Consider the following 56,479-nt stretch of genomic DNA (forward strand, 5'->3'; position numbering starts at 1 on the left):
GTTCTACTGGGGCGCGGGGATTTATCCCGGTTGGGCTGCGTAGCAGACCCTTTTTTGGGGCCGCTTCGCAGCCCAACGGGGATAAATCCCCTCGCCACAAAAACCATTTCAATCAAAATTTGTATCAGATCGCAGTTGAGCTTAGAAGACGTTGATCGGGTAGTCGATGATCACGCGGTATTCGTCGGTGTCGGTATCAATCGCGCCGTAACCATTGCCGCCACGGTTGGTCGCCCATTGCAGGCGCACCGCGAGGTCTTTGGCCTGGCCACTCTGCACCACGTACTTCAAATCGATATCACGTTCCCAATGCTTGGCATTGCGACCCTCGGCGCTGTACCAGTTCGAGTAACCCTGGCTATCCGGATCAACCTTGGTCAAATCCACCGTCCCGCGCGAGTACGACACCGCTGACGTCAGCCCCGGATAACCCACTCCGGCAAAGTCATAGGCGTACTTGAGCTTCCACGAGCGTTCGTTCGGGCCATTGAAGTCCGAGTACTGCTGCGAGTTGTCCAGATAAACGCTGTCGCCCTGGCTGATGTAGTCGAACGGCGTATTACCGTTGACCCGCTGATACGCCGCCGTGACGCTGTGGCTGCCGATCCCCACGGTGAAATGCAGGCTGTAGGTGTTGTTGTCGATGTCGCCGAGCAGCGCATCGCCGGTGTCTTGCGTGTGATAGAAGTGCAGACCCGGGTTGAGGCTGACCAGATCGTTCAACTGCCAGGTGTAATCCAGGTCGTAGTAGTACTGGTTCCAGATGTCCTTGAGTTCGGACGCGTACAGGCTGCTGGTCAAACCCTCGACACCGCTCCACGCCACGCCAGCCCAGTTCAGGTGCTGGCTTTCGTCGCCCTCGGCCAACGTCCCGTAGGAGGTACCGATGCGTGTGTGACCACTCTGGTTGTACGGCTTGGTGAAACTCGCCTGACCGCCCTCGATCAACCAGCCGTCGAAGCTGTGGTTGCTCAGACTGATACCACGAAACGTCTGCGGCAGCATGCGCGTGTCACCGCCCGCGATCACCGGGTTGGTGAGGAACAGGTCACCGGCCTTCAACTCGGTATCGAACGCACGCATTTTCAACGTACCGCCCGCTGTTGAGAACGAGCCCGGCGCTTTGCCGTTGCCATCGCTGATCGGCAGGATGCTTGAGCCGTCCGTGCCGCCACCGCCGTCGAGTTTCAGGCCGAGCATGGCGTGGGCATCAATGCCGAAACCGACCGTGCCTTCGGTGTAACCCGACTGGAAGATCCCGAGAAAGCCCTGGCCCCACTCAATGTTGTCGTCCGCCTGCTGCATGCGGTTGCGATTCATGTAGTAGTTGCGGGCGTTGAGGTTGAGGCTTGAGCCTTCGATGAAACCTTCTTTCGCAGGCTCGTCGGCGTGAACGGCGGGGGCAATCGTTGCGGCAATTGCAATGAACAACGGAGTGAAGCGGACTGGGTAACGCACGTGCAATGGAGCTCCTTGGGTCAACTGGCGCCTCTGTATTTTGAGGCGCTCGATGTTTCTTGTTGTTACAGACGAACCAAACGGCTTTCAGACCACAACGAAAAAAGGCCGCTGAAAGGCAGCGGCCTGGAATGACGACGGTTGAACGGGAAGAGCCAAACAACCGCGTCGAGGGAAACGGTGCGGTGCGCGACTCAGCTGTCTTTTTCCAGCGATTGAGCCTGGGAAGTTGCAGCCTGAGGGGCCTGCGTGGCGTCTTTGGCCTTGGCCATCATTTCTGCCTGATGCTGGTCATACGCTTGAGCGCGGGCAGAATTCTGCGCCACGAACGCGTGGGATTCTTCAGCCATCGCCATCGGCGACAGGATCAATGAGGACAAAACGAAAGCGCTGGCAATACCCATACTGTTGGACATCTTGAAAACCTTCTCGCTTGGCGAGTGTGCTGTTTGGTGCGGGCAAAGATAAGGTTGCCGAGCGACGGGAAACAGCGCGATTTTCATAAATGACTGTTACAGCAGGAGCAAAAATCACCCCCTCACCCCAGCCCTCTCCTCCAAGGGTCGAGGGGGAAGGGAGCAGATCTCCATGCTCTTCAAAGCCTGAGTTCGACTGGATATTTCAATGCCAGTCAAAAGCCCCTCACCCCAGCCCTCTCCCGGAGGGAGAGGGAGCTGACCGAGGTGTCTGGCGTGTACATCGACCTGAAAGATCGAGTCGATTATGGATTCGGCGAATCAAGATCAGGTCGGTGCACATCTGCAGCATCCCCCAATCAGTCCCCTCTCCCTCTGGGAGAGGGTTAGGGTGAGGGGCTTTTCAGACCGGCAAATAAATCCCGAAAGTATTCATCCCCCGATCACTGCGCACAAACACATCCCCACCATGCATCAGCGCAATCGCCTTGACGATCGCCAGCCCCAACCCATGGTTATTGCCGCTGTTACTGCGCGACGCATCCACCCGATAAAACCGCTCGAACAATCGCGGCAAATGCTCACTGGCAATCGGCGATCCCGGATTGGCCACACCAATACTCACCTGATGTTCTTCAACCTCAATCCGCACCTCAATCACCTGACCCGCCTCGGTATGCTGTACCGCATTACTCAGCAAATTGATCAACGCCCGCCGCAGATGCGCGACTTCAATCTGCACCAGCGCATCGCCGCTGACTCGCACTTCAACCTGCGCATCTTCAAGAATGAAATCCAAATATTCGAGCGTCGTCGCCACTTCATCCGCCAGCGAAGTCGACGTCAGTTTGGTCGCCTTATTACCCTGATCCGCACTGGCCAGAAACAGCATGTCGTTAATGATCGACCGCAGCCGTTCCAGTTCTTCCAGATTGGATTGCAGCACTTCGAAATAATGTTCGGCAGAGCGCCCACGGGTCAGCGCCACTTGGGTCTGGCCGATCAAATTGGTCAGCGGCGAACGCAACTCATGAGCGACGTCAGCGTTGAACGATTCCAGCCGCGAATAGGCCAGTTCGACCCGCTCCAGCGTCGAGTTGAACGAGTCGACAAACTGCTCCAGTTCCGGCGGCAGCGGCGACAAACGCAAGCGCCCAGCCCTCAGCGGCGGCGCCAGTCGCTGTGCTTCGTGGGAGAGTTTGATCAACGGCTTCAAACCAATCCGCGCCACCCAATAACCCAGCGCCGAAGCCATCAACACACCGACAATCGCCAGCCCGATCAACGCGATCAGCAGGTTGTGCTGAGTCTCATGAAACGTATCGGTGTCGATGCCGATCATAAAGCGCAGCGGCGGGCGTTGATCCTTGGCCGGAAACTCGCTCACCAGCACTTTCAGTGGATAAGGCTGCCCCGGCAATTGCAGATCGCGCGTGCCCAAAGGGCCATTGGTGATCTCGCGGATTTGGGGCGTGAGGTTGCCGTATTCGTATTGCGGATCGCCGCTGCTGATCCAGAAACTGATGCGCTTATCTTCTTCGCCGAGCAGCTTGAGTTTGTTGTTGATCTTCACCCAGTGCTCGGGCGTGCCGAAGCGGCCGACCGTGGATTCGAGCACGCTGTAACGCGCATCCAGCTCGGCCTCCGGGAGCAATCCCAAACCTTTATCGACCTGTTGATACAACGCGCCGCCAATCAACAGAAACACCAGCAACGCCACCAGCGTGAACATGCCACTGAGGCGCAGGGCAATCGAATTACTGGACACCACGGCTCTCCAGCACATAACCCATGCCGCGAATGGTGTGCAGCAGTTTCTCGTCGAACGGCCCGTCGAGCTTGGCGCGCAGGCGTTTGATTGCAACTTCGACGACGTTGGCATCGCTGTCAAAATTGATGTCCCAGACCATTTCGGCGATGGCGGTTTTCGAGAGGATTTCACCTTGGCGGCGGGCCAACACGCTCAGCAACGAAAATTCCTTGGCGGTCAGATCCAGTCGCGTACCGGCGCGGGTCGCCTTGCGGCTGATCAAATCTATCCACAGGTCGGCGATGCTTACCTGCACCGGTTCATGGCCGCCACTGCGCCGGGTCAGCGCTTGCAAGCGTGCGACCAGTTCGAGGAAGGAAAACGGTTTGCCGAGGTAATCGTCGGCCCCATCGCGCAGGCCTCGGATGCGATCTTCGACGCGCTCGCGGGCGGTGAGCATGATCACTGGGGTTTGCTTGCGCGCCCGCAATGCGCGCAGCACGCCGAAGCCGTCGAGGCCCGGCAACATGACGTCGAGGACGATCACCGCGTAGTCGCTTTCCAGCGCCAGATGCAGACCCTCGACGCCGTCGCGGGCCAGATCCACGGTGTAACCCTGTTCCGTCAGACCGCGGTGCAGATAGTCCGCGGTTTTTTCCTCGTCTTCGATAATCAGAACGCGCATGACCCTGCCTCAGTCTGTGGTCGCCAACGCCGGCTGGGGCGCAGGTTTGGGTCTATGGAAAAGTCGCTCGAGCCACAAGTATATGACCGGCGTGGTAAACAACGTCAGCATCTGGCTGACCAGCAAACCGCCCACCACCGCGATCCCCAGCGGCTGGCGCAGTTCGGCGCCGGTGCCATAACCGAGCATCAGCGGCAGCGCGCCGAGCAGGGCGGCGAGGGTGGTCATGATGATCGGCCGGAACCGCGTGATACACGCCTCGAAAATTGCATCCTGCGGCGACAAGCCTCGATGGCGCTGCGCCTCCAGCGCGAAGTCGATCATCAGGATGCCGTTCTTCTTGACGATACCGATCAGCAACACCAGACCGATCAAGGCCATGATCGAAAAGTCCTGGCCGCAGATCCACAGCATGATCACCGCGCCCAAACCTGCCGCCGGCAGCGTCGAAATGATCGTCAGCGGGTGTACGAAGCTTTCATAAAGCACGCCGAGAATGATGTACACCGCCACCAGCGCCGCGAGAATCAGCCACGGCTGACTGGCCAGCGAACTCTGGAACGCCTGCGCCGCACCCTGAAAATTGCCGCTGATTGCGGTGGGCATGCCGATCTCGGCTTTGGCCTGATTGAGCAGAATCACCGCATCACCCAAGGCCACGCCGGGCGCGAGGTTGAACGACAGGTTGGCGGCGGGGAACATGCCGTCGTGGGCAATCGACAACGGGCCAATGGTCGGCGCATCGAATTTGGCCAGCGCCGATAGCGGCACCATCTCGCCACTCAGCGGTGAGCGCAGGTAGAAATAGTTGAGGCTTTCGGCCTTGCCGCGCTGCTTGGTGTCCAGTTCCAGAATCACGTTGTACTGGTTGACCTGGGTCTGGAATTCATTGATCTGCCGTTGACCGAAGGCGTCGTACAGCGCCTCGTCGACATCGCTGGCGGTCAGGCCGAAACGCGCGGCGGCGCTGCGGTCGATGCTGATGTGGGTGATGCTGCCGCCCAGTTGCAGATCGTTGGAAATGTCGCGAAACGCCGGGTTGCTGCGCAGTTTTTCCGTGAGGCGTTGCGTCCATGTGGCGAGGGTCGCGCCGTCGTTGCTTTTGAGCACGTATTGATATTGCGCACGGCTTGGGCCGGAGCTGAGGTTAATGTCTTGGCCGGCGCGCAGGTACAGCACGATGCCGGGGACTTTCATCAGTTGCGGGCGGATGCGGTCGATGAACTGGCTGGCGCTGACGTCGCGGTCGCCGCGTTTTTTCAGGGCAATCCAGAAGCGGCCGTTGGCGATGGTCTGGTTACTGCCGGAGACACCCACCGAGTGGGAAAACGCTTGCACGGCCGGATCGGCGGCGACGATTTCGGCCATGGCCAAGTGTTTTTTCACCATGTCGCCGTAGGAAATATCCGCCGCAGCTTCGGTGGTGCCGAGGACGAAACCGGTGTCCTGCACCGGGAAGAAACCTTTCGGGATAAAGATGTAACCGCCGATGGCCAGCGCCAGCGACAAACCGAACACGCCGATCATCAATCTCTGGTGGGCAAGGGCGCGGCGCAGGCCTCGTTCGTACCAGCCGAGCAGGCGTTCGCTGAAACCCGGTTTGTCGTGGGCGTGGTGCACCGGTTTGCGCATGAACAGCGCGGCCAGCGTCGGCGCCAAGGTCAGCGACACCACCACGGAAATCATGATGGTCGAGGTCGCGGTCAGGGCGAATTCCTTGAACAGTCGCCCGACCACACCGCCCATGAACAGCAGCGGAATAAACGCCGCCACCAGCGAGAAACTGATCGAGACCACGGTGAAACCGATTTCGCCGGCGCCCTTGATCGCGGCTTCGCGCATATCGTCGCCGGCCTCAAGGTGTCGGTGGATGTTCTCCACCACCACGATCGCATCGTCGACCACAAACCCCACGGCCACCACGATCGCCACCAGCGTCAGGTTGTTCAGGCTGAAGCCGAGGATGTACATCAAGGCGAAACTGGCGATCAACGAAACGCCAAGCACCGCCGACACGATCAGGGTTGCCGACAGCTGACGCAGGAACAGCGCCATCACCGCGACCACCAGCATGATTGCGATCAATAGGGTGATTTCGACTTCATGCAGCGAGGCGCGAATAGTCTGGGTGCGGTCGATCAGGGTTTTCACCTGCACCGAGGCCGGCAGCATTGCTTCGAGGCCGGGCAGGGCGGCTTGAATGCGGTCAACGGTTTCAACGATGTTGGCGCCGGGTTGGCGCGAGATCACCAGGTTCACCCCGGGTTGATCGCCGGCCCAGGCTTGCACGTAGGCATCTTCCGAACCGTTGACGACTTTGGCGACATCGCGCAGGTGAACCGGGGCGCCATCCTTGTAGGAAACGATGAGTTGGCTGTAGTCCTCGGGGTGGAACAACTGGTCGTTGGTCGACAGCGTCGAGATGCTCGACTCGCCGTACAGCGCACCTTTGGCGAGGTTGAGGCTGGTCTGCTGGATCGCCAGACGAATGTCGGCGAGGGTCAGGCCGATGGCGGCGAGTTTGTCCGCCGATGCTTGCACGCGGATAGCCGGACGTTGCTGACCGGTGATGTTGATTTGGCCTACGCCGTCGATCTGGCTGATCTGACGCGAGAGCAGGGTTTCCACCAGGTCGCTGAGTTCGGTGCCGGGCATTTGTGTCGAGCTGACGCTGAGGATCAGCACCGGGCTGTCGGCCGGGTTGACCTTCTTCCAGGTTGGCAGCGTCGGCATGTCTTTGGGCAGCTTGCCGGCGGCGGTGTTGATCGCCGCTTGGACTTCTTGCGCAGCGGTGTCGATGCTTTTATCGAGGGTGAATTGCAGGGTCAGCAGGCTTGAGCCCAGCGCACTGCTTGAGGTCATCTGAGTCATGCCGGGGATGGCACTGAATTGCACCTCCAGCGGCGTGGCCACGGACGAGGCCATGGTGTCGGGGCTGGCGCCGGGCAACTGCGCGGAAACCTGAATCGTAGGAAATTCCGCTTCCGGCAGTGGGGCGATTGGCAAGCGCGGGAAGGCAATCAAACCGACCAGCACCAGAGCGATGGTCAGCAGGATTGTGGCGACCGGGTGATCGATGCACCACGTGGAGACGCCTTTGTGCGCCTTCATGGTTTCGGCTCCGCTTGCACCACCTGCGCCGGCTCGGTCATGACTTGCACGGTCGAGCCGGGCTTGAGCCGCGACTGGCCGTCGGTGACCAGCACATCACCGGCCTTCACGCCTTTGATGATGTCCTGGCCGCTGCCCTGATAAACCATCTGCACTTGCACGGCTTCGACCTTGTCGCCATTCACGCGGTAAACGAAGTGTTGGTCGAGACCACGTTGTACGACAGTGGGTGGGACGACCAGCGCATCTTTGTCGAGGGCTGTCTGAATTTTTACCGTGACCAGCAGACCGGGCCAGAGCTTCTGACTGGCGTTGTCGAACTCGGCCTTGGCGCGGATGGTGCCGGTGTTGGCGTTGATCTGGTTGTCGATCAGGGTCAGGTGACCTTCGCCGAGCAGATTGCCGGTTTCGCCATCGGTGTCGGCGCCGATGTAGGCCTTGACCTGGGCGCGCTGTGGATCGTTGATCAGGCCTTGCAGGGTCGGCAGCATTTGCTGGGGCAGGGAGAACTCGACGGCGATCGGGTCGATCTGGGTGACGGTGAACAGGCCGGCGGTGTCGGTCATGCGCAGGAAGTTGCCTTCATCGACTGTACGAATACCGACGCGGCCGGTGACCGGGGAGCGGATCTGCGTGTAGGAAAGTTGTACTTGTGCGGAATCGATGGAGGCCTGGTTGCCTTGGGCGGTGGCCTTCAATTGGTTGACCAGGGCTTGTTGTTGGTCGTAGGTCTGTTTCGAGATGCCGTCGTCGACGGTGAGCAGTTTGTAGCGTTTGAGGTTGACCAGGGCGACTTGCAGTTGTGCCTGGCTTTCGCCCAGTTGAGCGCGGGCCTGGTCGAGGCTGGCGCGGATGGAGCGGTCGTCGATGGTGGCCAGCAGGTCGCCTGTTTTGACGAGTTGGCCTTCTTTGACGAGGATTTTGGTGAGGATGCCGTCGATTTGTGGGCGCACGACCACGCTGTGTAATGAGAGTACGGAGCCGATGCCGCTGGTGTAGCGGGGGACGTCTTTTTCGCTGACCGCTATAACTCGCACGGGGATTGCTGTGGGGGTGGCGAGTTTGGTCGGGGCGGGTTTCAGGGCGTACCACAGACCTGCGCCTGCGAGGACGATCAATAGGGTGGCGAGCAGGGCTTTGTTCTTTTGGATTCGCATGCGGGTCGGGCGCCAAGGGTATGGAGTTTGGGCAGGTTGGGTAGTTATAAACTTGTTTGGGGGTCAGGAGGGTGACGGCTGGCTGACAGCGCTGTCAGTTTCGCTGGGTGCATATCCGTTGCTGCGGGTGTTGCTGATTACGGTTCCGCCCTTACGGCGGGTCACTTTTTCCAGACGCCGAAAAAGTAACCAAAAAGGCTTGCTCCTACGTGCGGCCCGCTCGCTGGGGCTCGGGGTTCCTTCGCTCCAGGATCGATCCGGGCGCAGCGCCTACGGTTTGCTTCGCTGCACCTCCTCTCGCTGTGTTTGGCTGCGCCAAACGGTCGCTGCGCTCCCACCCCGGATCAATCCCTCCGCTCAGCCTTCCGACGTCGCCCGTGGATCAAGATCAAGAGCAGGCGAGCTGACACTCGGCCTATTGAGTGGTGAAGAGCGGGGCGTGGCTGGCTTTTGATTTGTGTTGTTGCTGCCCCTCATCGGAACGCCGCCCGCCCAGCCCTCTCCCGAGGGAGAGGGGGCCGATTTTTGGGCTTTTCAGAATGTGTGTTCGACTCGGTATCCCACGTCGGCGCATCTCTCCCAGTCCACGCAATCAGTCCCCTCTCCCTCCGGGAGAGGGCTAGGGTGAGGGGCTCTTGATTTAGATTTTCAAGCTCAAGCTCAACTCGGTATTTCAAGTCGGCGTATCTCGCCCAAACACCGCGATCAGTCCCCTCTCCCTCCGGGAGAGGGCTAGGGTGAGGGTTTGCTTTTTGGCTGTTTAATTTTGTGTAGTTACACCGGAACCTTCCCACAAGGTTTTCAGGTTGTGCGTCGGACGCGCGCTCTCTAGTCTTGGCTTGTCGCCGAAAACTCGGCGATCGGGTGTGAGAACCCGGGCTAAGTATTATTCCACCTGCAGTATCGTCATAATTGCCGCCAGTTCATTGCTGCCTGCATTTCTATGGCGGCTGTGTGCGGGCGAACTTCGGTTCGGCCGGAAGTGGTGGTTCTTACCCGGTTTCTCACCCTGCACATAGCTGCCACCCAATACGTCGCGTGAGAAACGGCAATTGGTTGGCTCCGATCAGTGAGAACCGATTCCATGACTAAGCCCGTACCCGATCCCCCCTTCGAAACAACAACCCCCCTCGAAGACGCCATCCGCGCCGACGACCAGATCAAAAACCGCGAAGCCATCAAACGCGCCCTCGATTTCTACCTCAGCCCCGACCCGATAAAACCGCGCCTGCCGAGCACGATGTTCCTCGTCCACCCGAACATCGACACTGAAAGCCTGCTCGCTCACGCCTGCGAATCCCTGGCATCGGCCAACGTGATGGCCGGCGATTTCGCCGATCAGCTCAGCCGTCCGCAAGGCAGCACGGCGTTGGCCATTCAGCAGATCGTCATGCTTGCCGAATTGGCGGTAAACCGGGCACTGGATCGGGTTGATCCGCAAATGTAACTCGTCCTGATACCGCGTCATCGTTCTTCGCGAGCAAGCTCGCTCCCACCTTGAAAGGCGTCCGACCTGTGGGAGCGAGCCTGCTCGCGAAGACGTCGGATCGGGCAACACATCTCTACCGGTCAGCGTTGTTAAGCAGTCCCAAAAAGGGACCGATCAGTCCCAAAAAGGGACTGACTGCTCTGCAAGCCGTTCGGCGCGCACTGCAAATCTTCAGGTGCCGAGCCATGGCGCACAGGTATACTGCGCGCCTTCGCGGCTCACTGTTCGGGCCCGACTTTTTGCTTTCCGGAGCTTTCATGACTTCCCCGACCCAACCGCCGGTTGACGACGCTACCAGCGATGTCCCGGCCGATCTGACTGACGTCAGCGAAACCAAGCCTGCGATCCCGGCGTTCAAGTTCCCGTTCAAGCCCGGTGAATTGGCGGCTGGCAAGGATTCGAATCAGCCGTGGTACAAGAACGGCGCCAAGAACGGCCACACCAAAACCCCGGGCATGGCCCCGCCGGGTACGCGTCGGTCGATGGGTAAGCGCTGATTCAGATTTGCTTGATCGGGCGGGCCTCTTCGCGAGCAAGCTCGGCTCCTACAGGTTTTGTGTCGTACACAAATTGTATGAACACCCTACAACCCCGTAGGAGCAAGGCTTGCCCGCGAAGAGGCCATTAGCCTCAGCACAACTCTCGAATCAAGCCGCCCGCAACGAAATAAACGCATACGTCTGCGCTGGCTCTGTCACCACCTGAGCCCCGGCCGCCAGCACTTGCCCGGCAATGTCCTCCCCGGACACATGAAACAACCATTCACTCTGCGCCGTGTTCAGCGGTTGCTCGATCACTTGATCAATCACCGACGCAAACGCGTCCATATTGGGCAGATACGCGGTAAAGCCGTCGCCCTTCAACGCCGTGGTACGAATCCCCAACGTCGCGCAAATGGCATCCTTGAGCCGAATGTCATCGCGATCCGCCTGGCGTGAGCGCTGAATCAATTCGACCAGTTCCTGATCCACCAACTCACCGCCCACAATCAACGCCGGCCCTTGTTCCCAAGACTCTGGCGGGCAATCTTTGGCGGCGGGATTGAGCGGGATATGCGGGTTGATTTCCGCGGGATAAATGCGGCACACCAACGGTCGGCGCTCGTAGATGCGGCAGAGCTTGTCTTCGTCAAGATTCCGGCAAGGCCCGACGTTGTACGCGGCGAAGGTGATTGCCACGTGCGCAGCGGTCGCGCCGCTGCGTACCACCGCCGAGCGACGTTCGGCGTGCTCGCGTTGCTGCGTTGGTAAGCCGAGTCCGTTGCCGAGAAAGGCCTCGACCAACACGATCACTTGACCACCGTCCGCCGCCCACATGCGGGCTTCGGCCAAGGTCAGGGGGACGTGGTGGTCGGTGCAGCATTTGCCGCAGCCTACGCAAGAAAACGTTGTATTCATTGAACGGCCAGTCGCAATTCAGGGCATTAAACGGTGACGGAAAACCACCGCGCTGACCTGAATCGAAGCAAGTTGTGCGCCACTCACTGGGTTTTGGCGGGCGGGCGGATCGAGTCCCACTCGGTGACGAACGCGGTTTTCGACTGTTTGTTGTAGAGGCACAGCTCGGTGCCTTGCTGGCCTTTCATGTGTTTTTGCGGGTAGGTGCCTTGCAGCAGCACGGCGGTGTAGCCGACGCGGTCATCGAATTGCGCGGGGCTGCCCACGGGTTTTGGGGTTTTGAGACCGCTGGCTTTGGTGCAACTGGCGAGGACGGTTTTATCGTAGGCGGCCCAGGCGTCGGGGCTAGAGGCTTGGGCCTGGGAGGCTAGGGCGGTGAGGCAGAGGAGGCTGAGGGTGAGGGCTTTCATGATTGGGCGTCCTTGGTGTGGGTGGCCAAGGTTGGAGTCTGACTCTGCAGTTTTGTTGCTCAGGTCATCGTCAAAAGATCGCAGCCTTTGGCAGCTCCTACAGGGGATCGCGAACATCTGTAGGAGCTGCCGAAGGCTGCGATCTTTTGACTTTACAGGTCCGGCACCAATTCCCGGCGGACTACATACATCCCGGCACTTTCATACAAGCGCTGCGCCCGCCGGTTGTCTTCCAGCACCTTCAAATCAACAAACCCTTCGCGCCGTTGCTGAAACACCTTGAACGCATTCAGCAGCAACGCCCGGCCCAATCCTCGACCCTGCGCCCGAGGATGCACCACCAGATTTTTGATGTAGGCACTCGTCCAGCACTGCGCCACACCGACAACCCCTTCGCCATCGCAGGCAATAAAGCACAAGGTCGGGTCGTATTCCGGATCGCGCTCAAAGCGTTGCTGCCATTCATCGAGCATCGGCACCCGGCCACCACCCTCGCGGTAACCGAGTTGCATCAGGTGATGCACCGCTGGCGCCAGTTCTGCGCGGTAAACGGAAATCTCGATGCCTGACGGCCATTGCACAGCCGGCACGACTTCAGCCAAGTCGCGCCGCATCAGAAAACAATACGTCTCGCTCAACACTCAATGCCCGTGCGCAGCGACGTGCTTGGCCGCTTCGATCAAACGCTGGGTCAGTTCCGGCGAGGAGAATTTGGTCAACACCGCATTCGCTCCGGCCAGCCGCGCTTTTTCGCTGTTCATTGCGCTGTCGAGGGAGGTGTGCAACAGCACGTAGAGGTGGGCGAAGTCCGGGGTCTCGCGCAGGGTGCGGGTGAAGGCGTAGCCGTCCATTTCGGACATTTCGATGTCGGAGACGATCAGGTTGATCTGCTGCGCTGTGCCTTGCAGGTCGAGCAGGCAGTCGATGGCTTCCTTGGCGCTGCGCGCGGTGTGGCATTGCAGGCCGAGGTTACGCAGGGTGTGCACCGATTGTTGCAGCGCGACCTGGCTGTCGTCGACCACCAGAATCCGTGCGTTACCGAGGACTTCGGCGTCTTCCATGGTCAGGTCGGTCGGCGCCATTTCGATCTGCGCCGGGGCGATGCTGTGGATGACTTTTTCGATGTCGAGCACCTGCACCAACGTGCCGTCCACCGAGGTCACGCCGGTGATGTAAGCGCGCGGGCCGCCGGAGCCGAACGGTGGGGGTTTGATGTCGGTGGTCAGACAGTGGACGATTTTGCTCACGGCTTGCACGTGCAGGCCCTGCTTGGAACGGCTGACGTCGGTGACAATCAGGCAGCCGCCGTCCGGGTCTTCCAGCGGTCGTTCGCCGATCGCGCGGCTGAGGTCGATCACTGAGAGCGAATTACCGCGCAGGGTGGCGATGCCTTTGACGTGCGGATGTGATTCCGGGAGTTTGGTCAGCGGCGGGCAGGGAATGATTTCACTGACTTTCAGCAGGTTGATCGCCATCAGCTTGCCGCTGCGCAAGGTAAACAGCAGAAGCGAAAGTGAATCTGCGCGGGCTTTGGTGGAAGACATATAAACCTTCTGTGGAAAAAGGTGGTGGGCGAGGGTGGGGATCGCCAGGAACTATTGATGCCGGGTTATCGGCGTTAAGGGGTGGGGCTTTAGGTCAGTTGTCGGGTTGGGGTTGGATTCAGAGCCGGATCCAGCGCCCCTCACCCCAGCCCTCTCCCAGAGGGAGAGGGGGCCGACCGAGGTGTCTGGCGTTTTACATCGACCTGAACGACCGAGTCGATTATGGATTCGGTAAAGCAGGTTCACGTCGGCGGACATCGCCAATATCCCCCAATCAGTCCCCTCTCCCAGTGGGAGAGGGCTAGGGTGAGGGTGTGCTTCTAGCCCTTCATCCCCAACCGCTTAGCCATCCGCCCAAGATTCGCCCGATCCAGCCCCAGTTCCCGCGCCGCACTCGCCCAGTTATCCTGATTCCGCTCCAGCGCCGCACTGATCAACCGCCGCTGATACTCCTCAGTCGCACTGCGCAAATCACCGTTAATCAACGGCGCCGTCGCAACAACATCGGCAGCCGCGGCGGCAGAGTTATCCACAAGCTCACGCGGCAAATCCAGATCCGCTGCACTCAAACTCAGAATCTTCGGCCGCACTTTGCAGTTACCCAACGCCTTCAACGCACTGCGCCCAATCAAATGCTCCAGCTCGCGCACGTTGCCGGGCCAGGTATAAGCGAGCAGCGCTTCCTGCGCATCGCTGTTCAGACGCAGGCTATTAAGGCCCATGCGCGAACGGTTCTGCTCCAGAAAGAAACCGCTGAGCAACAACACATCCCGCCCACGATCACGCAGCGCCGGCACACGCAGCGGGTACACACTCATACGGTGATAGAAGTCGGCACGATAGCGACCGCTGCGTACTTCCTCGGCCAGATCGCGGTTGGTCGCGGCGATCAAACGCACATCAACTTGATGCTCTTTATCCGAGCCCAAACGCTGCAACTGCCCGCTCTGCAACACCCGCAACAACTTGGCCTGCACCGTCAGCGACAGTTCACCCACTTCATCGAGAAACAGCGTGCCGCCATTAGCCAGTTCAAACTTGCCACGACGGTCGCTGGTGGCGCCGGTGAACGCGCCGCGCACGTGGCCGAACAGTTCGCTTTCTACCAAGGTGTCCGGCAGCGCGGCGCAGTTGAGGCTGATGATCGGTTTGTCGGCGCGCGGGGAGGCGGCGTGGATCGCTTGAGCCACCAGTTCTTTGCCGACCCCGGTTTCGCCAGTGATCAGCACAGTCAGATCGCTGCCGCCGACCAGGTTGATTTCCTCCACCAAGCGTTTGAGCGCTTTGCTCTGGCCGATCATTTCGCGGTTTTGCTGACCGCTGGCTTGGCGGTACACCTCGGCGCGCTGATGCTCGTCCTCCGCGCGAATCGCCAGTCGTTCGATGCGCTCGGCCGCGTTGACCGTGGCCGAGGCCAGACTGGCGAACGCTTGCAGAGCATCCAGTTCGATCGGCTCGAAACGTTCCGGATCGAGCGCGTCGAGGGTGATCAGCCCCCAGAGTTTTTCATCGACAAACAGCGGGCAGCCGAGGCAGTCGTGGACTTCCAGATGTTCGTCGAGCCCATCGACCAAACCGTCATAAGGATCGGGCAAGTCGCTGTCGGCGGCGAAACGCGTTGGCCCGGCACCGGCCAGAAGGATTTCGAAGCGCGGGTGCTCGCTGACCTTAAAACGGCGGCCAAGGGTGTCGGTACTCAAACCATTGACTGCCAGCGGCACCAGCGATTCACCGTCGAGGCGCAACAACGCGGCGGCATCGCACGGCAGCAGGGCGCGCATGGCTTCGAGCAAGCGTCGATAACGCTCGCCCTCGGGCAGTTCGCGAGACAGGTCGGAGACTAATGGCAGTAGAGCGGTAAGCAGAGATTTGGCAGTCATGGTTGTGTAGTCAAAGAGACAAGATGTAGTCGAGATGACTATAAAACCCTTTGAGTCGTTATGACTACATATTTCTCAAGCCATTGATTTATAGGGATTAAAAAGTTGGCACGGAAACTGATATGACTCAGATAACTTTTTCAAGAAGCTCAGGAGTCACTCTTATGCTTAGCGTCCAGGATCGTGCCATCGTCAAATCCACCGTGCCTCTGCTGGAAAGCGGCGGGGAAGCGCTGATCACGCACTTCTATCGCATGATGCTCTCTGAATACCCGGAAGTACGCCCTCTATTTAATCAGGCGCACCAGGCCAGCGGCGACCAACCGCGTGCTCTGGCCAACGGGGTCTTGATGTACGCCCGCCACATTGATCAGCTTGATCAGTTGGGCGATCTGGTGGCGAAAATCATCAACAAGCATGTGGCCCTGCAGATTCTACCGGAGCACTACCCGATTGTCGGTACCTGCCTGTTGCGGGCAATCTCTGAAGTGCTCGGTGACGAAATCGCCACCCCGGAAGTGATGAGCGCGTGGGGCGCGGCGTACGGTCAACTGGCCGACATTCTGATCGGTGCAGAAACAGCCATCTACGACGAGAAAGAACACGCAGTAGGCGGCTGGCGTGGGGCGCGCGACTTTATCGTCGCGGCCAAAGTTGAAGAGAGCGCGGAAATCATCTCGTTCTACTTCGAACCTGCCGATAAAGGCGCGATTCTGGCGGCCGAGCCGGGTCAGTACATCGGCATGAAGTTGATCCTCGATGGCGAAGAAATCCGCCGCAACTACTCGCTGTCGGCGCTGGCTAATAAAGGTCAGTACCGCATCAGCGTTAAACGTGAACCGGGTGGTCGTGCGTCGAATCACTTGCACGATCAACTGCACGTCGGCGCGAGCATTCAGCTGTTCCCGCCATCGGGCGAGTTCACCCTGACGGCCAGCGATAAACCGCTGGTGCTGATCAGCGGGGGCGTGGGTATTACGCCAACATTGGCGATGCTCGAAGCGGCGCTGGAAACCGAGCGTCCTGTGCACTTTATCCACTGCGCGCGCAATGGCGGCGTGCATGCGTTCCGCGATTGGGTCGATGGCTTGGCGGCGCGTCATCCGCAGCTCAAGCGTTTCTACTGCTACGCCGAAGACGATGGCGTGAGCCCGGCGGCGGACAAGGTCGGCATGTTGAGCCTGGAGCAATTGGGCGAGTGGTTGCCGGAACAGCGCGATGTCGACGCTTACTTCCTGGGGCCGAAGGGGTTCATGGGTGCGATCAAGCGTCACCTGAAAGCACTGGGCGTGCCGGAGCAGCAGAGCCGTTACGAGTTCTTCGGGCCGGCTTCGGCTTTGGAGTAACCCCCAGCAAAAGATCGCAGCCTTCGGCAGCTCCTACAGGGAAAGGGTGTAATAACTGTAGGAGCTGCCGGAGGCTGCGATCTTTTGATCCTGGATTTAATGAATCCTTAACCGCTTTATCGTTTATTCCCCCGGTGTAGACTTGCGACAACTTTCAGCCGCACGCCGGCTGAACCATGGACATACAAGGGAAACGCGATGAGCGAGGAAACAATGCGGTTGGGACGTGAGCGGCGCTTTCTGGTGCTGTTGGGCATCATCTGCCTGGCGCTGATCGGTGGGGCGTTGTACATGCAGATCGTGCTCGGTGAAGCGCCATGCCCGCTGTGCATCTTGCAGCGTTATGCGTTGCTGCTGATTGCGATCTTCGCGTTCATCGGCGCGGCCATGCGTACGCGTCGCAGCATCACCGTGTTCGAAGCGTTGGTGGTGATTTGCGCACTGGCTGGCGCTGCCGTCGCCGGGCACCACGTGTACACGCAGTTCTATCCGGCAGTGAGCTGTGGCATCGATGTGCTGCAGCCGATTGTCGATGATCTGCCGCTGGCGAAGATCTTCCCGCTGGGCTTTCAGGTCGACGGTTTCTGCTCGACGCCGTACCCGCCGATCCTCGGCCTGTCGCTGGCGCAATGGGCGCTGGTGGCGTTCGTGTTGGTGGTGATTCTGGTGCCGCTGCTGACCTCGCGTAACCGCAAGTCACTGCGCTGAGTCAACTATTCGGCAAGCAAGCCGATACAGAAAACGCCTCGATTTGCGGATCAGTAAATCGGGGCGTTTTGCATTTCAGAGACTTTGTGAAAACACCGTGACGAACGGCAACGGAGGGTGCGACAGGTGTGCGACATGTTGTCACACGCGGTGTGTCGCAGGGCTTCGCGAGGGGCTGGATTGGCCTCCTGTTACACAAAAACATTGGTCTGTTTCGGCAATTTTCTGCTTTTAAGCACAAACGCTCGAACAGGCAGTTTTAACACGCTCTGGCAAATGGCCAGAGCCCTTGTGTTATCGGGCTTTACGCTGATATCGCTGTGGGAAAAAGCCATCAGAGCTGTCTGAACTGAGGCGGGTAGACCTACAATTTTTGGTGTTTTTGTTGAGAATCGATTTCGATAACATGTGGAACTTTTGCAAAAATGGCGATGGATTGTTGCTCGAACGGATAAAAATTATTTCGGGATAAGACATGGTGTATAGGGCGCTACCTATCTACAATCGCCCGCACTGAATTCCCGGCACTGTTCAGCCTTTATTAAGGAGGCGAGCAGGAAGTCGGGTGTCGAGTGAGTCGTTAGGCTTCCAAGACACCCAGGTGTCGGTGCCTTCCAACTTTCCGCACCAAATGGAATTGGTCTGTAACTAGGCCTTTGACCACGAATTCGAATAAGAACTCACCGCTGTCCCAGGATTTGTCGAGCGTCTGACGCGAGACGGGCGGCCCTTATTCAATCCAAAGAAAATGCCAACCCTTGGCAGGGTGAAGTGTTGGCGATCAAAACCCAACTGCATTGCGCAAGCTGCTTTAGAGGTCGTGAGATGAGTAAAAACAGGTACCCCAGATTACTAGGCCTAGTGCCGCTGCTCGGCACGTTGTTGCTGGGAGGCTGCAACATGACCTTGCTCAATCCAACGGGCCAGGTCGGCCTGGAACAGCGCAACCTGATCATCACCGCGACCCTGCTGATGCTGTTGGTCGTTGTGCCGGTTATCGTCATGACCTTCCTGTTCGCCTGGAAATACCGCGCGTCGAACAAGAACGCTGTCTACACCCCGAAATGGTCGCACTCGACCAAAATCGAAGTGGCGGTGTGGACCATCCCGGTTCTGATCATTATTGCCCTGGGTTACATCACTTACATCTCGACTCACGAGCTGGATCCGTATCGTCCGATCGAATCCGACGTCAAGCCTGTGACCATCGAAGTGGTCGCGCTGGACTGGAAGTGGCTGTTCATCTACCCGGAACAAGGCATCGCCACGGTCAACAAGATCGTGTTCCCGGCGCACACGCCAATCAACTTCAAGATCACCTCTGACGCTGTGATGAACTCGTTCTTCATCCCGGGGCTGGGCGGCCAGATCTACGCGATGGCGGGCATGCAGACCAAGCTGCACCTGATCGCTGACCGTAACGCTGAAATGGACGGTATCTCCGCCAACTACAGCGGCGCGGGTTTCACCGGCATGAAGTTCAAAGCTATTTCCACCACTCAGGAAGATTTCGACGCCTGGGTAAGTGAAGTCAAGAAGTCACCTAAACAGCTTGATCAAGCTGAATACGCAGCCCTTGCCAAGCCAAGCCAGAACAACCCAGTCGAGCTCTACTCCTCGGTCACGCCGAACCAGTTCCAGATCATCGTCGACAAGTACGAAGGTATGAAGCCGGGCAAGCCGCTGAAGCACGAGAAGAAAGAGAAAGAAGTGGCGGCCACGGAAATTGACTCGAGTTCGCATTCAGCTGCCGGGGCAGAGGAGTAAACGATGTTTGGTAAATTAAGTTGGGAAGCAGTCCCATTCCACGAGCCGATCGTGATGGTGACCATCGCCATGATCGCCCTCGGTGGTCTGGCGCTGTTCGCTGCAATCACCTACTTCAAGAAGTGGACGTACCTGTGGACCGAGTGGTTGACCTCGGTTGACCACAAGAAAATCGGCGTGATGTACATCATCGTCGCCATGGTCATGCTGCTGCGCGGTTTTGCCGACGCCATCATGATGCGTACCCAGTTGGCCATGGCCACCGAGGGTTCGCCTGGCTACCTGCCACCTGAACACTATGACCAGATCTTCACCGCTCACGGTGTGATCATGATCATCTTCATGGCGATGCCATTCTTCACCGGCCTGATGAACCTTGCAGTGCCGCTGCAGATCGGCGCGCGTGACGTTGCGTTCCCGTTCCTGAACTCCCTGAGCTTCTGGCTGCTGGTGTCCGGCGTTGTGCTGATCAACCTGTCCCTGGGCGTTGGCGAATTCGCCAAGACCGGTTGGGTTGCTTATCCACCGCTGTCGGGTCTGCAGTACAGCCCTGGCGTGGGCATGGACTACTACATCTGGGCGCTACAGTTATCCGGGTTAGGTACGACGTTAACCGGGGTTAACTTCCTCGCGACCGTACTGAAAATGCGTACCCCTGGCATGAAACTGATGGACATGCCGATCTTCACCTGGACCTGCACCTGGGCAAACGTTCTGATCGTGGCTTCGTTCCCGATCCTGACCGCTACCCTGGCACTGCTGACCCTTGACCGTTACATGGATTTCCACATTTTCACCAATGAACTTGGTGGCAATCCAATGATGTACGTCAACCTGTTCTGGGCGTGGGGCCACCCTGAGGTTTACATCCTGATCCTGCCGGCATTCGGCATCTTCTCGGAAGTGATCTCGGCGTTCACCGGCAAGAAACTGTTCGGCCACCACTCGATGATCTACGCCTCGGGCGCGATCTCGGTACTGGGCTTCATGGTTTGGCTGCACCACTTCTTCACCATGGGTTCGGGTGCAAGCGTCAACGCCTTCTTCGGTCTGGCGACGATGCTGATTTCCATCCCGACGGGTGTGAAGCTATTTAACTGGCTGTTCACCATCTACCAAGGCCGTCTGCGTTTCACCAGCCAGGTGCTGTGGACTTTGGGCTTCATGGTGACCTTCGCCATCGGCGGCATGACCGGCGTACTGCTGGCCATCCCGGGTGCTGACTTCGTTCTGCACAACAGCCTGTTCGTGATCGCGCACTTCCATAACGTGATCATCGGCGGTGCGGTATTCGGTTACATCGCAGGTTTCGCGTTCTACTTCCCGAAAGCGTTCGGCTTCAAGCTGCACGAAGGCTGGGGTAAAGCAGCGTTCTGGTTCTGGATCTCCGGCTTCTTCGTCGCGTTCATGCCGCTCTATGCACTGGGCTTCATGGGCATGACCCGTCGTCTGAACGCCACCACCAACCCTGAGTGGGTACCGTACCTGTACGTTGCCATGTTCGGTGCGGTGATGATCGCTGTCGGTATCGCCTGCCAACTGATTCAGCTGTACGTCAGTGTGCGTGACCGCAACAAGCCAGAGAACATTTGCGATCACGGTGACCCGTGGAATGCACACACTCTGGAATGGTCGACTTCGTCGCCTCCGCCGTTCTACAACTTCGCTGTGCTGCCAAAAGCTGACTGCATCGACCCGTTCACCGAAGCCAAGGAAGACGGTACTGCGTACCAGCGTCCGGCCAAGTACGAGCCGATTCACATGCCGAACAACACCGCCACTGGCGTGGTGATGGGCGCACTGTTGACCGTCTTCGGTTTTGCCATGATCTGGCACATCTGGTGGCTGGCCATCGCGAGCCTGGTAGGCACTGTTGTCTACTTCGTGATCCACGCTGCACGTGACGATCAGGGCTATATGGTTCCGGTTGAAACGATCGAACGTATCGAAGCCGAGCAGCACAAGCGTCTGGTCGCGGCAGGGAAAATCCCGGCCAATGCCACCCGTGTTGAAACCTCGTTGGAACAGGCTTAAACCATGTCGAATTTAGTGACCAATGCTGGACACGCCCATGGTGAACATGGGCACGATGACCATCACCACGATTCGGGCGAGATGACCGTATACGGTTTCTGGCTCTACCTGATGACCGACTGCATTTTGTTTGCGTCGATCTTCGCGGTATACGCGGTACTGGTAAACAACGTCGCCGGTGGCCCGTCGGGCCACGACATCTTCGAACTGCCATACGTGCTGGGCGAAACCGCTCTGCTGTTGTTCAGTTCGATCACCTACGGCTTCGCCATGCTGGCGTTGTACAAAGGTAAGAAGCAGCAGGTTCTGGGTTGGTTGTTCATGACCTTCCTGCTGGGCGCAGGCTTCATCGCCATGGAGATCAACGAGTTCCACCTGCTGATCTCCGAGGGCTTCGGTCCTAGCCGTTCGGGCTTCCTGTCCGCGTTCTTCACCCTGGTCGGTACCCACGGTCTGCACGTATCCGCGGGTCTGATCTGGATGGGCATCATGATGTACCAGGTCAACAAGCACGGCCTGACGGCGACCAACAAGACCCGTCTGAGCTGCCTGAGCCTGTTCTGGCACTTCCTGGACGTGGTGTGGATCTGCGTATTCACCGTTGTTTACCTGATGGGGACCCTGTAATGGCTAACGCACACTCCCATGACAGCCACGACGACGCCGGCCACGGCAGCGTCAAGTCCTATGCAATCGGCTTCATCCTGTCGGTGATCCTGACTGCGATCCCGTTTGCTCTGGTGATGTACCCGTCGTTGCCGAAGTCGATCACGCTGATGATCGTTCTGGCCTTCGCCGTGATCCAGGTGGTTGTCCACCTGGTGTACTTCCTGCACCTGGACCGCTCGGCTGCGCAACGTAACAATGTGATCGCCTTCGTGTTCGCCGCGATTGTGATCGTGCTGCTGGTTGGTCTGTCGTTGTGGATCATGTTCAGCATCCACACGTACATGATGGCGAAGTGAGGTAGACCCGATGTCGCTTAAGCACTTTATCCAAATCACCAAACCGGGGATCATTTTCGGTAACGTGCTTTCTGTGGCAGGCGGGTTCTTCCTGGCCTCGAAAGGGCATGTCGATCTGGCGGTGTTTCTGGCAGCCATGATCGGCACGTCCCTGGTCGTCGCCTCCGGTTGCGTGTTCAACAATTGCATCGACCGCGACATCGACCTGAAGATGGAACGCACCAAAAACCGCGTGCTGGTGCAGGGCTTGATCTCCCTGAAACTGGCACTGGTTTACGCGACCATCCTTGGTGTTCTCGGCGTTGCCTTGTTGTACAAGGTGGCCAACCCGTTGGCTGCCCTGTTCGCCGTAATCGGCTTTGTTATCTACGTCGGCTTCTACAGCCTGTACCTCAAGCGCAAGTCAGTTCACGGCACGCTGGTGGGCAGTCTGTCGGGCGCCATGCCGCCAGTGATCGGTTACGTTGCCGTAACCAACAGCTTCGACATGGCCGCGCTGACGCTGCTGGTGATGTTCAGCCTGTGGCAGATGCCGCATTCCTACGCCATCGCAATCTTCCGCTTCAACGATTACCTGGCCGCATCGATTCCGGTGCTGCCAGTGAAGCGCGGGATTCAAGTGGCCAAGAAGCACATCCTGCTCTACATCCTGGCGTTCCTCGTAGCGACCTTGATGCTGACCTTCAGCGGCTACGCCGGCATGAGCTACCTCGCTGTCGCCGCAGCCATGGGCATGTACTGGTTGTACATGGCCTGGACTGGCTACAAAGCGGTGGATGACACGGTCTGGGCACGCAAGCTGTTCGTGTTCTCGATCTTCACCATCACCGCGTTGAGCGTCATGATGTCCCTGGACTTCAAGGTGCCGGCGGAGCTGCTGCTGACGTATGCGCCGTAAGGTTTAAAGGCTTGAAGAAAAACCCCGCACATTGAGAGATGTGCGGGGTTTTTTGTTGGGTGAGTTAAGGGACTCGCCTCATGAACTCATCAAACAGTGGAACAGTAAACGCGATGAGTGCGTATTCAGGGCTGTAGATCATGCCTTTTTTGATCAGGCTGTCGCGTACTGGCCCTAGACTTGTAGCGTTTCTCCCCAGCTTCTTGGCGACGTCGGCAGAGCGTTGCGGCCCCTCTCCCAGCTCAGCCAAACAACGCATGTAATCCCTTTCGGCAGGCGTCGTACGATCAAAACGCACCCTGAAGAATGACTCGTCGAGCTTGCGAATGCTTTCCTCTGTGGCTGCCTGTGCATCCTCTTCAGTAATGATCTGATCTTTTGCAATGTTCCAAGCGGTATAACCCCATTCCTGAAGAAAGTAGGGATAGCCATGGGTTTTCTGAAAAATCTCGCGTAATGCGCCGTCAGATATTCTGGCGCCTTCATCTTCAACGGGATCACGTAAAGCTTTCCAGGCGTCCACTTCCAATAGCGCCCCCAATCGGGGGAACTCGAAAAGTCTCTCGGCATAGCTTTTGGCATCACCTGCCTGCCCGGCGAGCTGCGGCAGCCCCGCACCAAACAAGATTAAAGGTAACGCGGCCTGGTTGATTGCGTGTATTCCGCGGATCAAAGCGCCGAGTTCATCTTTGGAGAGATACTGCAATTCGTCGATCAATATGACGATCGGTTGACCTGCGTCGCGGGCTGCTTCTGCAGTGGCTATCAGGATATCTCGCAAATCATCTTCAAGATTTCCGCTATCGGCATAACCCGCTTCAGAGTCGCCACCCAGCGTAACCTCCGCTCCCCCGGCTGCAATGGTGATGTTGCCAATGAAGCTGCGGAGGATCCGAATTCCTCTCTTTACGGTCTCAACCGTGTTTTGTACGCGATCAAGACGTAACAGCAATCGGCGTAAAACTGGAATCAGCAGTTGTTTTAGCTCTGCACCATCGTGGGCTTCCTGCATCTCGGCGAGATAGCCTTGAGACACTGCTCTGTCTTTAATTTGATTCAGAAGCACTGTTTTCCCGACGCCCCGCAGTCCCAATACCATTAGAGACTTAGCATGCTTGCCGCGTTTGATTCGTGCGAGTGCGGTGTTAGCCGTTTCCAGTACCTCGGATCGCCCCGCGAGCTCTGGGGGAGAAACGCCGGCTCCGGGATTGAAGGGATTTGTATTCTTGTCCACGGCTTAATCTCATACGAACTTATAGATAGTTATAGTGAGATGTGGCTATAACTATAAATAAGTTGCTAGATGGTTGCTCCACAGGCGATGCCGGGAGCAAATTTTGATGTTAGTAACGACCTTGACCGGGGTCGCCGAGAGAGGCAATCGTAGCGATGTGCTGGCCGAGAGTTGATCGCGCAGGTTCGAACTGACAAAGCCTTTAAAATCAGTCACTGGAGAGGCGGTTGCGCAGTGATCCCGAAATCTCTAGATTTGGATCCAAATATTTCGATGGGTTCGTCGGTGTTTTTAGTACGGCGTTCATCTGTCGTAACTCGTGGTTAAATCATAAAAAGGCTGGGCGACATGACTGAGAGGATGACCTGCGACGAACGCTTTATTGCCCTGGCACAAGAGCTGAATTACGACATCTATGGCGAGAACACGGCTGGCGGTAATTACGCGCCGCTGATTCGTCATCATGATGAGCTGTACATCAGTGGCATGGTGCCGCGCACTCACGGCAAGATTCAGTATCCCGGTCGCGTTGGGCTGGAGCTGACGCTCAAGGATGCGCAGGCGGCGGCGAGCATCAGTGCGATGCGGTGTCTGGCGCTGATTGTTGATGCGGTGGGGTCGCTGGACAAGATCAAGGCGTTGTTGCGGGTCACGGTGTATGTGAAGTCGACGCCGGATTTCGTCGATTTGAGTGAAGTGGCCAATGGTGCTTCGGATGTGTTCAGCCATGTGCTCGGTGACGCCGGGCGTCATACGCGGACGACGGTGGGGGTGTATCAGTTGCCGAAGAATGCGGCGATTGAAGTGGACATGATTGTGGCGTTGCATCCATCGGCTTGAGTCTGATCTCGCGAATTGCCCTCACCCTAACCCTCCCGAAACGTCGGACCGCCCGTAGGGAGAGGGGACTGACCGAAGTGTCTTGAGCTATTCATCGACCTGCAAGACAGTGGCGATTGTGGATTCGGCACAGCACGTTCATTTCGGCGTACTTCTACAATATCCCCCAATCGGCTCCCTCTCCCTCGGGAGAGGGCTGGGGTGAGGGGCCTCGGTGTAGGCCATCCCACTAAACCCCGAAAACCAAAAAGCCCCACACTGAATCCCAGTGCGGGGCTTTTTCGTCAGCGCTGAAAATTACTGCGCAGCGATGCTGTACCCATCAAACGCTGTCTGCTTCTGCAGTGCAGTGATGATGTTCTTGCGGTTCACGGCCTGCTCGGCGCCGTCGTTATCAACGAAGACTTCGCTTTCCAGTTCCGCCTCTTCGCCTTCACCGACGAAGGTGAAACCGAGGAACTCCAGCGCTTCACGATCAACATTCAGACGCGAACGCGGTGTGCGCAGTGGCAGGTTCACGCTGATGCCGTCTTTGCTGATGGTGAAGATTTCGACTTCTTTCTTCTTCGCAGCCTTGCTCTTGCCGCCGCTCGGGTTGCTGATCGCCTGATGGGTCTGATTCAGCACTTTGAGGGCCAGGCCGTAAACGATTTCCTGGAACGCCGGATCGTCCTTGAAGCTGGACAGGATGCGGCCAATCGAAAACTTGCTGCTCAGGTCTTCGAGGGCGGCGAGGTCGGCGGCTTCGGCGTCTTTCAGAGCCTTGAGTTCGCCCATCAGCTCGTAAGCCTTGTCGTCGTCGAAGCTGTCGTGAGCGTGACGGATCGCGGCGCGCAGTTCGCGGATCTGGTCGCTTTCGCGGGTCGACTGGAACGCGTCCAGCACCATCTCGCTGATGATTTTGGCTTGTGGCAGGTGTTGTGAAAGATTGATGGAGTTTTCGTATTCCGCTTTGGACGATTCGGTGACTACGGATTCAGCGGTGTTGAAATCGGACATTGAAATTTCACTACTTTTTAACTTGAGTGGAGATGAGCAAGCCCGAGGGCTTTTTCAGGTCGACTAATTTAGGGGAGCGGGGCGGCGTTGTCACGGAGCAACGGGCCGGCGGTCTCAACTATTTGGCCGGGGTGTGCAGATTCATTGAACGTACCATCCATTGCTCGGCGGTTTGCTGATCCGTTGGCAGCGAAAAGCGAAACGTCGCGCCGCGCCCATTAACGTCCAGCAACTGAATGTCGCGTCCATGCAATTGCAAGATGCGGTGCACGATGCGCAGACCCAAGCCGCCATCCCGTCGCGCGCCACCGATATTGAACGGGCGCAGGAACAGCCCTTCGCGCAATTCAGGCGCAATGCCTGGGCCGGTGTCGCTGACCGTAACATCGACCAAAGCGCCATGGGGTTTCAGATCGAGTTCGATTTCGCCGCCCTGTGGCGTGTGCCGCAACGCGTTATCCACCAGATTGGTCAGCACCCGTTCGATCAGCCCAAGGTCGGCGCAGACCGTTGGCAGGTTTGGCACAAACTGCGCCTTGAGTTCGACCTGTCGTGCCTCAGCGGTCAGTTCGAATTTCTGAAATATATCCTGCACCAGATCGGTCAGGGAGAAACGCTCAAGCACCGGTTGTACAAACCCGTGTTCCAGCCGCACCAGTTCCAGCAGCGATTGCGCCAGACCGCCGACCTTGCGGCTCTGATCCAGCGCGATGCCCAGATAACGCCGGCGTTCTTCCGGTGACAGCGTGGCGTCCTTGAGTGAAAGGGTTTCCAGATAGCCGTGCAGCGAGGCCAGTGGCGTGCGCAGGTCATGGGAAATATTCGCCACCAGTTCGCGGCGTTCCTGATCCTGACGGGTCAATGAGCGCCACTGTTCGCCGAGACGGTTTTGCATCTGCCTGAAAGCCGCGTCAAGAACGGCAATTTCATCCGGGTCGGCGGATTTATCCACAGGCGCTGTGACCGGTTGCGGTGCTCCATCGATATCAAAACGGCTGACGGTATCGGTGAGTCGCCGCAACGGTCGGGTAATCAGATTGAATGCGGTGAGACCGGCGATCAAACACAGCAGCGCGACCAGTCCGATCGACAACAGAGCAGTATTGAGCGCGGCGCTGGTCGCCCCGCGTTCGGCGAAACGGTCGTGTTCTTCGCTAAGCAACACCACGTACAGATAACCGGCGGGTTTGCCATTGACCTTCAGCGGTGCGGCGCTGAAGACTTTGCGTCCGTCCACGCTGCGCGGATCGTCGCCGAGGATCGGCAAGGGCTGGTCGTTGAGCAATTGGCGAATCGGCGCCAGATCGACCTGCTGCCGAAGTATCCGGCCTTCAGGCGCGGCGCTGCCGACAACCTTCCCTTCACCGTCGAGCAAATACACTTCGACACTCGGATTAACCAGCATCAATTGGCTGAACAGTTGGCGCACGGCACCGGGCATCAAGCCGTTGCTGTCCATCAGCACGGTGTCGTGGGCGATGTGTTGCGCCAGATCCCTCGACAACCCTTGCACCACTTCCAGTTCATGCATCTTGCTGGAGCGCACCTGCAGCCACGCCGATGTGCCGCAGCACACCAGCAGCAACACGGCGAAAACGATAGACAGGCGCTGCGTCAGGGTCAGTTTCATGGCTGCTCGGTACCGAATTTATAACCACGGCCCCACACGGTGAGGATGCGCGTCGGCTGTGCCGGGTCTTTTTCGATCTTTGCCCGCAGACGATTGATATGGGTATTGACCGTGTGCTCGTAACCCTCATGGCTGTAACCCCAAACGGCGTTAAGCAGATCCATGCGCGAGAAGACTTTGCCCGGTTGGCGGGCGAAGAAATACAGCAGGTCGAACTCCCGTGGCGTGAGATCCAGGCGCTGACCGTCGAGGCTGACGTCGCGGGTGATCGGGTCGATGCTCAGCCCATCGAGAATGAGGCTGCCGGCATCCATCTTCAGATTGCGCGCCATCGCGTCGACCCGGCGCAACAGCGCTTTGACCCGCGCCACCAGTTCCAGCATCGAAAACGGTTTGGCCAGATAGTCATCGGCTCCCAACTCCAGACCCAGAATCCGGTGAAGTTCACTGGAGCGGGCGCTGGTGATGATGATCGGTGTGTAGCGCGCCATGGCCCGGGCGCGGCGGCAGATTTCCAGACCGTCGACCCCCGGCAACATCAGGTCGAGGATCAGCGCGTCCCAATGGCCTTGTTGCAACAGGCGCATGCCCTCGTCGCCGTCGGCGCTGTGGGTCACCTCGAATTGTTCATCCCGCAAATGCAGGCAAATCAGGTCGGCAATGTGCTGGTCGTCTTCGACCACGAGAACGCGTTTGGTCTGTTCCATGAAGCTCAATCCTTCGGCGCGATTGACGCATTGTGCGGGTTTTTCCCGTGGCGAGTTATCACGAATTCGTTAACTCCCTGTGAGGATTTGGCGATCAATCCAAGCCTAGGCTGTGTTCCATGAAGAGCACTTGGAATTTTCGGAGGCGGCCATGTTTTCACGGCGACAGATTCTGTTAGCGGGCGGCGGGCTAGGGGTTGCAGCCCTGGTCGCGGGTGTATTGCCAAAATTGTCGACCAGCACTGCAGTGGTCAGCGCAGCGCAGGCAGATGAAATGTTTGAAGTGACGCACAGCGACAGTGAATGGCATTCGATCCTGAGCGACGAGCAATACCAGATCCTGCGCGAAGAAGGCACCGAGCGCGCCTACACCAGCCCGCTGAACAACGAGCATCGGGTCGGCACTTTTGCCTGCGCCGGTTGTGATCTGGCGCTGTTTTCCTCCGCGACCAAATTCGACAGCCGCACCGGTTGGCCGAGCTTCTGGGCGCCATTGGAGCGTGCGGTGGCGGTGCGCCAGGATCGATCGTTCGGCATGTCGCGCGAAGAGGTTCACTGCCGGCGTTGCGGCGGTCACTTGGGGCATGTTTTCGATGACGGCCCGAAACCCACCGGTCTGCGTTATTGCATGAATGGCCTGGCCATGACCTTCAAAACCGTGGCGGCGTAAGCCATGAAGCGCGGGCGATCTTCACCTCACACAGGACAAATCTATGTGGCTCTTGGTTCTCGCTTATCTCGGTGGTGTGCTGACGATCGTCAGCCCTTGCATCCTGCCGGTTCTGCCTTTTGTCTTCGCTCGCACCGGGCAGCCGTTTATCAAGAGTGGCTTGCCGCTGCTGGCGGGGATGGCGCTGACCTTTGCGCTCGTCGCCTCGTTGGCGGCGGTGGGCGGCGGTTGGGTGGTGCAAGTCAATCAGTACGGGCGCTGGCTCGCGTTGCTGTTCGTTGCGCTGTTCGGGCTGACTTTGCTCCTGCCGCGTGTGGCCGAGCGCCTGACCCGGCCACTGGTGTCGGCCGGCAGTCGTCTGTCGCAAGCCGCCGGACAGGACAATCGCCCGCGTCCCGGCGCTTCGTTTCTGATCGGGGTCGCCACGGGGCTGCTCTGGGCGCCTTGCGCGGGGCCAATCCTCGGCTTGATTTTGACCGGTGCCGCGCTGCAAGGGGCAAGCATCGCCACCACGCTGTTGTTGCTCGCTTACGCGGCGGGTGCCGCGACCTCATTGGCCGCAGCGCTGTTGCTGGGCGGTAAGGTTTTCGCCTTCATGAAGCGTTCGATTGGTACCGGCGAGTGGATTCGTCGTGGCCTCGGCGCGTTGATGTTGGCCGGCGTGGCAGCGATCGCTTTGGGTCTTGATACTGGCATTCTCGCGCGGATATCGACCGCGTCTACCGGAGGGCTCGAGCAAGCATTGGTTGGCAAGCTTTCAGCAAAAAAACCTGAAGCGAACGGCACGATGATGGCGCAGATTCCGCCGGCAGATGAGTTGGCGAACGGCAGCATGATGGCCGCCGGCGGCGCGATGAAAATGGCTGCGAAAGCACCGGGCTCATTGCCGGTCGAAGGCCAGTTGCCGCCGCTCGACGGCGCCGTGCAATGGCTCAACTCGCCGCCGCTGGATGCGCAAGTGTTGAAGGGCAAAGTTGTGCTGGTGGATTTCTGGACGTACTCCTGCATCAACTGTTTGCGCACCCTGCCTTACGTCAAAGCCTGGGCGGAAAAATATCGCGATCAGGGCCTGGTGGTGATCGGCGTACACGCGCCGGAATTCGCTTTCGAACGCGATGTAGGAAACGTCACCAAAGCCATGAAGGAATTGGGCATCAATTACCCGGTGGCCATCGATAACGACTACAAGATCTGGCGCGCTTTCAACAACGAATACTGGCCGGCGCATTACTTTGCCGACGCCCAGGGACGCATTCGTTACCACCACTTTGGTGAAGGGGATTACGCCGAATCGGAACGCGTCATTCAACAACTGTTGCGTGAAGCCGGTTCGAAAACCGTCACCGATGGCTTGATCAATGCCGACGCCAAGGGCGTGCAACTGGCCCCGGACATGAACGAAGTGCAATCGCCGGAAACCTACCTCGGCTACCAGCGCGCAGAACATTTCGTGCCCGAAACTAGCCTGCTGCCCAACAAAGTTTCCGTCTATGTCCCGCCGGCCAATCTGGCCCTGAATGACTGGAGCCTCGGCGGCCAATGGAACGTCGGCGCCGAACGCGCCACCGCCGGTGCCACAGCCAGCCGCATCGTTTACCGCTTCCATGCCCGCGACCTGCATCTGGTGCTCGGGCCGGGCGCGGATGGCAAACCGGTGCGCTTCAAAGTGTCGATTGATGGTCAGGCCCCGGGCGATGCGCATGGCGTCGATGTCTCCCCCGACGGCGCTGGCCAAGTCACCGAACAGCGTTTGTATCAATTAGTGCGGCAGTCCGGCGGCGTGAAGGATCGAACCTTCAGCATCGAATTTCTCGACCCCGGTGTTTCCGCCTACGCGTTTACCTTCGGTTGATCAGGAGTGACAGACATGAAAACCCAATTCACATGGCGTCGTATGTTGCTGGCCGTTGCGGTCGTCGGCGTGATCGGCCAGGTCTCAGCGTTCTCCTTTGGCGGCGAAGACGCGGTGGTCATCCCTCCACCCACGCTCGATGAAATCACCCAGGCTCACAGCGAAACCGCGGTGTTCGCGGGCGGTTGTTTCTGGGGCGTGCAGGGTGTTTTTCAACACGTCAAAGGCGTGCAGAAAGCCGTTTCGGGATACGCCGGTGGCGCGGCCAACACCGCTGAATATGAGCGGGTCAGCGGCGGCGATACCGGCCACGCGGAATCGGTGCAGGTCACCTTCGATCCGACGCAGGTCAGCTACGGCGACCTGTTGCAGATCTACTTCTCGGTGGCCCACAACCCCACCGAACTCAACCGGCAGGGCCCAGACAGCGGCACGCAATATCGCTCGGCGCTGTTCCCAATCAATGCCGATCAGCAGAAGGTCGCACAGGCCTACATCACGCAACTCGATGCGGCCCATGCCTTCAGCAAACCGATCGTCACCAAACTGGAAAGCTACAACGGCTTTTACCCGGCAGAGGACTATCACCAGGACTTCCTGACCGAACATCCGAGCTATCCATACATCGCGATCAACGACATGCCGAAAGTGGCGAATTTGAAGCAGATGTTTGCGGAGCGTTATCAGGAAAAACCGGTGTTGGTGAAGGGCGGGTCGTGATCGAATCAAAGCCCGTTACTTTAGCCTTGGTCGCTCCATCGCAATCACTGACGTTTCAAACCCCAGACTGGCAAAGAACGCTTCAGCCCCGTCACGCCCGGCACGCAGCACCCAGGTGATGTCGGGGTTGTCGCCCATCACATGTTCAACCAGCGCTCGACCTACACCTTCTCGCCGATGGTGGTCATCAACGACCACCATCGACAGGTATCCGTTGGATAAACCGTCGGTGATGCCCCGGGCGAAACCGATAATCTGCGCATCTTTCAGTGCGACTGCCGTTCGCTGTGAATTACGGATCAGTTGCGCAAAATGCTCAGGTGAACCGACGCGATGTCCCCAGCCATGCTGTTGCAGAAACAGCCGTACTGATTCAATTTCGCCGGGATGCAAATCGCGCACGTTCAGTGTGTTTTTCATTTCAGATTACGTCCTTGTTCGTCGTTGTTTCGAGCGTAGTTGAAGCACGCGCGGAGTCAGGATTTCCCCCACATGCGCATGGCAAATTCAACGAAGCGGCGCAGCTTCGGCAGTCGATAGCGATCCTGCGCGTACAGCAAATGCATCGGCCTGCTCGGTGCGTGGTAATCAGGGATGACCTTGACCAGTTTGCCTTCACGCAGATCCTGCTCGACCAGCGCATCCGGCAGCATGACGATGCCCATGCCGTTGCGCGCGGCCTGATGCAAACCGGCGGAGCTGTTGATCAGCATCGGCCCGCTGACGTCGACCATGATTTCCCCGTCCGGGCCGCTGAGGCGCCAGCGTTTTTCCACTGATTGCCAGTCATCGCCGGCCGGATAGGCGAACGACAGGCAGTCGTGCTGCTGCAACTCTTCAGGCGTTTTTGGCATGCCGCGTCGCGCCACGTATTGCGGGGATGCGCACACGGTCAGGGTGTAATCGGTCAAGGGCCGGGCGATCAGGTTCGACTCTTCGAAATTTCCCAGTCGAAATGCCACGTCGAGACCGCTTTCCAGTAAGTCGGGGCGGCCGTTGGTCAGCACCACATCGAGTTTTACTTGTGGGTACAGCAGCGAATATTCGCTGAGCGCTGGCGCCAGGCGTTCGACACCAAAGGTCAGCGGCGCGGTGATGCGCAACATGCCACGCGGTTGATCGAGGGCTTGTTCGGCCAGGGCTTCAGAATCGGCGACCAGTCCCAGTACTTCCAGGCAGCGCTGATAATAAACGCTGCCAAACTCGGTCAGCCGCTGACGGCGAGTGGTGCGTTGCAGCAGTTGCACGCCCAGCCGTTGCTCCAGCGCGCGCAGGTGATTGCCGACCATCGTCGTCGACATGTCGCACTGCAACGCGGCCGCCGTCATGCTCCCGGCTTCGACGACTTTGACGTAGACGCTCATCGACTGGAACAGATCCATTATCAAGTCCTGCTTATAAATGATCGAAGTTTTGCCGAGTTTATCCAGTTCAAGTGGCTAACCATACTGCCAGCACACCTGCACTGGAGTTTGAAGTCATGACCGCCGCCCTGATGAACACTTACCAACCGCTAGCCCTTAGTTTCACCAAAGGCTTGGGCACCCGACTGTGGGATCAGGCGGGGCGCGAGTATCTGGACGCTGTCGCCGGGGTGGCCGTGACCAACGTCGGTCATTCGCATCCTAGGATCGTTGCCGCGATCAGCGAGCAGGCGGGCTTGCTGCTGCACACCTCCAATCTCTACAGCATCGACTGGCAGCAACAACTGGCAAAGCGGCTGACCGAGTTGTCCGGAATGCAGCGCGCGTTCTTCAACAACTCCGGCGCCGAAGCCAATGAAACCGCGCTGAAACTGGCGCGCCTTTATGGCTGGCGCAAAGGCATCGAACAGCCGTTGGTGGTGGTGATGGCCAACGCCTTTCATGGCCGCACGCTTGGTACGTTATCTGCCAGCGATGGCCCGGCGGTGCGCTTGGGTTTCAATGACCTGCCGGGGGATTTCGTCAAAGTACCGTTCGGCGATCTCGACGCGTTGGAGCACGTGCGGCAGAAGCACGGCGAGCGCATCGTTGCGATTCTGGTCGAGCCGATTCAGGGCGAGAGCGGCGTACAACTGGCACCGCCCGGTTACCTGAAAGCGCTGCGTGAAATGTGCAATCGTCAGGCGTGGTTGCTGATGCTCGATGAAATCCAGACTGGCATTGGTCGCACCGGGCGCTGGTTTGCGTTCCAGCACGAAGGCATCGTTCCGGATGTCATGACGCTGGCGAAAGGACTGGGCAATGGCGTGCCGATCGGCGCGTGTCTGGCACGGGGCAGGGCGGCGGATCTGTTCACGCCGGGCAGCCATGGCAGCACGTTCGGCGGTAATCCGCTGGCCTGCCGGGTGGGTTGCACGGTGCTGGATATTATCGAAGAGCAGGGCTTGCTGGAGAACGCGCGGCTGCAGGGTGAGCGTCTGCTGACGCGGCTGCGTGCAGAACTGGCGGACAATCCCAATGTGCTGGCGATTCGAGGTTTGGGTTTAATGATCGGTATCGAGTTGAAGCAACCGGTTCGTGATCTGACGCTGATCGCGGCGCGGGATCATGGCTTGCTGATCAACGTCACGCGTGGCAAAACGATACGGCTGCTGCCACCGCTGACGATTGATGAGCGGGAGGTGGAGATGATTGTCAGGGGGATTGGGCGAGTTGTTCAGTAGTGGTATCTGCAGTGGATGACGCAAATCTCACCGTCCTCGACCCTATAGATCAAACGGTGCTCGGCAGTTATGCGTCGTGACCACAAGCCGCTCAAGTTGTGTTTGAGCGGCTCGGGTTTACCCAAACCTTCGAACGGTTGTCGATGGATTGCTTTGATCAACAGATTGATACGTTTAAGTCCGGCCTTATCGTTCTGCTGAAACCATAAATAGTCTTCCCAGCCTGTCGGCGTGAACTCGATTTTCATTCTTCGATCAATTGCCTGACTTTGGCTTTCCCGGCGCGCATTTCGCCAATCGATTTGATCAACCGCTCGGCGTTGGCTGGTGAGCGCAGCAAGTAGGCTGTCTCTTCGAGCGCGTTGTACTCGGCGAGAGACATCATTACGACAGGCTCGCCTTTTTGGCGGGTTACCAGCAGTGGCGCTCGGTCTTCATTGACGCGATCCATCGTTTCGGCCAGATGGGCGCGGGCTGTGGTGTAGTTGATGGTTTGCATGTAGTCGTCCTCGCTGGATGCAAAGAACGTACAGAAATGAGTACATGATGACAAGGCGATACCTACCAGTGGTTGTTTCACAGAAGGACTGTCTGCGAGCACATCCAGTATCACTCAAGAGCATTGGAGACGTTTCTGAGAAGGTTGTAATCCTTATCCCGCGTCCCCTGCAGCGAAACCCCTTCGCGATGTCGTCCGCTACCAATCTCACTGTAGGAAAAGCGTCGGGCCTCAGTCCGGATAATCCGTCATATCCGGCGCCAGCATTCGCGTCTTCACCTTTCCGTTCGAGTTGTGCTGAAAGATCTCCCGCGGTTGCCCCTGTTCGTTGAAAAACACCTGGCCGATTCCCGCCGAATTCCACAAGCGTTCCCCAGCCTCTGCATGTTCAGGCGTGTACGGAACAATGCGCATCAGCCGGCGTTTGGTGAACCAGTTCAGCGGTGAGCGCGGCGAGTAGAGCCAGCGGTTGAGGCGGTCGAACCATTCCAGCAAGGTTGGCGGAAACTCGTTTTTGATCCCGCTGCTGGTGATCTGCCAGATCCGTGGGCCGGCCTTGCGGTGTCGGATAAGGACTTCGTAGACGAAGGAATAATGCACATCGCCGGACAGCACCACGTAGTTACCCGGTGTACGTGAGTGTCGGAAAATGTTCAGGATCACCTGTGCCGCGCCGCGATGGGCCATCCAGTTTTCCGCGTCGACCAGCAGTGGAAAACCGCACCAACTGAAGACCTTTTGCACGGTTTCGATCAGCTTGACGCCGAAGATCGGCGCCGGTGAAACGATGATCGCCGACGGGTGATCAAGCAGTTCCTGTTGCAGTTCGCTCAAGGCCTCCCAATCGAGAAGTCCCGACGGTTGCTTGAGCGCCATCTCGCTGCGCCAGCGTCGGGTGCGGGTGTCGATGACTACCAGCGCGGGACTGCTCGGCAACACGAAATGCCAGTTTTGAAAGCGCAGCAAGTCATCGATCAGCGCGTCCTGCACCGGGCTGTCGAGATATTGATCGTCGCCGCTGGCGCTCAAACCTTGAGTTTGCTTCAGCAGATCCTTGAAGGCGTCCGGGTTATTGCCCCAGCCTTGGCACAACATATAGGCGATCAAAGCGTTGCCGATGATGCGTTTGGAGAACGGATGACCGTAGGCCGTTTCCTCCCATTGCGCGGACAGATTCCAGTCATCGGTGATGTCGTGATCGTCGAAAATCATCAGGCTCGGCAGATGCGCGAGCGCCCGGGCGACGTTGCCCAGGCCTAGTGTGAAGGCATCGATCCGCGTTTGTTCGAGGGCATAGCGCTTGAGGCGTTCGGGCGTGAGTGCTGGCGCTTGCGGATCAACCAGTGTCCACGCGGTTGGCGACCACACCAGCAAGTACATCGCCATGACTTCGGCGAACGTCACCAGGTGATTGTCAGCGCTGCTGCTGGTGAAAATCGGCTTACGTGCGCCGCCGAAAAATCGCTCACGCAAAGTCTCGTTGCTCTCCAGCGCCGGTAACAAATCCGCGCGGTGGTAGTAGCTCGCCGGGTGTTCGTAGAGCTTGGCACTGTCGCTGACCACGGCGCCTTCGAGGTGCTCGTCGAACAGGCAGAGACGTGCAATCAATGCATGAATCGCGCGCAGCATTGGCCCGGCGACGTCGTCGGCGTAGACCTGATCGCCGCTCATCATCAACAGCGCCGGGCGTTGTTGCGGGTCGGTTTCGCTGGCCAGAAGCTTGTCGACGCAGAGCAAACCATCCGCCGCCGGGTGATGCGGTTTGCGGCAGGAGCCATGCAGCAACTGATCGATCCGCGAACGCACAACAAGGTTCGGGCTCGTCGCATTGCCATACAACAGATGGGGCGCCCAATCGGCGATGCCATGGGTGTCGTCAATCAGCAGGTCGTAGTCGACGAGGGTGTCGCAGGGCAGGGCGTTTTCCAGGGTGACATCGATGAGATGAACAAACGCCTGACGGCCTACGGGAATGACGGTGCATTTCGCCGCATCGAGAGGAATCTCTCCTACACCTTGCAGGCGCAAGGTCAGAGACAGTTGGCGCGTGCCGACCAGCCACAACACCAGCCGAGTCGGTTCCAGCCGTCGCAGCAGCGGGCCGGCCAAAACAGGTGGCAGCGGGGTCAGGTCATCAAGGGTTGCGGACATCCGGGGACAAAGCTCAAGGCGCACAGGTCGGCGATGATAGCGCAGCCGGCGCCTTGAACCCTTAAGTGAGGCTTAAGAGTTGGTTTTCTGTAGCTTCAGCGCCAACAACTGCCATTCACCGGACGACGCCTGTTCTTGCACCGAGCAGTCGAAACGGTAGGTGACATCGTCGCCGTTCATGTTGCGCGCGGTGACGCTGTTGCTGAAGGTGTACACCTGATTCTTGAAGCGCTGGGTGGTGATCGCCTTGCTGTCGGCAAAACGCGCCGAAGCCGGGAAGCGCAACGTGCTGGTCACCAGCGGACTGCACATGACATAGGCGAGCATCGACTTGTCGCTGTCAGCGTCATGCCCGAGTTTTTTGCTCAGGGCGGTCAGGGCTTTGCGTCCTTGTTCGTCACTTTGATCCAGTACGGTTTTTTCCGAGATCAACGTCGGCGCGCGGCTGGCGTAGTTCGGCAGCAGCGCAGAATCCGGCGGCGATGGCGTGTTGTCCGGTTCGATGGCGGCGAAGTTCGGCGCGTTTTCGAGCGGAGCAGGTGCCGCCGCTGATTCGAACTCAGGCAGTAAAGAAGTCGGCTCGACGTTCTGCGCGACGGTGTTTTCGACCGGCGCCTGTTCAGCGCTGTGCCTGGATGGCAGCAGCGACAGCGTGATCGACAGCACCACCAACCCGACAATGAAACCGCCCGCTGCGCCGACGATATTGCCGTAGAACAGATTCCAGCTGCCGCGGTTCTTCACTACCCAGCGCCACATGAAACCCCAGGCGGCGATGAACGCCAGAAAACGCAGAAACTCCATTCGATCCTTTCCTTAACCTGCAAAAAGCTTGAAGCAGCGCGTGTTGAGACAGCGCGCTGTTGATGGACGGCAAGATATCAAAATCGACGTCTGGCGCCACGAACACATTCACCGACTGCTCAAACGAACGCTACGTCAGGGCGAAAAACGCCAGTGTAGTGATGCCCGCCGCGGTGCCGCAAAGGGCAGCCAAAAGCTGACGAGCGATTGGAGGTTCAACTTGCGAGCGGCGTGCGACCCACATCCATACGCCGATGAGCGCACCGGCAGTCGCCATCATTTCCATCAGGGTGCCGATAACGCCAGGCACCGGTGGCCGCGCTGAACCGAACAGTCCTTCACACAACTGCGCACTGGTCAGGCCAACGATCAGCCCACTGATAGCGCCCAACACATTGGCAAGCAACAGATTCCAAGTCCCACGGACTTTGACCACCCACACCCACATCGCTGGCCAAACCACAAAGAACACCAACACATCCATCGTCTTTCTCTCCTGAAATCAGCGCGGGTCGAAGCGCTCGATGCCCCAACCGACAGTGGACGGCAAGATAGCAAAATAGTAGCGTCGCGCCACGCTGGTCATCCTGGTAAAGGCTTTCCGGAAGATATTTTTTGTACTAGACGCGCGTCACTGATACGAAGCACGACCAGGATGTTTTCTCGAACAGAAGGATGGACAGATGATCGACTTCAACAACAAAGGCTTCTTCAAGCTCAAGCAAAACGATGAGTACGCGCAACGCGTGACCGAACTATTGCTCGATGGGGAAGAGGTCATCGACTCCTACAAGTCGATGCGTGATGGCGTGGTGTTTACCAACAAACGCATCATCGCCGTCAACGTTCAAGGCATCACCGGCAGCAAGAAAGACTTCACGTCGCTGCCGTATAAAAACATCGTCGCGTATTCCGTGGAAACGTCGGGGACGTTCGATCTGGACTCGGAGCTGGAGATTTACTTTTCGTCGCTGGGGAAAGTGAAATTCGAATTCACCGGGAAGACCTCGATGGTCGAGATTTCGAAAGTGATCTCTCAGCACGTACATTGAATTAGAGCTGAATGCGGATGATCTGGCGTGCCTAATATGGTGGGGGGAGAGCTTTTTTGACGGGGCTGCTGCGCCTTAAGATCGCTGGCCATAGCAGTGCGATGTGGATGTTTCAATGTTTGTTCGGTAAAGATTTAGGGTGGACGGGACGATGGCAAAATAGTAGCTTCGGTACAAAGACCTCCATTCAAGCGAGGTTCGGAGTTTTTTGCATCTCGTTAAAGGAAGACGTAATGCTATCTATTCCCCCTTCTCGTTGCTCGCATACACCCCATGCTAAATCATTGAGCCAATACCTCGGGTTTTTACTATTGTCAGCGAGTAGTGCCGACGTGCGTGGCTGTAATTTGCTATTGCGATTGATGGGTTTCTGTGTCGAATTTAATTCTTTTGTTTTTATGATACTTACTAAGAAATTAAAGACTATATTTTCTTGTGTGCTGGTTTGTAATATTCATATTAACTTGAGTGTTCGCGTATGAAACATCCGGACAAATTTTTAAGTGTCGTTTTTCATGAGTCTGGGGGGATTGGTGATGACCTTGCTCTCTGTGCTGGCTTTGAGCGCGGTAAGTGGCGAAATGATCAGTTTGCAGATCATATAATAGAGTGGTTGCCAGAGTTCGCGCTAAGTTACTCTGAGATAAATGAAATTGGCCACCATAATGCACTGCGGATTATAAAGCGTGCAGCAAAAATTGTTTACGATACGGAAAAGTACGGATTGCGAGGCGAGTTTGGTGAGATATTGCTTCATATAGCCATTAGGCAAGTATATAAAACGCTTCCCGCTATAAATAAGATTTATTACAAGAGCTCAGTTAACGAGACGGTGAAAGGATTCGACGCTGTTCATGTAGTGAAGAAAGACGACGGGCTTGAACTCTGGGTAGGTGAAACCAAATTTTATAATAAGGTTTCTAGGGCGATCTACGATGTGGTCAAGGAGATAGTTGACCATTTGGAAACTGACTACCTTAAGTCGGAATTTATTCTGATAAGAAATAAAATAGACCCGGAGTGGCCCGAGGCGGAAGAGCTAAGGGAATTACTTCACGAAAATACATCTTTGGATAAAGTGTTTCGGCAAGCTTGCATACCTGTTTTACTAACTTACGATAGTGAGGTGGTGAAAGGTGGTGCGATAGATAAAGAGTACGAGAGTAATATCAGGGATGAAATTGTTGATGCATATTCTAGTTTTCGAAATAAGTTAAATGATCAGTATTCAGAGAGGTTTTTTACAGTTCTGCCAATAACCGTTCATGTGATTTTGATCCCGCTACATGAGAAAAAAGAGTTAATTGCCGCTTTGGATAAACGCCTAAAGGCTCTTCAGATATGATAGATCATCAGGCTGTGCGAAAAGAATTGAGAGGGGGTGAGTGGGTAAATACACCCTTCAAAATGCTCTCGGTAGTATCTGCTATATGTTCTAGCAATTTAGAGGTTGGGCGGGAGTTTGTAATTAGGACACTCGCGAAGCGTGATAGGCTTGATGTTCTATATCGAAATATAGTTGATGAGTTGGCTATGCAGGTTGGATTGTATCCATATGCGTCGGATCTCGAGAGCTTATCACTTCGAAGCGCATTTACACATGCGAGTAACCGAGCGGAAAAAGAGATGGAGAATTATGTCCTCCATAGCTCGCAGACTAGGATTCTGAGAAAACTGATGGCTGGTGAGTCGGTTATTTTAAGCGCTCCCACATCTTATGGTAAAAGCTTGTTAATTGATGTGATTATATCTGAAAAAAACTTTTCGAATATTGTATTGATTTTGCCAACGCTGGCGTTGGTAGAAGAGACTCGTCGTAGAATGTCAAGGTTCGTTGGGCGTTATAATATTTTAACTACGGGAGGACAGGAGCAGAGTGAGCGCAATATTTTTGTACTGACACAAGAGCGCTTTTTGGCAATGGAGACTGAAATTCCAGATGTCGATTTTTTTGCTATTGACGAATTTTATAAGCTTTCAATTTCTGGTGAGGGTGATAGGGCAACACTTCTCAATCAAGCACTCATAAAGCTAGTTAAGACGGGCGCTCAGTTTTATCTGCTTGGTCCTTCAATCAAATCTATACCCGAGATCGTAACAGACCGCTTGAAGTGTAGTTTTTATATCGAAGACTTTCAAACGGTCGCAATTGAACTGCACGTTCTTAGCAAAAAACCAAGTAGAGAGGAGGCGTTCGCAAACTTGCTAGACGGGCTGGATGGGCAGACGTTGGTGTATTGCCAGTCTCCGGCGAGTACTCGAAAGCTTCTTAAGAATTATCTGGCATTAAGGGATGTGCCGCTTTCTGAAGATGAAGAGCTGATCGAGGCCGCTCAATGGACCTCTCGGCACTATCATGATGAATGGTTGGTTTCTGTTGCATTAATGCATGGAGTCGGTATACATCATGGTAGGTTACCGAGATCTCTAGGCCGATTCATGATTCGAGCTTTTGAAGAAGGGAAACTGAATATCCTTCTCTGTACATCGACCTTGATTGAAGGAGTGAATACAGCGGCAAAAAATGTCGTCGTATATGACGGATCGCTGAATAAAAAACCTCTAGATTTTTTTACATTTAATAATATAAGAGGAAGATCAGGTAGGATGTTTAAGCACTTTGTTGGAAGTGTTTACTGTTTTGATGCTCCTCCAGAAGAAAATCTTCCCTTCGTTGATATACCGTCATTCAATCCTACAGAAACAACTCCAAGCAGTATTCTTATAAATCTACCCGAAGGTTTAGTTCCAGTGGGGCTCCAGGGCAAAGTGGATCTGCTAACTAAACAAGATTTGCTGCCTGTAGAAGTTCTGAGGAAGTTGTCGGGGATAGAACCGGAGTATCTGTTAGATACTGCAAAATATTTGTATGGCTTGGATGTTCGTGAACTGCAAAAGCTAGTTTGGTCAAGCCGCCCTAGGTATGAAGACATAAAAGCTACATCTGAAATTATATGGAAACAGCTCGGAGGTGCTGGAACTGCCCGGCAGAGTTCTATGCGTACGTCATCCATGATGACATTGTATGTTTGGAGGTTGTACGCGTTAAGAAGCGTTCCAAGGTTCAGGCGGGAAATGATAAAAAGTCAAATTGACTTTGGTACTTCACCTGATGACTCAGTTGAAAATGTACTTGCTTTTCTAAGGGGGTGGGCATCGTTCAATTATCCGAAATATTTGATTTCGCTTAATGAGGTGTTGAATGTTGTACTTGTGAAGCGAGGATTGAAAGGTGCAAATTATATAGCGTTTGCCGCATCTATTGAGCATTTATTTCAACCTTCGTCCTTCTCAACTCTCGAGGAATACGGGCTTCCAACGGAAATTTCGGAAAAACTTATGGCCGGTCAAGTTTTCTCTAAAGATGATGGTTTAGAGTATGTGGTGAATAAGCTGAAGCAAAAAGAGTTAGGGGCGTTTGCAGATGGCGTCTTTGAAAGGCGCGTCATAGAGGATTTTCAAGAGGGTATTGGATCGAAGGTTGGATCGACAAAAAAGAAATGAAAAAGTTTTTTCAAGAATCAGGGGGAATAGTGTTTTATTATCTGTAGAATTGATGTGGGTTCGTTTTGTTGGCGGTGTCAATATGGAAAGGTCTAACTTGGTTTGGTAAATATTGGGGTGAGTGATGGGTGTTTCAAAGCCAATAGTATTGCCTAGTATCAAATTTGATAAGCAAGGTGAAGCTGACGCATTTTTTAAAGGTATTTTGGATCGTTATGAAGATGATGAGTATCTAGATGCGGTAGATGAAGAATTTGTTTATGAGTTGCTTCAGAGACATCCAGACGCTGACTTAAAGATTGGAAGTGGTGTTGTAGGCATTTATCGGGGCAGATCGACTGACCATCCATCGAGTTGTTTTCATGTGCACAGAAATGATGGGTCGAAGACAGATTTCTCTTACAAAACATGCGTTAGGGGAACTTCTCCTAGTTTGAAATCTTGCTTCTATCAAGCTTGCCAGAGATCAGTTGCTAATTCTGTTTCTGATAGAAAGAAACGTTTATTTGAGATCGCTGGGGGCGAAATTGCTTGCCGCAAGACCGGGGTTCTTACTACATTTACTACGTCTGATTATCGACATACGACTCCCCGCTTTAGGGAGATTGTAGAGGGATTTATTGAATTCCATAATATTACAGTATCAGAGCGTTTGATTTCGAGAGGGGCTGACATGCAATATTCTGCCGTTTTTTCTGATCCTAGTATGGCGAATGATTTTTTAAGTTATCATCTTAAAGTTGCGAGCCTTGAGATTTTTAAGCGTTACGAAATTCCGATTCGTTCTTAGTGTGGTGAGTTGTTATTAATGCTAGGTAGTTGTATTTTTAGTTATGTGAGGCTGAGTTTTAGGTGCGTTTCGGGCGCTGGCAAGGATTTACAGTAGGGTTCTATATATATTAGTTGGCTCAAGTAATCCCTATAGTATCTCTTTTAAATAGCCCTTGAGCGCAAGGAGCGGCTGATCCAACTGCTCCAGCGAACGCGCCCCGCTGAACTCAACTGACAACTTCTGCAACTCCCGCCCCAATGGTTTCTCAACACCACCCAAGGCATCCATCGCCAGGCCGAGGCACTCATTCATCTTCAATTGAATAGTCTCGACATCGCCACGTTTCACCAACAACTCGAAAATATCTCGCTGGTAGTCACCCATGACCATGTCATCGCGCAGGATCGGGCTTAGGCCCTCTTCCTCATACGCGAGTTTCAGGGAGAACAGGGCGACTGTTTCCAGTGACGTTTCCATGGTGATGATCCTTGGGGTTTTCGTCGGTCGAGAAGCTGAAGGTCAAAAGATCGCAGCCTGCGGCAGCTCCTACATAATCTGAGGGGCTTTATTGCAGGCGAAAAAAAAGGCCTTGCTAAGCAAGACCTTTCTTAATTTTGGTGCCCGAGGGAGACTCGAGCGTTCCATATAAACCGTGGTCTGTAGCCCTTTTATGCTGCAAGGGATACATGTAGGGATACATGGTCATAAGTGCTGTGCTTTACAAAAGGGTAAGTCGGGGGCCCGGCCAGGTCAATCGACCAGTCCACCGCGAGCGAACTGCTCCATTTTGTTTGGTCCGGCTTCTTTCAAGCCTTCCTCTTGCATAGCTCCATACCAATCGATCAAAGCCTGCTTCATTTGTCGGTCACTCCGATTCCAAACAGGCTTGAGATGTTCAACCCATAGTGCGATCTCTCGCTCAGTCGTCTGGGAGCCGGAGCTTAAGATTTCTGCTGTGTTGACGAGCATTTTCGCCAGATCGAGGTCGATGACCTCTTCCGGAAGTGACCAATGAGCTTTGCTCCCCAGGCAATCAGTATAGAAACCGATTTGTTTCAGTTGATCCAGCAGATGCGGGTGATCCGAATCCTCGTCAAACAGTGGGCGCATGTCATCCAGAGATCGGGCTCCAGTGGCCACCAGTTGGGGAAGAATCCACTGTAGATTCTTGCTGGTATGAGACCGATACCTCCTCCACTCCGTTTTCAGATCCTGCTCGTTTTCGGCAAAAGCCAATGAGCGGAGAATTGAAATCTTCCCGGCCTCTTCAATGGAAAGGATTGCGAGTGATACGGCTGAAGGTAGACGACCAGCGTCAATAAGCAATCTGGCATCCTTGGCGAGACGTGCCGCGTTTTGTAACGCGGCGTTCATTCCATCAGCTATTTGAGTATTGGAAAGTGGGCCTTTGTAGCTGTCGAGTTTTTGCTGCATGGCAGCCCCCTCATGCACTTTATGGATGGGCACATGTGGCTGCGCCGGTGGAAGGTTCTGCTATAACCGGTCTCTACCGGTGTGACGCTTTTCAAATTTCAAGATAAGAGTGTTAGCAATGCATTCCAACCAGGCAGTGAGCCAAGCTTTACAAATTAGATTCGGGGCTTTCGAGCAGCGCGAAAGGGATGATTACGAAAGCGAAGGCATCGCCCATGGAGCCGCTCTTCTTGCTCTGGATGTCGGGATCATAACGAATGACTCATTACTGATCGCACAGGCACAAGAGGTTCTCGACAGCATTAATCGTAGTCGTGAACTTGAAGACGAACAGGAAGCGCAGTACATGGCCGACACCTACGCTGATTGGGACGCATCGCAAGAAAAGCACAAGCAGGCGTTTGCCATGGTGAAAGAGCTAGTAGGTAAGGAGTTTCATGACCTACGTTGGAACGCGTTGGTTGAAGTGTACAAAGAGGCGTTCCCGACATTTCTGGTGAGAGATTCGGTCTATGCGAGGATTGGTCCAAAACAGGCGGCTACTCGTCTTCGTGCTGAGCTGGTTGAGCTGGTGAAGAGCAAGCGGTTGGACAGAGCACCCACCAGAGGTGAGGTACATGCACTGCTGCCAGATGCCAAAGCCCTATTAGAATCGCGAACCCTTGGATATTTAGAGCGGGCCTTGCCAGGGTTCGATTTTCAAGGTCATCCGATCTTCATCTCGAATTAGGTGCCGGGGACCCTGGGAGTTTTGCAGTTGCACGGGGTCGGAAACCCGCGAGGTTTCGTTAGTGGGAGGACTCAAGAGTTACTGAAATTTCAGTCATTGAAATTGAAAGAATCACGTTGAAAAACAGCCATCGTTACCGTTTCGGTAATGGTGACCCCCAAAGACGTCATTCCGTAGGGCAAATGCACAGGTGAACCGGCAGTTCACCGGGTTCACCTGTTCACTAAGCTGGGAGTTCTCCCGCTAACAAGGTCCTGCGGGTTTCCGACCCCGTATATGTCGCTTTTGCTCAGGGGCCCCGAGCTCCAGCTGGAATGTCTCCGCTGGTGGAACTGATTGCTGATGGGGAGTGGGGCAGACAGTCAGAAATTAGCGTGTAACTAGTGTTACAGGTGTAGCATTTTAATTAACCTATTGATTTCATTGGATAATAATCACGTTACACGGTCTGGTATCTTTTAGAGGGGGCGGTGTAACAATCGCCAAACGTGTAACGTTTTCAGACCGCCTTCTGAAGAGATAGGGGCTGTGCAGGCAAATAGTCCCGTACACGTAGATCTTTTCAGGTCCAGTGTCTGCCGTTCACTGCGGGGCCAATCTCAGACAGAAGCTACGAAAGCCGCATGCCGTTCTGAGACTGGCGGATCCCTTGATAGGTTGCTATACCGTGGAACAACGTGTGCAGGTTTCGACTCGATCCGCACAGATGTGTGGCGATGCTACAGCGCTCAGGTTAGGAACAACCGGGGAGTTATATTAGGAGCGATCGCGATGGGTATGGGTTCATTGGTGAACCGCTGGAAGACAGGCGATGTGTTTGCCCAGCCGAAGGGGTATCATTACGCCACTGTATCCATCACATCACGGACGAATCGGACAGAATGGCGTTGAAATTGGCGTTTGAGACAGAGGTACTCCGCGACCTTTGCACCAGCGAAGTGATTGCCCTCCAGGAGTTGCCGCCAGCATTGGCGCAGAGCCTGTTCAGGCGACTCGCAGATATTCGTGCAGCGTCAAATATCCTTTATCTCCCCGTCGGAAAACCTGCCGAGCTTAACGCCATTCCACCTGGGTTGGTGGTGGTTAAGCTCCATCAGAATCACCATCTCCTGTTCAGTGCCGCTCATCAACAAGTCCCAATATTATCCTCTGGTAATGTAAACTGGGGTTCTGTGACGTCAGTAAAACTGTTAAAGATTGGAAAAGATGATGATGAGTAACTCTATGTTTCAGCCAACCTGGGTCTCACCTCCCGGCGAAACAATTCTGGATATTCTCTATGATCGGGAGATCAGCCCAGAATGCTTGGCAAGAGACATTGGTTATGATTTGAATGGCATCAAATCTCTTTTCAATGGCAGTCTTGAAATAGGCGAGCTATTAGCTCATAAACTAGCTGAAGTAATCGGTCCCGACGCCGAATTTTGGCTAGCGCGAGAACAACAATATCGTGAAGACGTCTCGCGGATATACAGGAAAACTACGAAGACAGAAGATAGCTGGCTTGCTGATTTACCAATAAAAAGTATGCAAACCTTCGGGTGGATTCCAGATTCGGATAGTAAATCTAAAAAAGTAATCGATTGTCTCGATTATTTTGGTATACCCGACATAAGCGCGTGGAAAGATGTTAGTGCGGAATTCACTAGGGAAACCCGCTTCCGAACGAGTCAGACGTTTGATCAAGAAGTTGGTGCGACAGCGGCATGGGTGAGATTTGGAGAAAGCAAAGCCTCGAAAATTTCTTGCAGGTCTTGGGATAAAGATCGACTTCTTAGTAGTCTTGAAGCGATAAGAGTACTCACGCACATTTCCAAGCCTGCAGTATTTATCCCTGAACTACAAACCATCCTAAACGATTGCGGTATTGTATTAGTTATCTCTAAAACACCAGAAGGGTGCCCCGCTAGTGGCATGGCTAAATTCGTCACAAACGAAAAAGCACTTATCATGCTCAGTTTTCGCTACTTATCAGATGATCATTTTTGGTTCTCATTGTTCCACGAAATCGGACACTTAGTCCTTCACGGACGGAAGTCGACATTCGTGGAGGGTGAAGGATTTGAATGCACGCAAGATGAGAAAGAAGCCAATGACTTTGCAGCCATCACACTCATCCCCAAGACTTTCAGGGACAGTATGAGGGCGCATGCCACTGACTACAGAAGTATTATAAAGTTTTCCAAGTCTATTGGAATTGCACCTGGAATCGTCGTAGGGCAAATGCAGCATGAAAGAATATTGAAATCGGGCCATATGAATAAATTGAAAGTTCGGTATTCATGGTCCTCCATCTGATCAGCCTCTAAATTTTACGAAACTGCCCGGCGATTTTTGCCAGTTGCATAGGGCGTCTTCGATGACCTGCATGCCTACGTCTAGGACGCTGTCCAATCGCTGTATCTTTTGCTCCAACACCACAGCAGACAAGTCAGCTGTGGTTGTACCGCCAAAAAGTAGGCGCGCCCCCTTCAGTGGCCCAGTTGCCTCAGCCATATAGGTCGAATCTGCCACAATAGTGGAAACTCCCACCTTCGCAATCATAGTTAGATAATCAAACTTTCCAGTTCGACCAAACCTCTTTACCGCGCCCATTGAGCGATAGAGCGTGCCGAACGCAATTCTTTGGTTCCCGCCAGACTCCATCAGTGCGTGAGAAAAGAGACCCATGTGGGAGCCATGTTGCATTACCCAATTAACATAGCTCTCAATAACCTCTCCTGTTGAATTGCTCTTTGCCGGATCGAGAGACTCATATTTACGATGATTTCCAAATTTTCGGCCGCCGCTTCTCAATACGGCTTGATTGCCCGCAATCCATTGACTCATGGCAACAGGATTAGTGCTGACCAGAGGCCATGTCCAGTTATGTGCAGCGCCGAGAGCCCCATACACATCCTTTGTTAAGAGCCAGCCTGTCCGGTTGGCCTTGCCAAAATGCGTTGCCAAGAAAACTAACCAGCTAGCCTCCTCAAAATCACCGGCTTGCGCCTTCAAGACCGCTGCGCGAATTGGGTCGAAGTAATCGCTGCTTGGATTAGCACGGTTAGGACTGATCGGTCTTGAAGCAATCGCAGCCACGTAGTCTACTCGTCGAATGCTTTCTACCAATTGCTCCAAAAGTGCAGCTTTGTTCTCTATCGCTGCGGCTCCAGGTAGGGGCAAACCATCGTTCACGGCTCGATCGAGTTTAGCGCTCAATGACTGCTTGAGAGGATTTCTAGCTTGTATCAATTTAAGATCTCCTTGGTCTTATGCGAAATCCATTCCTGAATGGATGTTCGCACTAACGAAGTCACTCCATAACTACTTTGGATGTTATGGTTATAACCTAATATGTGTATGTCTCTGCCTATATCGACATCCGCTATTCTCGCAATTTTCCCTTCATAGCTGAATCCGCTAATATGGTTTCCGTTCTTTCGCGGTAAACACCAGTCCTTCATCGGCTCTTTGCGAAACGATACATCGCTTGCTCGCTCAAAATTTTCCACCACTGTCTTCCCATTCAAAATCAATATTTTGATTGGCGAATATTTCAAAACTTGACCTAAGAAATTGGCGGATATCGTCAGTAGAGATTCGCGCTGCCAAGTCTTCAAGGAAGCCCATTTAATGCCTGTTGCATAAGGTATTAGGTCTAAATGGCAGGCGTGAAATAATGAGCTGTAGAATGAATCATTGGTTCCGCTTATGAGTAGATCTAAAGGCTTGAACCAACCATCGTAGGGGTTTCTGGAAAAATATTCTGTGCATGTATCATGTATAGATTCTAGTTGTGCAAGCTTCAAATCATTCCAGCTATTTAATTCAAGAGATGCCAAAGTGTGGAATCGTCTAGCTGTATTTGCGAGTTCTACTCCATCAGAAGATACAAACTCTCTGTCGCTTGGATTTAAACCGACGGTTGCGATAGTCGCTTTGCACGGATCCCCAAAGTAGGGGATCGGGGCAGCCCAGGTGATGACGTCCAATTTGTTCAGCAGCTGTTCGTGAATGAGGTGGATCATTCTTTTTAAGATGTTCAGCTGAGCATCAGAGGTCGAGACGATATGATCAGTTGCTCGCAATTTATGCTCCACTTCTTTGAGATAGCTTTATTTTCCGCGCTGCTAGGCTTCTCAACTCAATGTTCGTTATCGAGTTTTCCATGCCAGCCAGTTGTGCGAAATTTCTGGATTTTACTAGATTAAAGATCTCAAGAAGAGATGATAAGTCTTTCCAGTAGTCATCAGAATGCTTCTTAGAAGCTATTTTATTCAGCAGTCTCAACTCTCGTTCATGCTTAAGTAGTCGGAGAACATTACTAGTCTGATCACCCTCGGGCATGTGAGCCATATAGACTTTTTCCTGCCAGCCTTCATTCTGAAAGAGTTCAACTCTTTCTAGGTCATCCAGGTAGAGATGCAGGCTAGTGACATAATGTCCATATTCTCCCATGGGTAGTCCTAACTTGCGGGCAGCTAATTCTTGAAGCATTGTGAAGGCAAAGATGTCGTGTGGAAGTCCCTTGAATGCATCATTGGAGCGCATGGACGTGTAGAGACTAAGTTTGCCTTCTCTGACTAAAAACTGAAGCGTACAGGTGCAGGGGACATCATTGTGGTGCGATTTTATATCTGAGCTGGAAAAAAGCTGCACTACTGCTTTTCTGGTAGAGGAGCGCTGCTGAAGTGACTTGATAACTGCTGGAATTTGGCCATCCGCGCCGAATAGCTTTGGCCCATACGCTCCGAAAATCGTTTTACCGTCATCTGAAAACTTATGGTAGTCCTGAATGTAATATCGGATTTGATTAAGTTGGTTTGAACCAGATAAGTACCAGAGAAGCTCGCCCAAGCAACTGAAGATTGTACCCTTTCCTTCGGTGCGACTTATTCTTCCCAATGGGTTATTTAGCTTAAGCAATACACCAGATAGCTCTTTTGTTTTGCCTTTGGTCGGCTCTGCGTCTGTTCCGTTTTCAAGGATCTCTTTAAAAACTTTCTTTAGAAGATCATCTACAGTATCGCCTTTAATAAACACTGGCAGCTCCAGTTTGGAATTCGTGTTTAAAAGAGAAAGTCCAGCTGTGGCGTTGCATCAGCCTTAAGCGTCTGATACTCCATCTTTAATTTTTTTGCGCACTCTATTATCTGCTTTCTAGTGCCTGGTACCGCACCGAGATGAATAGCCCTTGTACGAACTGCTAATTTAATATCGTAATGCGGATAAGAGGCAGAGCTTTGGAACCACTGGCGCCGAAGACCTAATTGTAAAGCGAAGCTATGCAATTCATCTAACGTATCTGCGACTAGATGACACCACTCACTGCCTGCCCATTTCACTTTGACGTTATCAACGTAGATGGTCATTAGCAGGCTATCCAAAAAGAGCAAGGTGAATTTTTTGGAAGGGCGATGCACATACTTCCGTCCATGGTGAGAGGCTTGGCAAGGACTGTAGCATGGCCAAGAAGTGGGCGGAATAGTCGAATTTTTTTAAGCCATGATCAACAATCAACAATCAACACCCATGCCATGACAAAACAATGGGGCATTAGCCGTACTGCTTTGGCCTTCGCCATGTTGTAGGAGAAATTCATTGGCTCTCGTCCGATCACCCAGACTCCAGGCCGAACAGGTATCGTTCAAAAAGCAACCCGCAACGATTCCAGTGAGAACATTCGCGTCAGCGTGTCTTTCACCATGCGGCGATGCGCTGACGGCTGATTTTATGCGTTAAAGGCTGGCAGCAAAAAGGGCCCGTCTGGGCCCTTTTTCAGGTGTGGTTCTTTTTTCTACTTGTCCAGCCATCCCTCAACCACGTCGGCGCCGTGTTCTTCCTTCCACTCTTTCAACATTTTGTGATTCCCACCTTTGGTTTCGATCACTTCACCGGTATTTGGGTTTTTGTATACCTTGAGTTCGCGTGGTTTGCGGGTACTGGCGGCCGGAGCTACGGTTGGGCGCCGCGCCGTGGTTTGCGGCTCTAGAATGTTGACGATGTGCTTCAGGCTAAACCCATACTGTTCGAGCAGCTTGCGCAGCTTCGTTTCGAACTCGATTTCTTTCTTCAGCCCATCATCACCTTTCAGTGCTTCCAGTGCCTGGAGTTGCTCGGCGAGGTGTTTCTCCAGCTGACGGTATTCTGCGAGTTTGGACATTGTCTTTCCCTTGTTCAGAGTGGGCGTGCGTAACTAATAAGATAAAATGAGCTGGTTATAAGTTCAGCACTATTTTCGACGGTTCAGTTGGCTGTCAATATGCGTCATTTCCGATTTTATGGCGTTAATTGTCAGCGTTTGTATTGGACTCGATTTGCCCGTTCCTGCGTTGATGGTTTTCAACAGGGCGTTGAGATGAGCCTTCCGAGTTTTGAGCGTGTCAGACCAGCTCGCGCTGTTCTGTATTGGTTTGTTCATTACGTTCATCCTTACGTTGTTCTGGATTGCTCATATCTTCGGACTGCTGCTGCACCGGCAGGCTGTCGAGCTGGATTAAGTCCCGCGCGCTGTATTGGTAAGAGCGGTCTATGAGCTCGTGCCATGTCCATCGCCCATGATTTTCGCCTTGTTCGGGTACGGCCAAATTCATCATCCCGACATGATCAAGATCCAGCAGTTTGTAATTAGCCCACAGCTTTCCACCCACCTCGAACAACGCTTTCGCGGCCTCGTTCCATCGCTCCTCGAGTACCGTCTGCGAGAGCCAAAGCGCGGTGCGTTCTATCGCGCTGTGCTTTTCCTGCGCTTCAGTGATGTATTTATCTACGGTGAACAGCTCTTGCTCCAAAGCGGCCATGATCAGATGTTGCCGACGGTCATGTTCGGCGGCGGCCGTCAGGTTCTTCGCCGCCTTTTGTGCGTCGGTGTTGGCGGTCTTCTCGCCTTCGGTATCGCCCCATGCAACGGCCTGTGCGTACGCAGTGGCTGCGTCCGTTTCGGCCTGCCGGGCCTTGGCCATGTCCTCTACCGCTTGTCGTTGGATATGTTCCAAGCGGGTGCTGAGGCTCTGGCGCTTTTCGTTGAGCTCCTGCTCATCAGCCTTCCAGTTATCCATCGCCTCGATGTAACCCGCCATCAGGGAATCGCAGTTGAGAAGATTCTCACGGCGACTGATCTTCCGATCCAAAAGGTCGGCATTGTTGTTGCGCGAATCGAAATTCCGTTTCAGCTCGTTGTACTTGTCCCGCAGTTCGCGTTTCCGATCCGGTTCAATGGGGTCGTCACTTTCCAGCACGGTCTCAAGTGGCAGAATTTCGGCGTGAAACCGTTCTGCCTCGCTGCGCAGTTGGTCGCGACGGTCTTTCAGGTCTTGAATCTCGTTCATGTGTTTAGTCTCTGTTCAATTCGATTGGGGGTTGGTTGAGTGGCTGGCGAGGCCGGGAATAAGCCGGCGCTACCTCGATCAGCAGAGATGCCCTCAGGCAGCCCGAGCCTCGCTCTCATCCATTCCCGGAATCGTCTTCACGACATAGCAGCGTTGCGTGCCTAAGCCGGGCAACCGGATCAAACTCGACGCCTTGCCATCACCTCCCGGCTCAAGAACGCCACGCTGTAGCAGCTCCTTGTTCACCGCAGTGATGTTCATGCCCCGGAAGATCTCCGAGCGCCATAGTTCTGGTAGTACGTAATAGGTGTTGGTGGTGTGCAGGGAGTCGCCCAGGCCGTGCTCCAGCGTCTTGCGAAAACCGAGACGGTCGATGGTGCGCGGGCCGTGTTCGTCGATCTTTGCCGCTGCCGATTCCCAGCGGGTGAACCTGCTTTCGCCGAAGCGCTCGATGACCTGGCGCAGCCGCGCCAAGATCGCATCGCCCTCGAAGTTACCGGCACCGCCACGCTCATTCATCCATGCGTTCAGGCACACGCGAGCGGCGGTGGTGGCTGTCCCGTCCGGCCAGCCGGTGATCCCCATCGCGGTGGCCAGCTCACCCGCTGCGGCCGCGAGGCCGAAGCGAGCGGCTGCACGGTGTGCCTGTCCGCTGGCCGAGGCCGGTAGCGACTGGGTGATAAACCCTTCAAGCGTGCGGCGCAGGATGGCGGACCAACCGTGGCGCTTGCCCGGTTCGCACAGCGCCGTGAGAAAGGCGGTAAGCGGTGTGCCGTAATACTTCGCTACCCGAGCCTTGAGCGCGTCGGCGAGTGCCGCCGCATCTTCAAAGCCGTTGAGCGTGTCGAACATGCCGAGGCCTTTGCTCGCATCGGCCGGGACCGCGAGCATGCGCACCTCCATACCCGCTTTCAGCTCCTTGTTGGCTTCTGCCATGTGCTGGGCCAGTGTCTTCTCGCCAGTGGAGAGAAACAGCAAACGCCACTCTTGTACCTGTCGGCCTGCTTGGCCTCGGTCATTGGCGCGTGCCTTGCCGGTGCCGTTACCGAGCATGTAAACCGTCTCGCCGATGATGCGTGGATCGCACATGCCGATTTCATCCAACACCAAAAGGCCGTCGGAATGCGCGGCTGCGATGGATTCCAGCGCGTTGTCGGTGGAGCGCCACGAACGCACCAGACGCGGGCCGCCGTAGATCGAGGCGGCAACTTGCAGGTGCGTGGTCTTGCCGCCGGAGCTGTCGCCGTACAAGTGAAAGCCACCGGATTCATGGCCCAGCATGTGCAGCAGCGGGCCAGCAAAGGCCACGCCGACGACGAACGCCAAGCGATGATTGCCAACGCACAGTGCGCCGATCTGCTCTTGCCATTGCTCGAGCGTACCCGCTTCGCTGATCGGCGGAAGCTGAGAGCCGGCTTCGTAGAAGTGCAGGTGTTCGCTGTGTGCGCCGACCTGCTGCTCGGGCAGAAGAAAGGCGCTTTCGTGCCAACCCAAACGCGTGACCAGTCGTGCCCGTTGCGCGCTGTCGAAGCCGCCGAGGTAACTTTGCAGGTCGTTGCGTGCATTGCGTCCGGACCGACTTCCGGCCAGACGCAGCCCCATGTCTACCAATGGGCCAAGTACGTCCTTGCCGAAGTCGCCTGTCATGGTTCGCGCCGGAATGTTCCAGCGTTTTTTGGCGCCGTCGGGATCGTCGAACTCGACCAGCAGGCCCCAGTTCTGGCCTTTGTCGTCGCGAGTGCGGGCAAGGATTTCCAGAGGCGAGCACACTGGCCGCGCTTCGCCGTCGTCGCTCGCATAAAAGACGCCTTCGGACGTGAGGCGAAAACCACCGGGCATCAGGTCATTCTTTGGCTTCGAGGGACGCTTGGCTGCTGCTTTTGCCTTCGGTTCTGGATTAGCCTTGGCCTGCTCAGGCTCCGACTTTTCCACAACCAAACCGAACAGTTCACCGCTGCTTTTCAGTTTGGCGAAGTGGGGCGCTGTCCAGCCTTTGGCAAGTGCATCGGCTGCATCGTCGCCGTCGTCCCATTGACCACCTTTGGCGAAGTCAGCGGCCCCGTTCTTCAGCGTGGGCTTGCGCTTGAACACCTCCAGAGCGATGACTCGTACCGACGCGGCGCCGATCTCGCGAAGCTTGTTGGCTACGGTTTCCATGCAGGCTGTGCCGCTGACGTCATTGTCTGGCCACAACAACACGTCGCGACCTTTGAGCGGTGTCAGGTCGGCTTTGTGCCAGGAGTTGGAACCGTTCGGCCAGCAGGTGGCCACGTGGTCCGGCATCAGTTCTGCGGCGGCATCGGCAGCTTTCTCGCCTTCGCAGAGTACAACCGGTGCGTCAGCGCGTTGGACGAGCTCATTAAGGCGCAGCAGTGGACGCGGATCGGGCAGACCCTGCCAGCGCCATTGCGTGGTTTGGCCATCGGTGCGCTGACACCATGTCAGGGGTGCAAAGACCTTCTTCGGTTTGCCATCCTCGTCAGGGGCAAGGTCGAAGCGGTAGAGCGCCATTAGCGGCTGGCCCTGAGCATCACGGTAGATCCACACCTTGGACGGCACGCCGTGCTGCCGATGCTTGGCCGGGCACTTGTTCATGGCCTCGGCCGGGATCGGCTGAATGGCACTCCACTCAGGCGCTTTTGCCTTGGCAGGCGCTGGCTTCGCGTTGGCGGCGCCGGGCGATACGTTGAGCAGGTCTGCCAGTTTATTGCAGGCTTCGACGTCCGTCCCGCCGTCCAGATAGCGCACCAGATCGATCAGGTCGCCGCCCTTGTCACCGGTAGCGAAGTCGGCCCATGTGCCCTTGCTTAAATTGATCTTGAGCGAACCTGCGCGCTTATCGCTGCGGGTCGGATTCGGGGCGGTGTATTCCTTGCCGCCATCGACGCGCTTGCCGTTGGGCAGCCAGTGCGACAGGACACGATCAATGTCTTTCAGCGCGGCGGCTTTCACGTCGGCGAAGCTTGGGCGTTTTGTGTTGTTGTTCGGGCGTTGGCTCATGTGTCAGCCCTCGGCAGAAACAGCGCGTCGTTGATGTCGTCGATCAGCGCTTTGGCCATCTCGCCAAGATATAGAGCAGGCCAACTGAAACGCTCGCCGCTGTCGCTCATGGCGGCGTCGAAGTTGAGCTGGTTGGCGTGATGCTGCAGCAGGGAAACCATCTCCAGTGCATCCTCGACCGGTACTCCGGCATTGACCCGGAACAACTTCAAGTCGGTGGCATTCACGCGAGTAAAGGTGGCGTGACCCAGGGTGGTAGAGGTGGTCATAGCGCACCACCTTTCTGCGCGGCCGGAATCGAGGTGTTGTCACCGTGCAAGGTGAGGGTTTTGATCAAGCCGAGAGTGCCGCGCACGTCCCAGAGGACGGCGGCGATCACATGATTGGCGAGGCGCGAGGATTCGCTTTCGAAGTGATCCTCCAGCAGCGTCAGCACCGAGTCGGCACGATCAATGGCGCAGGTGATGGCGTCAATTGGCACTCCGGCGCTTGCGGCAGGGTTAACGCAAAGCAGATCTTCAGGGAGGGCAAAACTCAGGGCGTTGTTCATTGGGCACCGCCTGCGGTTTCGAGCGCGCGGGCTTTGGCCATGTGGCTGTTGTAGCGGGAGAGACGTGTAGCGAGGCTGGAGTTGGCGTGTAAAGCGGCGAGAGCCATTGCACGGTGTGCAGCGGCGCGATTTTTGAACGGATTGAGGGCGTGCATCTGGCGAAGCTCCTATTGTTGAGGAGCTGCCACGTTCGTTACCAAGCGAATGGGTGGCAGCTGTGCGCAGGTTGGTAAACCGGGACAATAGGAACCCGGCAGACCCGAAGGTCTCCCACGCACAGCCGCCATAAAACGAAATTGCGGGCGTAAAAAAAGCGCCTGCAAAAGAGATATGGGCGCTGTTGCGCCTATTGTTCAACG

General features: G+C 55.6%; 55 protein-coding genes. 21 read left to right on the forward strand and 34 right to left on the reverse strand.

Features of this window, described 5'->3' with window-relative positions; genetic code table 11:
* Window positions 1-141 precede the first annotated feature (141 nt).
* The 6 genes from QMX93_RS07765 to QMX93_RS07790 form a co-directional block, all read right to left on the reverse strand.
* Window positions 142-1,458 (reverse strand): OprD family porin, encoded by a 1,317-nt coding sequence (locus QMX93_RS07765; protein ID WP_282354282.1) that lies wholly within the window; start codon window positions 1,456-1,458, stop codon window positions 142-144.
* A gap of 194 nt (window positions 1,459-1,652) precedes the next feature.
* The gene (locus QMX93_RS07770) at window positions 1,653-1,874 is read right to left on the reverse strand and encodes a hypothetical protein (protein ID WP_053123621.1); all 222 of its coding nucleotides are present in this window, start codon (window positions 1,872-1,874) and stop codon (window positions 1,653-1,655) included.
* A 403-nt stretch (window positions 1,875-2,277) separates the two neighbouring features.
* A complete protein-coding gene (locus QMX93_RS07775; RefSeq protein ID WP_282354285.1) occupies window positions 2,278-3,642 on the reverse strand; it encodes a heavy metal sensor histidine kinase in 1,365 nt (454 codons plus the stop codon).
* Entirely contained in the window at window positions 3,632-4,309 is a 678-nt protein-coding gene (locus QMX93_RS07780) for a heavy metal response regulator transcription factor (protein WP_003228008.1), read from the reverse strand. Before QMX93_RS07780 ends, QMX93_RS07775 begins: the two co-directional genes overlap by 11 nt.
* A gap of 9 nt (window positions 4,310-4,318) precedes the next feature.
* Window positions 4,319-7,420, reverse strand: coding sequence for a multidrug efflux RND transporter permease subunit (locus QMX93_RS07785; RefSeq protein WP_282354287.1), 3,102 nt, complete (start codon window positions 7,418-7,420; stop codon window positions 4,319-4,321).
* Window positions 7,417-8,577 (reverse strand): efflux RND transporter periplasmic adaptor subunit, encoded by a 1,161-nt coding sequence (locus QMX93_RS07790; RefSeq protein WP_212545547.1) that lies wholly within the window; start codon window positions 8,575-8,577, stop codon window positions 7,417-7,419. The genes QMX93_RS07785 and QMX93_RS07790 overlap by 4 nt, the downstream gene beginning before the upstream one ends.
* Before the next feature lie 1,084 nt (window positions 8,578-9,661).
* Between QMX93_RS07790 and QMX93_RS07795 the strand changes: the two genes are divergently transcribed.
* Complete coding sequence (locus QMX93_RS07795) at window positions 9,662-10,024, forward strand: DUF6124 family protein (RefSeq protein WP_282354293.1); 363 nt, start codon at window positions 9,662-9,664, stop codon at window positions 10,022-10,024.
* 299 nt (window positions 10,025-10,323) lie between these two features.
* Window positions 10,324-10,563: a hypothetical protein gene (locus QMX93_RS07800; RefSeq protein ID WP_282354296.1), complete on the forward strand. Its 240-nt coding sequence runs from the start codon at window positions 10,324-10,326 to the stop codon at window positions 10,561-10,563.
* 150 nt (window positions 10,564-10,713) lie between these two features.
* Here the strand turns inward: QMX93_RS07800 and QMX93_RS07805 are convergent, their stop codons facing one another.
* The 5 genes from QMX93_RS07805 to norR form a co-directional block, all read right to left on the reverse strand.
* Complete coding sequence (locus QMX93_RS07805; protein ID WP_282354298.1) at window positions 10,714-11,463, reverse strand: YkgJ family cysteine cluster protein; 750 nt, start codon at window positions 11,461-11,463, stop codon at window positions 10,714-10,716.
* 83 nt (window positions 11,464-11,546) lie between these two features.
* Window positions 11,547-11,873, reverse strand: a complete 327-nt coding sequence (locus tag QMX93_RS07810) for a hypothetical protein (protein ID WP_282354300.1) — start codon at window positions 11,871-11,873, stop codon at window positions 11,547-11,549.
* 152 nt (window positions 11,874-12,025) lie between these two features.
* On the reverse strand, window positions 12,026-12,487 hold the full coding sequence (locus QMX93_RS07815) for a GNAT family N-acetyltransferase (RefSeq protein WP_282354302.1): 462 nt from the start codon (window positions 12,485-12,487) through the stop codon (window positions 12,026-12,028).
* A gap of 27 nt (window positions 12,488-12,514) precedes the next feature.
* Window positions 12,515-13,417, reverse strand: a complete 903-nt coding sequence (locus QMX93_RS07820) for a chemotaxis protein (RefSeq protein ID WP_053123596.1) — start codon at window positions 13,415-13,417, stop codon at window positions 12,515-12,517.
* A gap of 320 nt (window positions 13,418-13,737) precedes the next feature.
* Window positions 13,738-15,297, reverse strand: coding sequence for a nitric oxide reductase transcriptional regulator NorR (norR, locus tag QMX93_RS07825; RefSeq protein ID WP_282354305.1), 1,560 nt, complete (start codon window positions 15,295-15,297; stop codon window positions 13,738-13,740).
* Window positions 15,298-15,461: 164 nt separating this feature from the next.
* Here norR and hmpA point away from each other — a divergent pair, with 164 nt between their 5' ends.
* The 7 genes from hmpA to cyoE all read left to right on the forward strand — a co-directional run bounded on the left by hmpA (window position 15,462) and on the right by cyoE (window position 23,015).
* Window positions 15,462-16,643 carry an NO-inducible flavohemoprotein gene (hmpA, locus tag QMX93_RS07830; protein WP_212548779.1) on the forward strand — a complete coding sequence of 394 codons (1,182 nt, stop codon included), beginning with the start codon at window positions 15,462-15,464 and terminating at the stop codon, window positions 16,641-16,643.
* Window positions 16,644-16,841: 198 nt separating this feature from the next.
* A complete protein-coding gene (locus QMX93_RS07835; RefSeq protein WP_282354314.1) occupies window positions 16,842-17,351 on the forward strand; it encodes a disulfide bond formation protein B in 510 nt (169 codons plus the stop codon).
* An 825-nt stretch (window positions 17,352-18,176) separates the two neighbouring features.
* Window positions 18,177-19,118, forward strand: a complete 942-nt coding sequence (gene cyoA, locus QMX93_RS07840; RefSeq protein WP_008084799.1) for a ubiquinol oxidase subunit II — start codon at window positions 18,177-18,179, stop codon at window positions 19,116-19,118.
* A gap of 3 nt (window positions 19,119-19,121) precedes the next feature.
* The gene (gene cyoB, locus QMX93_RS07845) at window positions 19,122-21,152 is read left to right on the forward strand and encodes a cytochrome o ubiquinol oxidase subunit I (RefSeq protein WP_053123588.1); all 2,031 of its coding nucleotides are present in this window, start codon (window positions 19,122-19,124) and stop codon (window positions 21,150-21,152) included.
* A 3-nt stretch (window positions 21,153-21,155) separates the two neighbouring features.
* Window positions 21,156-21,779, forward strand: a complete 624-nt coding sequence (gene cyoC, locus QMX93_RS07850) for a cytochrome o ubiquinol oxidase subunit III (protein WP_042560958.1) — start codon at window positions 21,156-21,158, stop codon at window positions 21,777-21,779.
* On the forward strand, window positions 21,779-22,117 hold the full coding sequence (gene cyoD, locus QMX93_RS07855; protein WP_053123586.1) for a cytochrome o ubiquinol oxidase subunit IV: 339 nt from the start codon (window positions 21,779-21,781) through the stop codon (window positions 22,115-22,117). Before cyoC ends, cyoD begins: the two co-directional genes overlap by 1 nt.
* 10 nt (window positions 22,118-22,127) lie before the next feature.
* Window positions 22,128-23,015 carry a heme o synthase gene (cyoE, locus tag QMX93_RS07860; RefSeq protein WP_053123579.1) on the forward strand — a complete coding sequence of 296 codons (888 nt, stop codon included), beginning with the start codon at window positions 22,128-22,130 and terminating at the stop codon, window positions 23,013-23,015.
* Window positions 23,016-23,079: 64 nt separating this feature from the next.
* Here the strand turns inward: cyoE and QMX93_RS07865 are convergent, their stop codons facing one another.
* Window positions 23,080-24,249 carry an ATP-binding protein gene (locus QMX93_RS07865; protein ID WP_053123577.1) on the reverse strand — a complete coding sequence of 390 codons (1,170 nt, stop codon included), beginning with the start codon at window positions 24,247-24,249 and terminating at the stop codon, window positions 23,080-23,082.
* Window positions 24,250-24,597: 348 nt separating this feature from the next.
* Here QMX93_RS07865 and QMX93_RS07870 point away from each other — a divergent pair, with 348 nt between their 5' ends.
* Window positions 24,598-25,089 (forward strand): RidA family protein, encoded by a 492-nt coding sequence (locus QMX93_RS07870; protein WP_034156086.1) that lies wholly within the window; start codon window positions 24,598-24,600, stop codon window positions 25,087-25,089.
* Window positions 25,090-25,386: 297 nt separating this feature from the next.
* Here QMX93_RS07870 and QMX93_RS07875 read toward each other — a convergent pair whose 3' ends face one another.
* The 3 genes from QMX93_RS07875 to QMX93_RS07885 form a co-directional block, all read right to left on the reverse strand.
* Window positions 25,387-26,088, reverse strand: a complete 702-nt coding sequence (locus QMX93_RS07875; protein WP_282354335.1) for a hypothetical protein — start codon at window positions 26,086-26,088, stop codon at window positions 25,387-25,389.
* A gap of 118 nt (window positions 26,089-26,206) precedes the next feature.
* On the reverse strand, window positions 26,207-27,718 hold the full coding sequence (locus QMX93_RS07880; protein ID WP_212545556.1) for a HAMP domain-containing sensor histidine kinase: 1,512 nt from the start codon (window positions 27,716-27,718) through the stop codon (window positions 26,207-26,209).
* On the reverse strand, window positions 27,715-28,425 hold the full coding sequence (locus QMX93_RS07885; RefSeq protein ID WP_159814006.1) for a response regulator transcription factor: 711 nt from the start codon (window positions 28,423-28,425) through the stop codon (window positions 27,715-27,717). Before QMX93_RS07885 ends, QMX93_RS07880 begins: the two co-directional genes overlap by 4 nt.
* A gap of 151 nt (window positions 28,426-28,576) precedes the next feature.
* On the opposite strand from QMX93_RS07885, the gene msrB reads away from it, so the two are divergent.
* From msrB to msrA, 3 genes are read left to right on the forward strand one after another with little or no spacing between them, the layout of a single operon-like run.
* The gene (msrB, locus tag QMX93_RS07890; protein ID WP_282354342.1) at window positions 28,577-29,095 is read left to right on the forward strand and encodes a peptide-methionine (R)-S-oxide reductase MsrB; all 519 of its coding nucleotides are present in this window, start codon (window positions 28,577-28,579) and stop codon (window positions 29,093-29,095) included.
* Between the two features lie 43 nt (window positions 29,096-29,138).
* Entirely contained in the window at window positions 29,139-30,947 is a 1,809-nt protein-coding gene (locus tag QMX93_RS07895; protein WP_282354344.1) for a cytochrome c biogenesis protein DipZ, read from the forward strand.
* Window positions 30,948-30,962: 15 nt separating this feature from the next.
* On the forward strand, window positions 30,963-31,667 hold the full coding sequence (msrA, locus tag QMX93_RS07900) for a peptide-methionine (S)-S-oxide reductase MsrA (RefSeq protein WP_282354346.1): 705 nt from the start codon (window positions 30,963-30,965) through the stop codon (window positions 31,665-31,667).
* A 15-nt stretch (window positions 31,668-31,682) separates the two neighbouring features.
* On the opposite strand, the gene QMX93_RS07905 is transcribed toward msrA, so the two are convergent.
* Both QMX93_RS07905 and QMX93_RS07910 read right to left on the reverse strand, forming a co-directional pair.
* Window positions 31,683-32,087 carry a GNAT family N-acetyltransferase gene (locus QMX93_RS07905; RefSeq protein WP_282354348.1) on the reverse strand — a complete coding sequence of 135 codons (405 nt, stop codon included), beginning with the start codon at window positions 32,085-32,087 and terminating at the stop codon, window positions 31,683-31,685.
* A 56-nt stretch (window positions 32,088-32,143) separates the two neighbouring features.
* Complete coding sequence (locus QMX93_RS07910) at window positions 32,144-33,049, reverse strand: LysR family transcriptional regulator (RefSeq protein ID WP_282354350.1); 906 nt, start codon at window positions 33,047-33,049, stop codon at window positions 32,144-32,146.
* A 98-nt stretch (window positions 33,050-33,147) separates the two neighbouring features.
* Between QMX93_RS07910 and QMX93_RS07915 the strand changes: the two genes are divergently transcribed.
* Complete coding sequence (locus tag QMX93_RS07915) at window positions 33,148-34,314, forward strand: aspartate aminotransferase family protein (RefSeq protein WP_282354351.1); 1,167 nt, start codon at window positions 33,148-33,150, stop codon at window positions 34,312-34,314.
* Here QMX93_RS07915 and QMX93_RS07920 read toward each other — a convergent pair.
* From QMX93_RS07920 to QMX93_RS07940, 5 genes are all read right to left on the reverse strand, one after another.
* Window positions 34,308-34,562 (reverse strand): Txe/YoeB family addiction module toxin, encoded by a 255-nt coding sequence (locus QMX93_RS07920; RefSeq protein WP_159813989.1) that lies wholly within the window; start codon window positions 34,560-34,562, stop codon window positions 34,308-34,310. The two genes, QMX93_RS07915 and QMX93_RS07920, sit on opposite strands and share 7 nt — an antisense overlap.
* Complete coding sequence (locus QMX93_RS07925) at window positions 34,559-34,813, reverse strand: type II toxin-antitoxin system prevent-host-death family antitoxin (RefSeq protein ID WP_086791676.1); 255 nt, start codon at window positions 34,811-34,813, stop codon at window positions 34,559-34,561. Before QMX93_RS07925 ends, QMX93_RS07920 begins: the two co-directional genes overlap by 4 nt.
* A 231-nt stretch (window positions 34,814-35,044) precedes the next feature.
* Window positions 35,045-36,964 (reverse strand): alkaline phosphatase D family protein, encoded by a 1,920-nt coding sequence (locus tag QMX93_RS07930; RefSeq protein WP_282354358.1) that lies wholly within the window; start codon window positions 36,962-36,964, stop codon window positions 35,045-35,047.
* A gap of 72 nt (window positions 36,965-37,036) precedes the next feature.
* The gene (locus QMX93_RS07935; RefSeq protein ID WP_282354360.1) at window positions 37,037-37,768 is read right to left on the reverse strand and encodes a hypothetical protein; all 732 of its coding nucleotides are present in this window, start codon (window positions 37,766-37,768) and stop codon (window positions 37,037-37,039) included.
* Between the two features lie 130 nt (window positions 37,769-37,898).
* Window positions 37,899-38,252, reverse strand: coding sequence for a hypothetical protein (locus tag QMX93_RS07940; RefSeq protein WP_282354362.1), 354 nt, complete (start codon window positions 38,250-38,252; stop codon window positions 37,899-37,901).
* A gap of 199 nt (window positions 38,253-38,451) precedes the next feature.
* Here QMX93_RS07940 and QMX93_RS07945 point away from each other — a divergent pair, with 199 nt between their 5' ends.
* From QMX93_RS07945 to QMX93_RS07960, 4 genes are all read left to right on the forward strand, one after another.
* Entirely contained in the window at window positions 38,452-38,820 is a 369-nt protein-coding gene (locus QMX93_RS07945; RefSeq protein WP_282354364.1) for a PH domain-containing protein, read from the forward strand.
* A 478-nt stretch (window positions 38,821-39,298) separates the two neighbouring features.
* Entirely contained in the window at window positions 39,299-40,165 is an 867-nt protein-coding gene (locus QMX93_RS07950; protein ID WP_282354366.1) for a DUF1837 domain-containing protein, read from the forward strand.
* The gene (locus tag QMX93_RS07955) at window positions 40,162-42,324 is read left to right on the forward strand and encodes a DEAD/DEAH box helicase (RefSeq protein ID WP_282354368.1); all 2,163 of its coding nucleotides are present in this window, start codon (window positions 40,162-40,164) and stop codon (window positions 42,322-42,324) included. The genes QMX93_RS07950 and QMX93_RS07955 overlap by 4 nt, the downstream gene beginning before the upstream one ends.
* 124 nt (window positions 42,325-42,448) lie before the next feature.
* Window positions 42,449-43,114, forward strand: a complete 666-nt coding sequence (locus tag QMX93_RS07960; protein WP_282354371.1) for a DCL family protein — start codon at window positions 42,449-42,451, stop codon at window positions 43,112-43,114.
* Between the two features lie 129 nt (window positions 43,115-43,243).
* Here QMX93_RS07960 and QMX93_RS07965 read toward each other — a convergent pair whose 3' ends face one another.
* Window positions 43,244-43,573: a hypothetical protein gene (locus QMX93_RS07965; protein WP_282354373.1), complete on the reverse strand. Its 330-nt coding sequence runs from the start codon at window positions 43,571-43,573 to the stop codon at window positions 43,244-43,246.
* 273 nt (window positions 43,574-43,846) lie between these two features.
* Entirely contained in the window at window positions 43,847-44,530 is a 684-nt protein-coding gene (locus tag QMX93_RS07970; RefSeq protein WP_282354375.1) for an AbiV family abortive infection protein, read from the reverse strand.
* Between the two features lie 118 nt (window positions 44,531-44,648).
* On the opposite strand from QMX93_RS07970, the gene QMX93_RS07975 reads away from it, so the two are divergent.
* From QMX93_RS07975 to QMX93_RS07985, 3 genes are all read left to right on the forward strand, one after another.
* A complete protein-coding gene (locus tag QMX93_RS07975; protein ID WP_282354377.1) occupies window positions 44,649-45,260 on the forward strand; it encodes a hypothetical protein in 612 nt (203 codons plus the stop codon).
* Window positions 45,261-46,141: 881 nt separating this feature from the next.
* Window positions 46,142-46,480, forward strand: a complete 339-nt coding sequence (locus tag QMX93_RS07980) for a hypothetical protein (protein ID WP_282354378.1) — start codon at window positions 46,142-46,144, stop codon at window positions 46,478-46,480.
* 4 nt (window positions 46,481-46,484) lie between these two features.
* Window positions 46,485-47,558: an ImmA/IrrE family metallo-endopeptidase gene (locus tag QMX93_RS07985; protein WP_282354381.1), complete on the forward strand. Its 1,074-nt coding sequence runs from the start codon at window positions 46,485-46,487 to the stop codon at window positions 47,556-47,558.
* Here the strand turns inward: QMX93_RS07985 and QMX93_RS07990 are convergent, their stop codons facing one another.
* The 10 genes from QMX93_RS07990 to QMX93_RS08040 form a co-directional block, all read right to left on the reverse strand.
* The gene (locus tag QMX93_RS07990; protein ID WP_282354383.1) at window positions 47,559-48,437 is read right to left on the reverse strand and encodes a hypothetical protein; all 879 of its coding nucleotides are present in this window, start codon (window positions 48,435-48,437) and stop codon (window positions 47,559-47,561) included.
* Window positions 48,438-48,490: 53 nt separating this feature from the next.
* Window positions 48,491-49,330, reverse strand: a complete 840-nt coding sequence (locus QMX93_RS07995; protein ID WP_282354386.1) for a hypothetical protein — start codon at window positions 49,328-49,330, stop codon at window positions 48,491-48,493.
* A gap of 1 nt (window position 49,331) precedes the next feature.
* On the reverse strand, window positions 49,332-50,285 hold the full coding sequence (locus QMX93_RS08000) for a thymidylate synthase (RefSeq protein WP_282354387.1): 954 nt from the start codon (window positions 50,283-50,285) through the stop codon (window positions 49,332-49,334).
* A 26-nt stretch (window positions 50,286-50,311) separates the two neighbouring features.
* Window positions 50,312-50,614, reverse strand: coding sequence for a DUF4031 domain-containing protein (locus tag QMX93_RS08005; RefSeq protein ID WP_282354389.1), 303 nt, complete (start codon window positions 50,612-50,614; stop codon window positions 50,312-50,314).
* A 425-nt stretch (window positions 50,615-51,039) separates the two neighbouring features.
* Window positions 51,040-51,405: a histone-like nucleoid-structuring protein, MvaT/MvaU family gene (locus tag QMX93_RS08010; RefSeq protein WP_282354391.1), complete on the reverse strand. Its 366-nt coding sequence runs from the start codon at window positions 51,403-51,405 to the stop codon at window positions 51,040-51,042.
* A gap of 220 nt (window positions 51,406-51,625) precedes the next feature.
* Complete coding sequence (locus QMX93_RS08020) at window positions 51,626-52,570, reverse strand: chromosome segregation protein SMC (protein ID WP_282354395.1); 945 nt, start codon at window positions 52,568-52,570, stop codon at window positions 51,626-51,628.
* Between the two features lie 93 nt (window positions 52,571-52,663).
* The gene (locus tag QMX93_RS08025; RefSeq protein ID WP_282354397.1) at window positions 52,664-55,570 is read right to left on the reverse strand and encodes a DUF927 domain-containing protein; all 2,907 of its coding nucleotides are present in this window, start codon (window positions 55,568-55,570) and stop codon (window positions 52,664-52,666) included.
* On the reverse strand, window positions 55,567-55,839 hold the full coding sequence (locus tag QMX93_RS08030) for a DUF3077 domain-containing protein (protein WP_210701343.1): 273 nt from the start codon (window positions 55,837-55,839) through the stop codon (window positions 55,567-55,569). Before QMX93_RS08030 ends, QMX93_RS08025 begins: the two co-directional genes overlap by 4 nt.
* Window positions 55,836-56,120, reverse strand: coding sequence for a hypothetical protein (locus QMX93_RS08035; protein WP_282354408.1), 285 nt, complete (start codon window positions 56,118-56,120; stop codon window positions 55,836-55,838). The genes QMX93_RS08030 and QMX93_RS08035 overlap by 4 nt, the downstream gene beginning before the upstream one ends.
* Window positions 56,117-56,275 carry a hypothetical protein gene (locus tag QMX93_RS08040; RefSeq protein WP_282354411.1) on the reverse strand — a complete coding sequence of 53 codons (159 nt, stop codon included), beginning with the start codon at window positions 56,273-56,275 and terminating at the stop codon, window positions 56,117-56,119. Before QMX93_RS08040 ends, QMX93_RS08035 begins: the two co-directional genes overlap by 4 nt.
* Between the last annotated feature and the right edge of the window lie 204 nt (window positions 56,276-56,479).

Source organism: Pseudomonas sp. PS01303, assembly GCF_029959385.1.
In the GTDB taxonomy this organism is placed as follows: domain Bacteria; phylum Pseudomonadota; class Gammaproteobacteria; order Pseudomonadales; family Pseudomonadaceae; genus Aquipseudomonas; species Aquipseudomonas rustica.

Excerpts from the sequence above, each read along its gene's own strand:
- QMX93_RS08030 (WP_210701343.1), bottom strand. The coding sequence starts at position 55,839 with ATGACCACCTCTACCACCCTGGGTCACGCCACCTTTACTCGCGTGAAT.
- QMX93_RS07810 (WP_282354300.1), bottom strand. The coding sequence starts at position 11,873 with ATGAAAGCCCTCACCCTCAGCCTCCTCTGCCTCACCGCCCTAGCCTCC.
- QMX93_RS07910 (WP_282354350.1), bottom strand. The coding sequence starts at position 33,049 with ATGGATCTGTTCCAGTCGATGAGCGTCTACGTCAAAGTCGTCGAAGCC.
- QMX93_RS07920 (WP_159813989.1), bottom strand. The coding sequence starts at position 34,562 with ATGAAAATCGAGTTCACGCCGACAGGCTGGGAAGACTATTTATGGTTT.
- msrB (WP_282354342.1), top strand. The coding sequence starts at position 28,577 with ATGTTTTCACGGCGACAGATTCTGTTAGCGGGCGGCGGGCTAGGGGTT.
- QMX93_RS07980 (WP_282354378.1), top strand. The coding sequence starts at position 46,142 with ATGGCGTTGAAATTGGCGTTTGAGACAGAGGTACTCCGCGACCTTTGC.
- QMX93_RS07960 (WP_282354371.1), top strand. The coding sequence starts at position 42,449 with ATGGGTGTTTCAAAGCCAATAGTATTGCCTAGTATCAAATTTGATAAG.
- QMX93_RS08035 (WP_282354408.1), bottom strand. The coding sequence starts at position 56,120 with ATGAACAACGCCCTGAGTTTTGCCCTCCCTGAAGATCTGCTTTGCGTT.
- QMX93_RS07925 (WP_086791676.1), bottom strand. The coding sequence starts at position 34,813 with ATGCAAACCATCAACTACACCACAGCCCGCGCCCATCTGGCCGAAACG.
- hmpA (WP_212548779.1), top strand. The coding sequence starts at position 15,462 with ATGCTTAGCGTCCAGGATCGTGCCATCGTCAAATCCACCGTGCCTCTG.
- QMX93_RS07955 (WP_282354368.1), top strand. The coding sequence starts at position 40,162 with ATGATAGATCATCAGGCTGTGCGAAAAGAATTGAGAGGGGGTGAGTGG.
- QMX93_RS07975 (WP_282354377.1), top strand. The coding sequence starts at position 44,649 with ATGCATTCCAACCAGGCAGTGAGCCAAGCTTTACAAATTAGATTCGGG.
- cyoE (WP_053123579.1), top strand. The coding sequence starts at position 22,128 with ATGTCGCTTAAGCACTTTATCCAAATCACCAAACCGGGGATCATTTTC.
- QMX93_RS07795 (WP_282354293.1), top strand. The coding sequence starts at position 9,662 with ATGACTAAGCCCGTACCCGATCCCCCCTTCGAAACAACAACCCCCCTC.
- QMX93_RS07800 (WP_282354296.1), top strand. The coding sequence starts at position 10,324 with ATGACTTCCCCGACCCAACCGCCGGTTGACGACGCTACCAGCGATGTC.
- QMX93_RS07970 (WP_282354375.1), bottom strand. The coding sequence starts at position 44,530 with ATGCAGCAAAAACTCGACAGCTACAAAGGCCCACTTTCCAATACTCAA.
- QMX93_RS07985 (WP_282354381.1), top strand. The coding sequence starts at position 46,485 with ATGTTTCAGCCAACCTGGGTCTCACCTCCCGGCGAAACAATTCTGGAT.
- QMX93_RS07835 (WP_282354314.1), top strand. The coding sequence starts at position 16,842 with ATGAGCGAGGAAACAATGCGGTTGGGACGTGAGCGGCGCTTTCTGGTG.
- QMX93_RS07930 (WP_282354358.1), bottom strand. The coding sequence starts at position 36,964 with ATGTCCGCAACCCTTGATGACCTGACCCCGCTGCCACCTGTTTTGGCC.
- QMX93_RS07945 (WP_282354364.1), top strand. The coding sequence starts at position 38,452 with ATGATCGACTTCAACAACAAAGGCTTCTTCAAGCTCAAGCAAAACGAT.
- QMX93_RS07805 (WP_282354298.1), bottom strand. The coding sequence starts at position 11,463 with ATGAATACAACGTTTTCTTGCGTAGGCTGCGGCAAATGCTGCACCGAC.
- cyoD (WP_053123586.1), top strand. The coding sequence starts at position 21,779 with ATGGCTAACGCACACTCCCATGACAGCCACGACGACGCCGGCCACGGC.
- QMX93_RS07875 (WP_282354335.1), bottom strand. The coding sequence starts at position 26,088 with ATGTCCGATTTCAACACCGCTGAATCCGTAGTCACCGAATCGTCCAAA.
- QMX93_RS07935 (WP_282354360.1), bottom strand. The coding sequence starts at position 37,768 with ATGGAGTTTCTGCGTTTTCTGGCGTTCATCGCCGCCTGGGGTTTCATG.
- QMX93_RS08005 (WP_282354389.1), bottom strand. The coding sequence starts at position 50,614 with ATGACCATCTACGTTGATAACGTCAAAGTGAAATGGGCAGGCAGTGAG.
- QMX93_RS07770 (WP_053123621.1), bottom strand. The coding sequence starts at position 1,874 with ATGTCCAACAGTATGGGTATTGCCAGCGCTTTCGTTTTGTCCTCATTG.
- msrA (WP_282354346.1), top strand. The coding sequence starts at position 30,963 with ATGAAAACCCAATTCACATGGCGTCGTATGTTGCTGGCCGTTGCGGTC.
- cyoA (WP_008084799.1), top strand. The coding sequence starts at position 18,177 with ATGAGTAAAAACAGGTACCCCAGATTACTAGGCCTAGTGCCGCTGCTC.
- QMX93_RS08020 (WP_282354395.1), bottom strand. The coding sequence starts at position 52,570 with ATGAACGAGATTCAAGACCTGAAAGACCGTCGCGACCAACTGCGCAGC.
- QMX93_RS08040 (WP_282354411.1), bottom strand. The coding sequence starts at position 56,275 with ATGCACGCCCTCAATCCGTTCAAAAATCGCGCCGCTGCACACCGTGCA.
- QMX93_RS07915 (WP_282354351.1), top strand. The coding sequence starts at position 33,148 with ATGACCGCCGCCCTGATGAACACTTACCAACCGCTAGCCCTTAGTTTC.
- QMX93_RS07790 (WP_212545547.1), bottom strand. The coding sequence starts at position 8,577 with ATGCGAATCCAAAAGAACAAAGCCCTGCTCGCCACCCTATTGATCGTC.
- cyoB (WP_053123588.1), top strand. The coding sequence starts at position 19,122 with ATGTTTGGTAAATTAAGTTGGGAAGCAGTCCCATTCCACGAGCCGATC.
- QMX93_RS07905 (WP_282354348.1), bottom strand. The coding sequence starts at position 32,087 with ATGAAAAACACACTGAACGTGCGCGATTTGCATCCCGGCGAAATTGAA.
- QMX93_RS08010 (WP_282354391.1), bottom strand. The coding sequence starts at position 51,405 with ATGTCCAAACTCGCAGAATACCGTCAGCTGGAGAAACACCTCGCCGAG.
- QMX93_RS07870 (WP_034156086.1), top strand. The coding sequence starts at position 24,598 with ATGACTGAGAGGATGACCTGCGACGAACGCTTTATTGCCCTGGCACAA.
- QMX93_RS07940 (WP_282354362.1), bottom strand. The coding sequence starts at position 38,252 with ATGGATGTGTTGGTGTTCTTTGTGGTTTGGCCAGCGATGTGGGTGTGG.
- QMX93_RS07895 (WP_282354344.1), top strand. The coding sequence starts at position 29,139 with ATGTGGCTCTTGGTTCTCGCTTATCTCGGTGGTGTGCTGACGATCGTC.
- QMX93_RS07885 (WP_159814006.1), bottom strand. The coding sequence starts at position 28,425 with ATGGAACAGACCAAACGCGTTCTCGTGGTCGAAGACGACCAGCACATT.
- cyoC (WP_042560958.1), top strand. The coding sequence starts at position 21,156 with ATGTCGAATTTAGTGACCAATGCTGGACACGCCCATGGTGAACATGGG.
- QMX93_RS07815 (WP_282354302.1), bottom strand. The coding sequence starts at position 12,487 with ATGCGGCGCGACTTGGCTGAAGTCGTGCCGGCTGTGCAATGGCCGTCA.
- QMX93_RS07965 (WP_282354373.1), bottom strand. The coding sequence starts at position 43,573 with ATGGAAACGTCACTGGAAACAGTCGCCCTGTTCTCCCTGAAACTCGCG.
- QMX93_RS07880 (WP_212545556.1), bottom strand. The coding sequence starts at position 27,718 with ATGAAACTGACCCTGACGCAGCGCCTGTCTATCGTTTTCGCCGTGTTG.
- QMX93_RS07785 (WP_282354287.1), bottom strand. The coding sequence starts at position 7,420 with ATGAAGGCGCACAAAGGCGTCTCCACGTGGTGCATCGATCACCCGGTC.
- QMX93_RS08025 (WP_282354397.1), bottom strand. The coding sequence starts at position 55,570 with ATGAGCCAACGCCCGAACAACAACACAAAACGCCCAAGCTTCGCCGAC.
- norR (WP_282354305.1), bottom strand. The coding sequence starts at position 15,297 with ATGACTGCCAAATCTCTGCTTACCGCTCTACTGCCATTAGTCTCCGAC.
- QMX93_RS07820 (WP_053123596.1), bottom strand. The coding sequence starts at position 13,417 with ATGTCTTCCACCAAAGCCCGCGCAGATTCACTTTCGCTTCTGCTGTTT.
- QMX93_RS07950 (WP_282354366.1), top strand. The coding sequence starts at position 39,299 with ATGAAACATCCGGACAAATTTTTAAGTGTCGTTTTTCATGAGTCTGGG.
- QMX93_RS07780 (WP_003228008.1), bottom strand. The coding sequence starts at position 4,309 with ATGCGCGTTCTGATTATCGAAGACGAGGAAAAAACCGCGGACTATCTG.